Source organism: Vibrio sp. 10N.222.54.A3 (assembly GCF_041474095.1).
Classification (GTDB): Bacteria; Pseudomonadota; Gammaproteobacteria; order Enterobacterales; family Vibrionaceae; genus Vibrio; species Vibrio crassostreae_C.
The window spans coordinates 1-42340 of sequence record NZ_JBFRTN010000003.1; the positions used below are offsets into that span (position 1 = coordinate 1).

Here is a 42340-nt window from a genome sequence, read left to right on the forward strand (position 1 = left end):
CCTTAATCCTTATTTGTTAGGCTTTGACTCTATTACGGTTTCGGTTTGACTAGGGCTAACTAATGCAGTGTCAATTATTTTATAAGATGTATAAGAGAATATTGAAACTCCAACAACCAATATTGCAACTGAGAAATACTTAGAGTATCGATAAGCTGGCTCACCCGACTTGACCCGTTCCCACTCTATTTTAAGTAATGGTTTGGCATAGCTTCTTACTTTATTACAACTGACTTTAACTTCTTTGAACTCATTTTTGTTAAAAAGATCTCTCGATTCTTCAAGCGCGGCAAGGAAGTCGTCATTTAACTTCTTAAGGTGAGGTTTCTTTTCATTCTCATTTATACGAAAGATTATGTCGTTGTACATTTTATTTACTTGAGAGTAAGTCTCTTCGACACCTTTTGTCATTTCGAATCGGTTTTTCTTGTCGGGGTGCTGCTCAACATAATGCTTATATAAAGTAGACAAATAATACAGCGAAGCTATGTAAGAGGAAATTGATTCTCTTAATGAATTAATCCAATCTTGTCGAAATTCTGAAACCTTTTGCTCTTTGGAAGAAACCAAATTCATTAGCGAAAAGAATCCGCCGACAATTGCAGCAAACATCACTCCAATCATTGTGATTGTGTTTTTAATAACTAATTCTTCCAATTTATGTACCTATACCTATCCATTGCCAAAAAGAAGCCTAACATTTTAATATCGTGCAAGCACACATTGCTTCCGACTCAAGGCACGTTATCAATCAAAAGCTTTCCTTTAGTTTTTTATTATTCAACAACTTAGAGATAGTTGAGCAACATATTCGTGCGTAAGTGTGATTGAAGGTCAGTCTGTTGTGGATTAGAAAATTTAGCTACATTGTTGGAACTCTAGGCATAAAAAAAGTAAGGCAAGTTGAAGGGTTTGAAACTGAGTTTAATCCCTCTCTGGCTCACTTTGGGGCAGATCCGAGCTAGGAGGCACTTTGTTAGAAAGTGCCACGGGTAAAAATTCAATCCGAGAAGCTTTTGGACATTTTCGTGTTTGGGATTTTGCTAAATTAGAAATAAATGAATAACTACAGGTATGGAAAATCACGTCGTAAAGATTTCCAACCTGCCTTGAGGTTACTTCTAGGGGAAGAGGAATAGTAATGAGTAAAAAGAAATCACAGGTTTTACTGTTTTTAAGTTTGACTGGTTATATTAATAAAAAAAACGAGCTACCATCTTGATAACTCGGGCCTAATTAATACGCTTTCGTCCAACCAGTCTAGACAGTTAGTATACTAGCACCTAGCTCATTACTGTTTGTTTCCAGCCATAACTTAAGCTCTTGCGGCCAAGTAACGGTGGGCTCAACAAAGAAGCCGCGCAGTAGCGAGAAGTAGATAGCCTGATCAACCAGAGGCAGTGGTGATTTACCCGCATTCGGTTGGATCAACGCTTCAGCGTTAAGCAACTGTGCGTTTACATCTGCAACAATTTGCTCTGTGCTTTCTAACAGGCGAACAAAGTTCAGCTCTTCTGTCTCTTTCTTCGCTTGCCATGCAGTAACACTTGCTTCAGTCGCGAACTCTTTTAGATTCAGTTTCGTCCAGCGAGGGTAGCCAATTCTTTGAATCAAAGGGAATGCCTCACGCTGAAATGCCAACGTCTCTTCTGATGGTGCGGCTACCGCATCAATACCAGCTTGCTCGATAAAGTAAGCAATGATATCCATGCTTTCCGCCATCACGTTGCCATCCGTTTTCTCCAAAACTGGCACCATTTTTTGACCGATTAAATCAATCAGAGTTTGCGCATCAGCGTAATCCACAACTTGGTATTCAACGTTAAGCTTCAGTGCATTAGCAACATAAACAACACGGGCACAAAATGGACAATGCTCGTAGATATACAGTTTCATCAAAAATCCCGTTTTTATAAGTCTGAGTTAGTATTTAATTGCAGTTTTGCCAATTGACGCGCTGCTTTCGATACGTTGGTGTGCGTCTTTTAACGTCTCAACACCAAAGCCATTTAATGTTGTAGTGAGTGTTGATTTAATGCGGCCAGCATCAATCAAGTTTGCCGCTTGGAACAGGATATCTTGCTGCTTCTGGATATCGTCAGTGTTAAACAGCGAGCGAGTAAACATCAGCTCCCAGATAAAGCCAGCTGATTTGCCTTGTAGTTTTGATAGGTCAACACCACCATCAAATTCTACAATTGAACTGATCATGCCTTGCGGAGCAATCAACTCGACCATTGCATCCCAGTGACCTTTGGTATCTGCAACGTTGAAGATGTAGTCCACATGTTGAATGCCTTGCTCACGTACCGACTCCACTAGATTGCGGTGATTCACAATATGGTCAGCGCCCATATCTCTTACCCACTGCTCAGTCTCTGGTCTTGAAGCGGTCGCAATCACTGTTAAGTTAGTGAGCTGCTTCGCCAATTGAATCGTAATCGAGCCGACACCGCCTGCGCCACCAATAATCAGGATAGATTTCTTCTCTTCTGGACGAACGCGTAGGCGATCAAACAAGGCTTCCCAACCTGTCAATGTAGCGAGAGGCATAACGGCTGCTGATTCGTCAGAAAGGCTTTTTGGGGCGTGAGCTGTAATTCGGTAATCGACCGCTTGGTACTCAGCATTCGCACCCATACGTGTCACATCACCTGCGTAATAAACACGGTCACCAATTTCGAAGCCTGAAACATTGCCACCTTTAGCAACCACTTCACCCACCGCGTCATAGCCCAATACTTTTGGCTGCTCTAGGGTTTTATCTTGTGCGTTGCGGATACGTATTTTTGCATCTGCTGGGTTAATCGAGGTCGCACTCACTTTTACCAGCAGGTCATTGTCTTTTAGCTCTGGCAGGCTTGTTTCAAACTCGAATAAGCTGTCTTGCTCTGTAATTGCTAGTGATTGAGTAAAACCAATTGCTTTCATTGTTGTTGGTGCTGGCATGTTGTTTCTCCTTTGATTGGACACCTTCATCATAGAGATTTTTTACCCTAGATAAACCGCCTAATCTTTTAATTACATTCAATATATTTTTGATAATCACACTGCTCGACCGAGTAGTGTTGAGATACTTACCTGTTAACCTAGTTAGATAACACCTTGTGCAGCTAACCATTCATACGTCACTTCATCTTGCGGTTTACCCTCTCGGCACACTTTATAATCAAGCTCGGCAATAATATCGTTGGAGAAACGTAATGAATCTAAGGTTTTAAGCTGTTCATCAGTAAATAGATTTTTCTTATCATCTCTCAGTAACAGTACAGCTCGGTCTACAATTCCAAGCAGCCCTTTCGGCTCTATAAGCTCGCGAATATCATAACGATAGTGAAGAAATTGCGGTTTCCATAGCGGCACAATGACCCACTCTTTATTTGCGACGGCATCTTCAAAAGCACTAAAACAGTCGTCTTCACTGCCTGTAAAAAACTCATAGCCTGCTTTACTTAAACCGTACTCTTCCATCATCTGGATAGAGAAGCGAGTGATTCCAGCTCCTGGATTAATACCTTGAATTTTAGGTCTCATTTGCTCGACGACTTCAGGCTTCAATAAATCCGCCACACCCCACAGTGCGTAAGGTTCGTAATGAAGTCCAAGCTCGATTAATGGCTCAACTTTTTCAACGTCCGACTTATAGATACCATGGCTCGATGGTAACCAAGCAGAAGAGAGCATATCGATTTCACCCGTTTTCAGTTTTTCAAAATTTTCCTGATGCGGGGAAAAGATTCGCTCAACTTCGAAACCCATACTTTTCAATACATTGCTAATTGCTAACCAATGAAGCGGCCGTGCGATGAAATGATAAATCTGTTACACCCATTGTGATTTTTTTATTCATTGTTCTTTCGCTCTTATCGTTGCTGATGGACTAAGAATACAAGCCTAAAACCCAATCAAAAACAGCCTAATGTTTGAGTCATTATCAAATATAAATTGACAGATACCGATTTACACTTAATAAAAAAGCGTATGCATTGATGAAATACATACGCTTTATATTGACGTGTCTATCTACGGTCGTCTTAATCTAGTTTGATGCGTAAAACATGGAACGGTTTGCTCGCACCTTCTTCGCCTTCATTAAGGGCTGGATTTAGATGCAGAGAATTTTGCGTCACGTAGAGGTAACCACCCTGAATTGAGAAGCCATCTGCCCATGACAGCAATTTGTCATCTTGTGCAAACGTCTTGAAGCTCTCACTCGTTACAATGCTCACAGCGTTTTTCTCAACATCGCCGACATAGATATCACCGTTATCGGCAATGATCATGCCGTCACTTGGGCGTTTTTCATTGTAGAACTCGATAGATTGAGCAAGCTCTTTATCTGTCAGCTTCTCGTTTGCAAGCGCACCCGCTGGTAGTCGGTAAATCGCACTGCCATTCACCGTGCCGAAATATACCCACTCGTTTGCAGCATCAATCGTTACTGGGTTCAGTCCAAGGTAAAGCGCATCAGAGCTACCATCTTCACGCTTTGCCCCCATCAGTGAACCATCAATCACCACATCATGCTCTGGTGATAGTAGCGCCTTGTAAGATTCAAGAACGCGGCGAGATTCCCCCGTCTCTAAATCCACAACAACAAACGCAGGTGCTGGGTCACCGAACAAGTTACCAAGGCTGGTATCTGCAATGTACATCTGGTTACGTTTGGTATCTAAAGCGAAATCCTGTAGGAAAGAGTTGCCGACAGTAACATCTTTGCTTATCTCGATGCGTTTAAATAGCTTGTTGTTTACTGTATCCCAAGCCACAATCTGCGCTGAAGCGTCAGCACTGCCCATGTCGAGAATCCAAACCACACCATCTTCGGTACTATCAATACCAATGACTGACGATAGACCAACCTTACCAGTCTCTGGACCATCCGCCCAATCTTCGCTTGGGAAAGGCTGAGTTGAACCATCTTTCATCAGTTCAACAACGCGATATTTTGGACCATCAAGAGGCTGCATTGAAAGGAATGTGCGGCCTTGTTCAGTCACAGTGATGTTCCCAGGGCGGGTGCCGTCAAGCTCAGCGACGACTTCGATCTCTGCTGCTTGAGCGGTATTAAAGAGGGTTGCTACCGCAATGGCTAAAAGTGATTTTACGTTTTTCATTTCATGTACCTTAGTGGGATTCACTTGATTTTGGTTCGTAATAAATGGCTGATACCCATCTAATGTAAAGTTAAGCGATTTGCGTCATTTCATTTAGCGTGAAACTTGCAACACACCCTTCCGTCGCTGCCATGTATTCTGCAAGGTGAGTATTACCCATGTGTGCTTGCCATAGCTCACGAGATACCCAGTTCTCGTAAAACATAAAATGTGCTGGGTTTTCGTTGTCTTGATGAAGGTCGTAGTTAATGCAGCCTTCTTCAGCACGCGTGATATCAATCAGCTTCAATAGCTCTGCTTTAACCAGTTCAACTTTATCTTCGTTCGCAACAATATTTGCAACAATAGTCAATTTAGTCATGTTTAATTCCTTTATCTCTCTACTTGTTAACAACAATAATAACCCTAAAAAAAAACAACACCTTATTTCTGTAGCTTGCCGTAAGCACTGGCAACACCAATCAGTGTAGTCAATGAATCGTCATGGATTATCTAATTATTTTTTAAACATTATCTAAAATAAATTGATAATCATAAACGTATGCGCTAGGTCTTGTGTTTAGTCGGGTTTGTTTGAATGAAGCTATGATAGGCGAGTTATTAACAATGAAAAACAGGTTTTAATTTGAATTATTATCAAAAATAATTTGAATGCAGATTGTTCTGTCGTCAAGACTGCTTTATAAATAGTAGAAACGCAGCAAATACTGCTGTCCCTTTTTCTGGTAAAGGTCTCATCATGCTCTTAGAAGATTTACAGGTTATTTTAAAAGTCGCGGAGTTTCGCAGCATCACCGCAGCGGCAACCAATTTAGATATGCGTACCGCCACAGCCAGTGCAGCGGTAAAGCGCGTTGAGGCATCACTGGGCGCGGAGCTTTTTGTCCGTACAACCCGTCACTTGCGATTGTCCTCTGCTGGGGAGCGTTATTTACCTCAGTGTCAAGAGGCGCTAAAGATGCTTGAGCAGGCCAAAATGAATATGCATGAAGACTTGGGCATTATTGATGGTGAAATTCGTATCGCGCTATCGTCTGATTTGGGGCGTAACCTTATTACTCCTTGGTTAGATGAGTTTTTATTGCAATACCCGAATGTCTCACTGCGTTCAAGTATTAGCGATAGCAATATTGATTTCTACCGTGATTCTGTCGACATGGCTCTGCGCTATGGCTCACCAACCGATGCCAATATGTATGGCTTTAAAATCTGTGATGTACAGAGAGTGCTGTGTGCAAGCCCTAGCTATTTAGCGGAAAATCCAGCCCCCACACAGCCGAACGATCTGCTTGAGCACAATGCGTTGTTTTATCAATTGCACGATGTGTTACAAAATGAGTGGTTATTCAGTCATGAGGGTACGACTCATAAGGTAAAACTGAAAGGCAATCGAGCTTCGAATGATGGGGATCTGGTGAGGCGTTGGTGTGTTGCAGGTAAAGGTGTGGCAATCAAATCGTGCCTTGATATGTCTGATGACCTTTTAGCAGGTCGAGTGGTTAGTATTATGAAGGAGTACAAACCAACGCCGACTGAACTCTGGTTGGTTTGTCCGAGCCGTCAGTCCATCACACCAACGGTTCGGCTGTTAAGAGATTTATTTAGAGAGAGAACGAACGTGATACTTGAGCAATTAGCAGAAAAAAGAGCGCTATAAGATACTGACGATGGCTTATAACGTAGCGACTCCGGAGTACAACATTTTTATAGCCGTAATGAATAATACGCTGTAGCTGATTTTGTAAATCAGCTCTTGAGAGATGATGTTAACCAACCAAACACCGGTTCTCACCCCTATAAATGCAATAGGTACAAGCACGAGTGATGTCATCAAGTTTTGTGTATCGAGTTGTCCCATATAACTGTATGGGACTAACTTAACAAAATTAAGCCCAGCGAAAAACACAACGCTGGTGCCGATAAGTTGCTCTTTAGGCAGTTTCTTGGGTAGCAAATACATGCTTGCTGGCGGTCCCCCTGCATGAGCTATCGTACTCGAAAAACCTGATAATAGGTTTAATGCGTAGCCTTTGATTCGGTTAGGTGAACCTGATTGCTTCAACAATAATTTTTGCCCCAAAAAAGTCAGCGCCAATCCACCAATCATTAGTTCAACAATGTGTGTCGGAAGGCTGCCCATGAAGTAAGAAGCGGCCATAACCCCTAACACAGCAAAAGGCATCATGACTTTGAGTTCGGCATAATTGCAATTTTTACGATGATAAAACAGCGCCATTAGATCCATTCCACATAAAAGTGGCAATAGAATAGCAGCGGCTTGGACAGGCGAAACACTCATTGCCATTAATGGCACCGAGAGCATACCCAAAATCCCTCCAACACCGCCTTTTCCCATCCCATAAAAGAACACAGCAGGTATCGCAGCTAGATAGAACCAGATATCAATAATCATTATTTTCACTACATCGACAGGCAAAAAAAGAAGGTCATGATGACCTTCCTTCCAAACACTACAGAATCAAAAACTATTTATGCGATTTGCGTCATTTCGTTTAGCGTGAAGCTTGCCACTGAGCCTTCTGTTGCTGCCATGTACTCGGCTAGGTGCGTGTTTGCCATGTGTGTCTGCCAAAGTTCACGTGAAGTCCAGTTCTCGTAGAACATGAAGTGTGCTGGGTTCTCGTTATCTTGGTGAAGGTCGTAGTTAATGCAGCCTTCTTCAGCGCGTGTGATGTCGATTAGTTTTAGCAGTTCTGCTTTTACTAGTTCAATTTTGTCTTCATTAGCAACGATGTTTGCAACGATAGTTAACTTGCTCATAGGGTATTCCTCATCATAACGTTATGCAGCTTATCAAACGATGCCTTCGCTGCCTTGTTGGGTTGGATGTATAGTACGACACGCATTCACATCCATAAACAACCTCCCATTTGATTTATTATCAAAAATAGATTGATAATGGATTGTCTATTTTAATTTGATAATAAATCAAACTAGCCCCAGTTTTTACTGTGCTTTAAATTACGTAGCATGCGCTTATTGATTTCATTGATGGATAGATAAGCCATGACACAGATACAATTTCAACAAGGTCCAATACGCCCACCCTCTGAAGCAGACAGTTTGCTGATACGGACAACACAAGGCTGCCCGTGGAATAAATGTAAGTTCTGTACTCTGTTTGAAGGGATGGAGTTCTCTATTCGTCCTGTCGAAGAGATCAAACGTGATATCTGGGCGGCACGAGCCTTCTATAAAAACCGACAGTTTGAGAGCTGTTTTTTGCAAGATGGTGATTCCTTTGCAATGGAAACGGACGATTTACTGGATGTGCTCAATACACTAAAAGAGGCGTTCCCGGAGCTCACACAAATTAGCTCATATGGCAGAGCTCAAACCATGACTAAAAAGTCTCCAGCCGAGATGAGGGCTATCTGCGATGCAGGGTTAAACATGCTGTATTGCGGTATGGAGTCGGGCTCGCTTGAGGTACTCAAGTTGATGAAAAAAGGGATCACCCCTAAGTCAATTTTGAAATCAGCCGAGTACGCGAAGCAGGCGGGTATGAAAATGATGACATTCATCATTCTTGGCTTAGGTGGGAAGGCGTTGTCCGAGCACCATATCGCACAGACTGCCCAGCTATTAAACCAGATTGACCCTGAGGAGATCCGAATATTATCGCTAGCGGTAAAACCTGGTACTGAGTTGGATGATATGGTTCAAAACGGCCAGTTTACGCCACTTTCAGAGCGTGAGATGTTGGAAGAACAATTTCAATTGATCAGCCAATTAGATGGCATCAAAAGCAATTACGGTAATTATCATGGGATAAATTTGCTGACGGAACTCAATGGACAATTTCCGCATGATAAAGAGGCGTTTTTACGTACCATTGATCACTTCATGTTGATGAACGAAAACGATCAAAATAACTTTATTTTAGGTCGTCGTACCCACCACTATGCGACACTGAATGACATGAACAATAAGCTCATGTATGACACGGTGCAGCAACAGCTAAAGCGCATAGAGCAGCAAAAACTTGGCGACCTTGAAGATATTTTTTATAGCCTTCGCCAACGCATGATCTAAACCCAAGGAGTCCGAAATGAAGAATTTAAACGACTGGTACATTCAAAATGAGAACCCAAGCCATTGGTCATTTGATAACGGGCTGTTGTCGATGCAAGTGCAAGAGGGCAATATTTTTGGCGCGGGTTCAAGTGACGTGGATAACATTTTCATCTACCCAGTATCTCAACCCAATTATAGCGCAGAAGTAACCATCACCTTAGAGCCAACCTTGCCATTTGAACAAGCTGGCCTAGGCATTTACTGGGACAACGATAACTACATCAAAATTAGTAAAGAAATGTTCATGGGCGAGCCTTCCATTGTGTTTGTTGTAGAGCAAAATGGTCAACCAGAGATCAAACAACTTAGCACATTTGAAGGCACGACAGCCTCAGTTAAGATAGAAAAAAATGATGGTACTATCACTGCGTTCTTGGAATGTAATCAAAAACGCTCTTGGCAAGTCATTGGCTCTGCGAAGACATTAAACGGCCAAGCAAAAGGACTTATGCTTTATACCTTTAGTGGTAGTTCAAACACACCTAATTTTGCTAAGTTTAGTGAATTTCAACTAATGAGTTGAGCCAATCTGGTATATAGCAATTGACTTATTGTATTAGTTTTATTTTTGAAAAAGTCATGTTAGTCGGTAGCGCTTAGTGGGATCGAAACACACAATGGGGCAGAAGTAAGCTTGCCACATACAGTTCTTAGCTTTAAACTAACGTTGAGAGCCTCGGGTATCCCTGCTTTTTCTTGGAGATACTATTTACTGTCTGGCCAGAAGTAATTGTATCGAATTGAACTTGGCTTAATTGCAAAGCAGACCACCGAGGACATATGATAAGTCTAGGTGCTTTCCCTTCCATATACTTTGGTGATAAAACACCCGACGCTGCACACAGAATGTGTTCCCTCTTCGATTTGAATGACAAACATTCTGTGGCTTTGTCGTATCTGGGACTAAAAAAACTGGTGCAGCAGGCTTACACACAAATTAATCTATTGATAGTTTCTTATGCTCTAAACACGTTTAGGGGCAGAAGTGTTTAAAGAAAATTGTGCAACAAGCTGTTGCACAATTTGAGCCGGTGGGAGCTGTTGCAGAATCAGAAACAACTGAACTTTTTCATCGCTAAGGCAAGTATTGCAAATTTGACAACAGTTCAACTACGAGGAATTCTTATGAGTTGGAAAGCAACTGAGAAGGATTTCTTCCTAGTTGTCAGCACGGAATGGAGCACCGACTTCTCAGAAGTAGAGAAAAGCCTGTTTCAGCGGATGTCGGTAACCAGTCTCCTCTGAAAGCCTCTTCAAACTAAATTTCAAGGTAACGAATAGTGTTATCTAACTTTGAATTCCCCAGTAAAATCTGTACATCAGACTGGTTAAATAGCTGAATTCTTGTAAAGAATTGAGAATAACCATTTTTTTACTTCGCAGCTGTTATCTAACGCCGATAAGCCAGTAGAATTTACGATAAGTAAATCTTTATTTTTAAACGGACCATAACCGATTAATAACCAAAACGTCCATTTACCATCAAAAGGCATACACAGTGATTTAAGTTCCCCAACACCTGTAGGAATAACTAAATCTTGTTTCATTGATGATAGTGTTGGAAGAATCGATGGTAATTCGCTTTTTGCAAAAGGAATAAGCATATCGTCAAAAATAGATAAAATTAACTTAGTATAAACGACCATCGCTATACTAGTATTTTTATTTGACATGACGCTGATCATGCCGAATTTTGATGTGTTCCCTCCACGCTTTGCAGAGTATTTTGATGTTTTGTCTATTACACTCTTGTAAAGAGAATTTCTTAGATCAGTATTGAGCTCGTTCAAAATGAGACGATACGGCTTCTCAGATGTGTAACTAGTATTATTCATCTCCTCATACATAGCCTTAATCGGGTTTCCATCAGGAAATTTGTTTTTATTGTCATTAAAGTTACCCCATAAACCTTCCGTAATTTCATGGGCGTCCAAATAAAAATCATTTGGGTCATTAGCTGTGATTTTATGTGTTCCAACGACGAAATCAGGTGTAAGCATATGTGGTAAGGACTTTCTCTTGGCGTGCAGTTTTATTTGATCTTTATATCTAGGGTTACGATCTACTGTCTGAAGTTCAGGAAACCCCCAGAGTTCTAGTCTAGTCTTTGCATAACCTTCAGACCAATCAGAATTATTTTCTGTCTTTATAGGCGACATTCTCTTCTCATAAGCTTCTTCTCTAGTAAGCAAGCCATAAGAGCGAAGCTTAGCAATTTGTATTTTTTTCAAACGACCGAGGAACTTAAGATAACGATTTTTTTTCAATGAGCCTTTCATGCTTGTAAATATCTCTAATAGTTGTGAATTTAGGCCATGTATCTGACTAAAACAATCTACTGGCTGAATATAAAAATAACCATAACTTCAATCAAAAAAATAAACATGTTCTTTTCTTTAGTTATAAATAGCTCGCAAGTGTGTCGAATTTCGCCCTTGATACAGTAATCATTGGTGTTATCAACTTACTTCACTAACCTAACCGCAAAATTCTATTGAAAGTGCTGGATGAGGTTCGTAGGCTCCCTTGCTGGGAGAATCGTATGAAAAAATAAATCAGTAAAACTGTTTGTTTAGTAGTCGGCAATCCACAATTGTATCCAGTACAGCACCTAATATGTCAATGAGAGAATAACAGTTAGCTGAGATTAGTAGCCTTGAGCGTGGGGTGGATAAGTGAGAATGACGATTAGGTTAGCACTCTTTCGATATCTAAGATAATCCGTTAAATGATAGTTTTTAAATACCGCTAACAGGGATTTTCTAATTAAGGGCTAGAGAGACTGTTTTTAGGTATTGTAGGGTAGTTATTCTACTGTTAATCTATACAGTGGATTGGTGCTTGTAATTCCAGAGTGCTTATAAATTGCAGATAAACTAATACCTCTATTGGATCCAGTTTTTCGACCCTACAAACTGAACCTCATGACTAGAAAAATTATTCATATAGATCTTGATTGCTACTACGCTGCCGTTGAGATGAGAGATAATCCAGAGTTGAGAGATATACCATTAGCTATTGGTGGTTCTCAGGACCGACGTGGCGTTATCTCAACATGTAACTATATAGCCAGAAAGTATGGTGTTCGTTCGGCAATGGCGACCGCGCATGCTCTCAAATTATGCCCAAGCTTAACGGTTATCGGCGGAGATATGGATAAATACAAAGCTGTATCCAAGCAGATCCATGCAATCTTTGCTCGTTATACTGACCTTATTGAGCCTCTATCACTTGATGAAGCTTATCTTGATGTAACTGACTCACAACTATTTAGAGGCTCGGCAACTTTAATCGCTGAGGATATTCGTAAGACAATTGAAACAGAGTTAGAGCTTACGGCTAGTGCTGGTGTAGCCCCTATAAAATTTATTGCAAAGGTCGCGTCCGATATCAATAAACCAAATGGAATTTGCGTTGTAACACCAGTTGAAATTGAGGTATTCGTTAACGACCTAGATTTAGGCAAGATTCCAGGTGTTGGTAAAGTAACACTAGAAAAGTTGAATAAGCTTGGTTTGTATAAAGGCATCGATATCAAAAACTATGATCAGCATCTGTTACTTAAACAGTTTGGTAAGTTTGGTAGTTCCCTATGGGAGCGGTGTCATGGAATCGATCATCGTGAGGTAACAACAACAAGAATTAGAAAGTCTCTTGGTGTTGAGCGGACATTTTCTCTAGATATTCGGACTGAATCTGAATGTCTTGAAGCTATTGAATCACTATATGATGAATTAGTGAGACGATTCAGTAAGATTGCTCATGATAAAAGAGTAACCCGTCAGGGACTTAAACTAAAATTCAATGACTTCCAGCAAACAACGGTTGAACATAAGCAAGCCAGTCTTGATAAATCGTTTTTCTCTGCTCTATTAAAGGAAGCATTATCACGAGCAAATGGCCGTGGAATTCGCTTGATAGGGTTAAGTGTTGGGTTGGAACCCAAAGAAGGGCAAGCCAACACTCAGATGGCTCTCAAGTGGTAAAATGTAAGTGAGGATGAGGTATTTACCTTGCGACTTTCGATATTTTTCTGTAAGTGAACTATGTAAGTGCATTTTTTCATTTAAATATCTATTTTTAAAAGTCATTCACTCACTCATTCGCTCAAGACTACATTTTTCACCTGGTAGTTTACATACGCGGCTGTAGAAATGCGTGATAACCCTGCTTACCGAAATCGCCCGTTAGCTGTTGGTGGGCATGAAAAGCAACGCGGCGTTTTGAGCACCTGTAATTATGAAGCCCGCAAGTTTGGTGTTCGCTCTGCAATGCCTACCGGAAAGGCCCTACAGCTTTGTCCTAATCTATTGGTTGTGCCGGGAAGAATGTCGGTCTATGTCGAGATATCTAAAAAGATCCGCGAAATCTTCTCTCGATACACATCAATCATTGAACCTCTTTCTTTGGATGAAGCTTTCCTTGATGTCACCGATTCTAAGCGGTGTCACGGTTCAGCAACACTTATTGCCGAGTCTATTCGCCGTGATATTTGGAACGAACTGAACCTGACAGCTTCTGCAGGAATTGCACCGATTAAATTCTTGGCGAAAGTGGCCTCAGATCTGAATAAGCCCAATGGTCAGTTTGTTATCCCTCCACAAGACGTGCAATCAGTGATCGATGAGCTACCACTTGAAAAGATTCCCGGTGTCGGCAAAGTGAGCATAGAAAAGCTGCATCAAGCAGGTTTCTTTACTTGTAAGGATATCAAAGAGTCTGACTATCGAGACCTCCTACTCAAGTTTGGCCGTCAAGGTGCATCACTCTGGAAGCGCAGTCATGGCATTGATGATCGAGAAGTTATCATCGAGCGCGAGCGAAAATCGGTAGGCGTAGAGCGCACCTTCACTCAAAATATTTCAACTTACGCTGAATGTTGGCAGGTAATCGAAGACAAGCTATTTCCTGAACTCGAGACTCGCTTAGAAAAGGCTAGTCCAAGCAAAGCGATCATCAAGCAAGGCATTAAGCTCAAGTTCGCCGATTTTCAACAAACCACGATTGAGCACATCCACGCCTCTCTCGATCGTGAACACTTCAAAGAGCTGCTTAGTGAAATACTGAAAAGGCAGCAAGGACGAGAGATACGCCTGCTTGGCCTAAGTGTGATGCTACAACCTAAAGATCAGATGCGTCAGCTGAGCTTCTTTTAAAGATAATGAGTGAGATGAATACCGACTAAGCCTCAAAGCCTAGTCGGTTTTTTTATAGGTAAGAGTTACCTAGGAAGCTGCTTCACTCGCGCTAAGGTATCACTGAATGGTTGTTGCTCTAACTTTCCGTAGCCGACCATTTTGCTGGCTTTAAGCTTGGTTGAAAGTGGGGTGGCGATTCCACATAGAAAACGAGTAATCGCTTCGTCGGTAATCAACTGTTGGCTAGCCGAAATAAACTCATGTATCCATGTCATCACCGTCTCATCATCGATAGGTTCAACATCAACGGTTGGTAAGATTGCCACTTCTCCTCGACATACAGAGCAGTGACCGCAGTTTGTTGGTGCTTTATCATCGGCAAAATAACTCGCAAGGCGTGAGCTTAGGCAAGTATCCGCCTCAAAGAAATTCAGCATTTGGTTAAGGCGGTTTATCTCGCTGTTTTCTTTTGCTTTAAACAACTCAGTTAGACGCTCTGACAGTTGCATCATATCTTCAGAAGTATTGTGGATCGCGTAGACATCGGTGATCTGCTTGCTTTCTAGTTCAATCCAACCTTGTTCATTGAAGTAGTCGATAGCCGCAATCACACGCTGACGATCGGCTTGGAAGTGTGTCCAAAGCGCATCGAAGTCGACTTGGCACCACACTCTTGCTTGAGGAGAGCATTGGAAAATCGCTTCGACAAATTGACGACGTTCACTTTGAAATTGCTCTGTGATCTGCTGTTTCGGACGAATGAACTTAAATTTGTAGTCTGCGAAGTAGCTGTACTTGGGCTCAATCACACCTTCAATTTCGAGATACACCAGTAGTGTTTTTAGCGGTAACTGACGAATGTTGGATTCACGTGATAGTTGATTAAGCATGATCTCCCATTGATTCGAGCCAGAAGCGCCAATGTTTTGATTTTCGTAGATCTCTTTTAATACCGCTTGGATCGATATGTTGTCTGGCGTATCACCAAAAACGAAGTTCTCGAGTGTGCTTAAACCGTGTTTGTTAGCCAGTAAAATACATTCAGACGCTTGCCCATCTCGACCAGCTCTGCCGATCTCTTGTGAGTAGTTTTCGATCGATTTTGGTAAGTCAAAGTGAATCACTCGGCGAATGTTGGACTTATCCACGCCCATACCAAACGCGATAGTTGCGACGATACAGCTCACGTCATCATTCATGAATTGGTGTTGAATAGCATCTCTATTTTCAGGCTTAAGACCCGCATGGTAAGCCACGGCATTAACGCCAGCATTGCGAAGCTGCTGAGCCACCATCTCTGCCGTTTGTTGAAGGGTGACATAAACAATAGTCGGAGCGAGAGAAGCTTGGTTAACCACATTGCACAAGGTTTCTAGCTTACTGGTTTGTTCACAAGGTTGAATCGACAGATCGAGATTTTGACGATAGAAACCCGTAACCACAACGCGCTCCTCATCAATTTCAAACTTTGACTTCATATCTTGGATAACCGCTGTAGTCGCAGTGGCTGTCAGTAGTAGAACCTGAGGAATATTGAGCTGTTTTTGGTATTGAGGAAGCTTCAGGTAGTCGGGTCTGAAGTTGTGTCCCCATTCTGAAATACAGTGCGCTTCATCGACCACAAGCAGTGAGATCGACACTTGGGAGATAAACTGACGAAAGCGTTCGTTCTTCAAGCGCTCGACGGAGATCATGAGGATCTTGGTGTCACCGTTACGCACTGACTGCATAACCTGTTGTGTGGTTTGTCGGTCTTGGCTTGATTCGATTGCCGCTGCGCTAATGCCTTTACTGTGCAGGAAAGCGAGTTGGTCTTTCATCAAGGCTAACAGTGGCGATATCACCAAGGTTAAGTGCGGTAACTCTAATGCTGGTAATTGATAGCACAGCGATTTACCTGAGCCTGTCGGGAATATCGCGGCAGTCGAGTGACCAGATAGAACGTTATCAATGACTTGCTTTTGCCCATTGCGCAGTGAGTCGAATCCGAATACTTGTTTTAGCTTCTGCTCAATCATTTATGTTCTACCTGAGTTATTAAGTGTCGTATTGATGCTAAAGCGGGCGCCCATTCATGATAGCGTCGCTTGATGAATCAAATGTCTTGCACCTGATTGTACCTAATTCTATTCTGTAGCTCCTATAGAAAAGTACCCCAATAGTATGAATAAGTCTGAGCTTCGCCAAATAATCATAGAGCAACTTGAATCCCGATTACGTATCGCACAATCTGCTACTCAACGCGCTATTGATGCTGCGACAGATGAAGAGACAGTGCCTGAACATAAGTACGATACATTGGCATTAGAAGCTTCGTATCTCGCCCATGGTCAAGCGGTGAGGGTACAAGAGTGTGAAGACGATATTCAGTGTTATCGTAACTTAGTGTTGCGTGATAGTGAGAAGGTTACGGTGAGCAGTTACGTTGTGGTCATTGACGAGCATGATCAATATAAACACTTTTTTATGGGGCCGAGAGTCGGCGGACTTTCTGTCACGTGGAATGAGAATGAGATTGCCATCGTGACGGCAAATGCACCTTTTGGCCAGGCTCTAATGGGTAAAGAAGTTGGTGATGAGATTGAGTTTAAGGTCGCAGATAAACAGTTTTGCTACGAAGTTATCTCTATCGACTAACTAACTGACTAATAGATATAAAACGTTTCTCTGACAAAGGAGCATATACCAAGGGTATAGTAATCTGTCAGATTGATGAGAGGATGTTATGAAAAGCAATGTATTTATGAAAAACAGTGTATTAATCGCATCGTTAACAGCGGTAATCTCTTTTGTGAGCCTGCCAACATTTGCGGCTCAATGTCGAGTTGATTTGAAGAATGAGTTGCGAATCGATGACCAAAAAGTCGAAATCCATCAAGTGAATGGTGATACGGCCGTTTTTGATGATAACAACGACCTCTATATTCATGGTGAGAAGGTTGAGCTTGATGCCGACCAACAAGCGGCGATTGAGAAATATCGCGAAAACATGAGTGAGTACTTACCTCGAGCGAAACAAATGGCCAACGATAGCTTAGCGTTAGCCAATGACGTGATTGATGATATCGCGGCTAGCCTGGATTCACCTGAGTCATTTGATAATGTAAAAGAATCAATGAAAACCTACTTTGCAGAACTGGAAGCGCGTTATTACAAAGATGGCGAATTAGTGTTGCCTGCAGAAAGCTTTGATTCGATGGCCAATGGTTGGTCTGAAGATTTCGAGAAGGCGAAAGAAATCTTTAACCAAGAATTTATCTCTAGCGCTTTTAATGCGATGTCAGAAAAAATGAAACAAGACGGTGGCCTAAACCTGACTGAACTGGCTGACAGTATGGCTGAATTAAAGCTGAAAGTTGAAGAGCGAATGAAAGAACACTCTCAACAAGTACAGGAGGAAGCGAATGAGTTCTGTGATTCACTTGATGAGATGGCAGAACAAGAGCAAGAACTGCATGAAATCATTCCGAACTTAAAAGATTACCAAGTCTTCACAATTTAATTCGAGTCTAGTGATGAATAGTAAGAGCACCGGTCGGTGCTCTTTTTGTTTGTATAAATGGAACCACACGGCGAGTATTTATCTCAATTCAATCCATTTCCTTCTTAAGCCTACTGCTTCGCTTTGTTGCTTATAATTGAACGATAAGACTGGTTTTTTGTTAATTTTGTTGTTCTAAATAGCGTATTGATTGTAAAAATCAGAGAATTGTTCATTTATTGGTTGTGCCTATCATTGCTTTTTATTACTGTACTTCTCAACTAGTTCACTGATTTTTAATGCGGGCGATATGGACCAACAATCTTCCTCTTCAAGAGAGCACTTTAGCTCTCGTTTAGGTTTTATTTTAGCAGCGGCTGGTGCAGCGGTTGGCTTGGGTAATATTTGGGGTTTCCCGACTCAAGTTGCTAGCAACGGTGGTGGCGCTTTCCTTTTAGTCTATTTGATCATGATCTTCGTGGTTGCTTTCCCTATGTTGGTGGTTGAGATGGCTATAGGCCGTCACGGCCAAGCAAACCCAGTTGATAGCATGCGATCTTTGACGACAAACCCTTTGGGTAAGAAAGTCGGTGAGTTTGTCGGTTGGGTTGGACTGAGTGTACCAAGCGCAGTGTTGGCGTTTTACAGTATTGTTGGTGGCTGGTTGATCTGTTTCCTAATTGGTGCGGTCGCGGATCTTATCGGCCTAGAAGCGATTGCTGATTGGTTTAAGGGCTTCAGTGTTGAGCGCAACGTATTTGGTACCGTCGCGTTCTATGTACTGACTATCTTGATTGTGCAGGGCGGTGTTAAGCAAGGCATCGAGAAATGGTCGACTCGTTTGATGCCTGCGCTGTTTGTTTTATTTGGCTTATTGTTTGTTTACATCATGACGCAATCTGGCGCGATGGAAGGCCTAAAACATTACCTTATTCCAGACTTTGAGAAAGTGTGGGATAGAAAACTGATTCTGGCGGCAATGGGACAGGGGTTCTTCTCACTCACTATTGGCGGTTGCTCGATGTTGGTTTATGGCTCTTACTTAAGCAAGAAAGAGAACCTACCAAAAATGGCGATGAACGTAACTCTGGTGGATACTGCTGTCGCTTTTATTGCTGGATTAGTGGTGATGCCAGCAATGTTTGTTGCGATGCAAAAAGGTGTTCAAATCTACGCTGAAGACGGCTCACTATTAAGCTCTGACACTCTAGTATTCACGGTTTTGCCGTTGATGTTTGATAGTTTAGGTGTGCTTGGACAGATCTTTGCGATTGTGTTCTTTTTACTACTAACGATTGCTGCACTGACTTCTTCGATTTCGATGCTTGAAGGCCCGGTTGCGCTAGTGAGTGAGCGTTTCAATACTAGACGAACGCCAACAAGCTGGGTGATTGGTGGTGCTATCGCGCTGTTTAGTGTGGTGATTGTTTACAACTTTGCTGCGATGTTTGGCATGGTAGCGATGATTGCAACTCAGTATCTTCAACCAGTCGCTGCACTGATGTTCTGTGTGTTTGGTGGTTGGGTATGGAGCCGAGCTTCAAAAGTGAAAGAGCTTGAACAAGGCAGTCCTGATTTTCAACTTGGTTGGTTTGGTAAGGTTTGGCCAATGTATGTGAAGTTTGTGTGCCCAATTTTGGTAGCAACGGTTATCTGGGCATCTTTCGGTTAATGCAGAACCCTATCTGGGCTTTTTGAAATTACCTCCTCTGAACTTGAAATATTAAGCACAAAGCCACTCATAAAGAGTGGCTTTGTTGTTTTTATATAAAGCTTAGTGGCACGAAATATAAAGCTATAGCGGCACGAACAAGATAGAAAAAAGGCGCTGAACATAATATTCAGCGCCTTTGCATTGTTCGTTAAGCAATCGTGATTACTTAATTTCCATACCTTGAGCTTGCAAGTCCGCATGGTAAGAAGAACGTACAAACGGGCCACACGCTGCGTGAGTGAAGCCTAGCTCTAGAGCAATCTCTTTCAGCTCATCGAACTCAGAAGGCGGCACGTAGCGTTCTACTGGTAAGTGGTGACGGCTTGGTGCTAGGTATTGACCTAGTGTCAGCATAGTCACACCATGTTCGCGAAGGTCTTTCAGTACTTGAACGATCTCTTCTTTTGTCTCGCCAAGACCCATCATCACACCTGATTTTGTTGGGATATCAGGGTGCTGCTCTTTGAATTTCTTCAGTAGATCAAGAGACCACTTGTAGTTCGCACCTGGACGCGCTTTACGGTATAGACGTGGCGCTGTCTCTAGGTTGTGGTTGAAAACATCTGGCGGGTTGTCTTTCATTAGGTCAAGCGCAACGTCCATACGACCGCGGAAGTCTGGAACCAGTGTTTCGATACGAATATTTGGGTTGAGTTCGCGAATTTCACGGTTACAGTCAGCAAAGTGCTGAGCACCGCCGTCACGCAAGTCATCACGGTCAACTGAAGTGATTACAACGTACTTCAGTTTCATGTCTTGAATTGTTTTAGCCAGTTTCTTTGGCTCTTCAGCTTCAGGAGCAACAGGACGACCATGGGCAACATCACAGAACGGGCAGCGACGAGTACAGATAGCGCCAAGAATCATAAACGTTGCCGTACCGTGGTTGAAACACTCGGCTAGGTTAGGGCAAGACGCTTCTTCACAAACTGAGTGCAGGTTGTTTTTACGCATTGCTGATTTGATTTCTTGAATACGATGGCTGTCTGAAGGAAGTTTAATCTTCATCCATTCAGGCTTACGTAGAACTTCTTTCTGTTCAGCAGGCATATTCTTTACGGGAATTAATGCCATTTTGTCAGCGTCACGATATTTAACGCCTTTTTCCATTTGGATTGGTTTGCTCATGATTTTATGCTTCTGCTGTAATGTTACTGGTGGCTTGAATGTCTACTTGGTCATAGCCGAGTAGCTCTACGAGCTCTTGTATTAACTGTTGCTCAACGTTTTCTAGTTCACTTGGTCCGCCGAGTTGGCTTACCTGCGCCATTTCCATACCTTGGTAACCACATGGGTTAATACGTAGGAATGGAGACAGGTCCATATCGACGTTGAGTGCTAACCCGTGGAACGAGCAGCCACGTCGAATACGTAATCCAAGTGAACAGATTTTCTTGCCATCGACATAAACACCAGGAGCGTCAGGTCGGGCAGCTGAATCTATATTGTAAGCTTTCAGAGTATTGATTACGAGGTTCTCGATATGAGTAACCAAATCACGTACTCCGAATTTCTTGCGGCGGATGTTAATCAGAAAGTAAGCCACTAATTGGCCTGGGCCGTGATAAGTCACTTGGCCACCGCGATCGCTTTGTATTACAGGGATATCACCAGCATTTAATACATGCTCAGCTTTGCCTGCTTGTCCTTGAGTGAAGACAGGGTTGTGTTCAACCAACCAAACTTGGTCTACGTCTTCTTCCGTGCGTTCGTCTGTGAACTTATGCATGGCTTTCCATACAGGTTCGTAATCCTGACGGCCTAATTTTTTTACGATTAGCTTATTTTGCAAAGCTGCACTCCCTCAAGGATTAATAAAGTGAACGCATTATAAACGCGAAACATGATTCTAACTACAGACGGACTGCAAGGTTTTTCAACTTTCTTTGTATTTATTGAAAATTAAGTTGAATGAATTTGAGCTAGATAGGGTGCTTTAAACAAAAACAGCGGCAATAAGCCGCTGTTTTTCATGTGTAATCGGAGATTACAGAACCATACGAACGATTTCGATCTCGCCCAGTTCTTTATAAAGAGTTTCTACTTGTTCAATTGAAGTCGCAGTAATATTGATAGAAACAGAGTGGTAGTTGCCTTTCGCACTCGGTTTTAGCGTTGGGCTGTAGTCACCAGGAGCATGACGCTGGATCACTTCTAGTACTAGCTCAGTCAGTTCTGGCTTAGCGTGGCCCATTACTTTGTAAGTGAATGAACAAGGGAACTCTAAGAGGTCTTTTAGTTTTGCATCAGAATTGATGTTCATGATTAGCTCCAAAAGGCTAGACTCTCGCAAATTGGCGAAATGTCGATAAAAAGCGTGTTCGGTCAACAGACACGAGTAATAAGGCGGAATATTACGTGTAAATATCACCGAACTCAAGATCAACAAAAGCCGCACATGGCGGCTTTTGGTTCGCTAATGAGTAAATCATGAACTTACTCATTAGGTTAGCTATACAACAAGCTTGGGTTTTACCTAGAACAAACCTTTTGCTTGTTTAGAATAAACCCTTGAACAGAAGAACTAGGTAGTCCCATAGACGGCTGAATAGGCTGCCTTGGTCTACATCTTCAAGTGCTAGTAGTGGGTATTCAGCAACGTCTTCACCGTCTACTTGGTAGAATAGTTTACCAACTACATCGCCTTTGCTGATTGGCGCTTCTAGCTCTTTCTCAAGAACGAAGCTTGCCTTCAGGTTCTTAGCTTGACCACGAGGTAGCGTTACGAAAGTATCTTCGTCGACACCCAGTGCAACTGTGTCCTTGCTACCCATCCAGATCTTCTCTTCTACGAAGGTTTCACCGGCTGTGTGTGGTGCCACTGTTTCAAAGAAGCGGAAGCCGTAGCTAAGCAGTTTTTTGCTTTCTGTTTTACGAGCATTCGCATTCTTGGTGCCCATAACTACAGCCACTAGGCGCATTTTGCCTTCTGTCGCTGAGCTTACTAGGCTGTAACCTGCATTGCTTGTGTGGCCCGTTTTGATGCCATCAACGTTCATGCTCTTATCCCATAACAGACCGTTACGGTTGTATTGGGTGATGCCGTTGTATGTGAATTTCTTCTCTGAGTAGATACGGTACTCGTCTGGTACGTCGCGAATCAGCGCCTGACCAAGTAGCGCCATATCGTAAGGCGTTGAGTATAGGTTCGGGTTGTCTAGACCGTGCACGTTAGCAAAGTGCGTGTCTTTCATGCCGATAGAGCTTGCCCAAGCGTTCATTAGGTCAACGAATGCATCTTCAGAGCCAGCGATGTGTTCAGCCATAGCAACACATGCGTCGTTACCTGATTGAATGATGATACCGCGGTTTAATTCTTCAACTTTAACCGTAGTGCCCACTTCAACGAACATCTTAGATGAATCTGGGAAGTTTTTAGCCCAAGCATTTTCACTGATTACAACATCGTCGTTTAGGTTGATGTTGCCACGGTCGAGCTCTTGGCCGATCACGTAGCTCGTCATCATCTTGGTTAAACTTGCTGGAGAAAGCTGAGTATTCATCTCTTTCTCTGCTAGTACTTTGCCTGAATGGTAATCCATCAGAACAAAACCTTTAGCGGCGATTTGAGGTGCATCAGGAACAACAATAGGAGCGGCGAATGACGATGTAGCTATCGTTGCAGAAAGAGCAACAGAAGTAGCAAAAATCGATTTAACAAGTTTATTAGATTTAATCATTTTGAATGCAATTATTTGGTGAACTATTCATATATTAACAGAATCACTCTGTCACACCAGAGCGCTGATTACCAGAAGTAACTGTTAGATTAATTAGCGAGTTAGGGTGTGTTTTTTTATATAAGCTGACGGGTGACCCATCAGCTTAACTTGTTCTAATTTCTCTTGAGTCAGAGCATAGTCATGAAATGGCCCAATCATCAGACGGTAGTTGTCATCATTTGGCTGCAAGAACGTTGCTACTTCTAGCTTTTCGGCTAGATCTTTTGCTAACTTCTCTGTTCTATCTTCATGCGGAGATGTCGCGACTTGAATAATAAATTGCGGTAAAGCAGCCTTTTTATTTGCGTCGGTTGGCATAGCTACAGTAATGACTTCAATCTCAACATTTGCCGTGCCGGTTCTTAACACATCGAGCTTGTAAGCTGCCGCATAACTAAGGTCAATGATTCGGCCTTCATGGAATGGGCCGCGGTCATTGATACGAACAATCGTCGTTTTGTTATTGTCGGTATTCGTCACTTTTACATAGCTTGGAATTGGCAATGTTTTGTGCGCCGCAGACATCGAATACATGTCGTAGATCTCGCCATTAGACGTTAAGTGACCATGAAACTTCTTACCGTACCAAGAGGCTTTGCCTTTCTCAGTAAAACCTTCGGTTTTCTTTACGATCTTGTAGTCTTCGCCACGCAAAGTGTAATCCGTATTACCACCTAAACTATAAGGTTCATACTGAGGGTGAGCATCCTCGAGATGCTCTACTGAGATCGGTGCGTCTGGTGCAATATCTGAATCAATATCGTAGCGCCCTGTTGGCTGCTTTGAAGAACAACCATTGATTAAAATCGCTAGCCCCAAGATAGAGACTATTTTTTTGATTGGCAGCTCTTCAACCAAGGATGCTTTGTTTTGAAACGTTGTAATAGACATCGATTAGGTCGCCTTTGAGAATGCTTTTCTGTGTGTATGTATCGACATTAAAATACCAAAACCAGCCATGAGGGTAACCATTGAAGTACCGCCATAACTGACTAGAGGAAGAGGAACACCAACCACAGGTAGAATGCCACTTACCATGCCAATGTTTACAAAAATATAAACGAAGAAGCTCAGTACAATACTGCCGCCCATCATTCGACCGAATGCGGTTTGAGCTTGGCTCGCAAGCACTAAGCCACGTCCAATAATGAACAAGTAGATAGCAAGCAAGAACAATATACCAATCATGCCCCACTCTTCGGCAATGACCGCAAAAATGAAGTCGGTATGACGCTCTGGAATAAACTCTAGTTGAGATTGAGTGCCTTGCAGCCAACCTTTTCCTGAAATACCACCAGAGCCTATCGCAATCTTACTTTGAATGATGTGGTAACCCGCACCTAATGGATCTGATTCAGGATCAAAGAGGGTTCTTACACGTACCTTTTGATATTCACGCATCAAGAAGAACCATAAGATTGGAATAAATGCCCCTAACGCGATTGCGGCGCTAGCAATGATTTTCCAACTGATACCTGCCAGGAATATCACGAAGATACCTGATGCGGCGATAAGGATAGATGTACCTAGGTCAGGCTGCTTTGCGATTAGAATCGTCGGTACAAACACCATCACTAGCGAGATCGCTAATGTTTGGAATGTTGGTGGAAGTGAGCGCTTACCGATAAATCGTGCCAGCATCAAAGGCACCGCGAGCTTTAATAGCTCTGACGGTTGGAATCGAACAAAGCCGAAGTTTAACCAACGCTGGGCGCCTTTAGAGGCTTCACCAAAGAACAACACGCCCAATAGCAAGATGACACCACCTACAAATAGCAGTGGTGCCAAGGTTTCATAAGTGCGAGGTGAGATTTGCGCTAGGAAGATCATCACACCTAAAGACAGAGCCATGCGCATCGCCTGGCGATCCATCATCGCAAGGCTTTGTCCGCTTGCGCTGTACATGATCAGTAGGGCAAAGCCCATTAAAACCAGAATGCCGAGCAATAGCGGCAGGTCGATATGCAGCCTTTCGAATAGGGCTCTATTTCGTCCAGTTGAAGGATCAAGTTTCATTATTTAATTGGCTCACTTTGATAATCTTCTGCAAGGATAATATGGTCTAAAATCCTTCTTACTACTGGGCCGCCGTTAGAAGAACCGCCACCTGCGTTCTCTAGAACGATAGTCACGACGGCTTCAGGATCTTCAAAAGGCGCGTAACCCGTAAAGAGGGCGTGATCGCGTAAGTGCTCTGCGATTTCATCCGCGTTGTACTCTTCATCTTCTTTTAAGCCGAATACCTGCGCGGTACCCGATTTACCAGCGGTTTGGTAAGACATTTTCTGGAATGAACGTCTTGCCGTGCCTTTTTTACCGTGGTTAGCCAGCCTCATACCTTCCTGAGCGATATCCCAATACTTCTTCTTAACCCCGGTTAGCGGTGGGTAAGTTTCAATGTCCGACATGATTTGTTCATCGAATGGACGACCGTTATCAATGGTTGAACGAAGTAGGTGAGGTGCGGTTACTTCACCTTCATTGACCAAAACTGATGTGGCTTTTGCAATCTGCATGGGTGTTGCAGTCCAGTAGCCCTGTCCAATACCAACTGGAATAGTATCACCTTGATACCAAGGCACACGGTGTCTGGCCATCTTCCAATCACGAGTTGGCATATTGGCTTTGCTTTCTTCGTAGATATCGATGCCAGTATAATCACCAAAGCCGAACATCATCATCCATTTGGATATGCGATCAATGCCGAGATCATAAGCAATTTGGTAAAAGAAGGTATCCACCGACTCTTCAATCGCTTTTTCTATATCCACGACACCGTGTCCCCAACGCAACCAGTCACGGAATGGTCTCGTTTTTGAGTTTGGTATCTTCCAATAGCCTGGGTCATTGCGCGTAGTGTTTGGTGTAATAACACCTTCTTGCAGAGCAGCAACAGCAATGAAGGGTTTGATCGTCGATGCTGGTGGGTAAATCCCTAGCGTGGCACGGTTAACCAAAGGGCGGTTTTTGTCTTGAAGTAGCGCGTTATAGCCTTTAGACGAGATACCATGCACGAATGCGTTTGGGTCGTAGCTTGGGCTCGATACCATGGCTAACACGCCATTGTCTTTCGGATCGAGAACGATAGCTGAACCACGGCGGCCATCAAGTAACTTATGTACGTATAGCTGTAGCTTGATATCTAAGTTAAGTACGATATCTTTGCCTGGAACCGAAGGGACAAATTTGAGGGTACGAATCACTCGTCCACGACTGTTAACTTCGACTTCTTGGTAGCCAGCTGTACCGTGCAACATATCTTCGTAATAACGCTCAATACCCAACTTACCGATATCACGTGTAGCTTGGTAATTGGCGTCTTTTTCTTCTCGCATCAAGCGCTGCATATCACGGTCATTGATGCGCGATACATAGCCTATTACGTGAGTGAGCACATCACCGTAAGGGTAGAAACGCTTCAAAGTTCCCGTAACTTCAACACCTGGGAATTTGTGTTGGTTTACAGAGAAGACGGCAACTTGTTCTTCAGACAGTTGATTAAGAATAGGTACTGATTTAAAGCGTCGTGAATTACGACGATCACGATTAAAGCGCTCGATACGCTCTGGCGGGATCTCAATTAATGCTTGCAGACGAGCAAGCGTGTCATCCATATCTTTAATTTTTTCGGGTATGATTTCTAGATTGAAAACAGGACGGTTTTCGGCAAGAAGTATACCGTTGCGATCGTAAATCAAACCACGGTTAGGGGCGATCGGAACGACCTTGATACGGTTGTCGTTAGAACGAGTTTTATAGTCTTGGTATTGATTGACCTGAATGTTGTACAGGTTAACAACCAACATCGACATCATGACTATGATCCCCGCAAACGCAACAAAAGCACGGCTAGTAAATAGTCGTGCTTCTGCTTTGTAATCGCGGATTTGGCTACGTTTACGTAACATTAACGCTTATTCTCGATGATAAGGGTGGTTAGCAGTGATGCTCCAAGCTCGATACAAGCTTTCAGCCATGATAACGCGTACTAATGGGTGAGGGAGAGTAAGCGCAGACAGAGACCAACTTTGGTCTGCGGCCGCTTTACATGCAGGTGCTAATCCTTCAGGCCCGCCAATTAGGATAGATACGTCACGTCCATCCAGCTTCCAACTTTCTAATTGCTCAGCAAGTTGAGGTGTATCCCACTTTCTACCTGGGATATCGAGCGTGACAATACGGTTGCCTTTTGGAACTGCAGCCAGCATCGCTTCACCTTCTTTTTGAAGAATGCGTGCAATATCTGCATTTTTACCGCGCTTTCCTGCAGTAATTTCAATGAGCTCTAATGGCATATCGTGAGGGAAGCGGCGTTTGTATTCTTGAAACCCTTCTTCAACCCACTTTGGCATTTTTGTGCCAACTGCGATTAACTGGATCTTCAAAGCTTAGCCCCAAAGTTTTTCTAGTTGGTACAGCTCACGATGCTCTTCTTGCATAACGTGAAGCATGCTTGTGCCCATATCTAGAACAACCCATTCACCTTCTTGCTGGCCGTCCATACCTAGAGGTTGCATACCCGCTTTACGCACTTCATCAGCAACATGCTGTGCAATAGAGGCAACATGGCGTTTAGAGGTGCCAGTACAAACAATCATGTAATCAGTAACGCTTGATTTGCCTTCTACATCGATAGTTACAATCGATTCTGCTTTCATGTCGTCGGCTTTGTCTGCAAGAAAATCTTTTAGTTCTTCACGTAACACTGGGTGTTCCTTTAATCTGAATTTAGCTTTGTTTAGGGCTTGTTGACCCTAGAATATAACACGCTTTTATGCGTGGAATGGTATTGAAGCTGAAGGGATACAAAACTCTACGCTTAACTGATGAATTAGTGGCCAAGGCGACTGCTCATATTGAGTTTTTGTCATCAATTCAGCTTGAGTGAGCAACGCGAACAAAGAGTGTAATTGAGAAATCGAAACTCTTGTTAGCGCGGCGTTATAAAGAGGCTTTTTAGATTGCCAGATACGGTGTTTTTCGAAGACCTGACCAATCGGCATCTGTTTCATTTGTTGCTGCATTTGTAATAGCAGAGCAAGCTCTCGTTGTATGCTACGTAATAAAATGACGGGTTCGACACCTTCAGCTTCTAGCTGACGCAGGATTCGTTGTGCTCGGTTACCTTTGCCTGCCAATAACGCATCACTCCAATGGAATGGAGTAAAATGGTTGTGTCGACTCAGCGATTCTTCTAAGCGTACTAACGTGAGTTTTCCATCTGGGTATTGGAGAGCCAGTTTTTCTAGGCTTTGGGTGAGAGCAAATAGATTACCCTCATGCCATTGCGCCAGCATTTGAATCGCTTCAGGGTCTGGCGTTAAACCGATTTGACGGCAACGCGCTTGGACAAACTGAGGTAACCGACTGACATCTGGCGTTAGGCAACTGACCCAGTGACCCTGATTCGAAAGAGCCTTAAACCACTTAGCGCTTTCTTGAGCTTTGGTGAGCTTAGTGCCCACCAAGATTAACAAGATATCACTGTGGATATGCTCGGAGATTGCGAGTAGCTCTTTCGCTATTGCGGCATTGACGCCTGACTCTGGCAGTTCAAGCTCGATGACCTGACGGCTAGAGAATAGGCTCAGTGCTTGAGTGCAGTCGTAGACTTGATTCCAGTCGAGACTGCTATCAATCGCAAAGCGGTGACGTTCTTCAAAGCCTTGCTGTTTTGCAGCCTTTTGAATCGCTTCTCGGCTCTCTTGCAACAGTAGCGGTTCGTTACCAAAAATTAGGTAAACATTACTCAACTGTTTAATAAGTTGCTCTGATAAGCGGTCAGCAAAAATACGCATCAAATAAACCTATTACTCAGCCGAATCGCTAAGTGTTGGTTGTTCTTCTGAAGCTGGTACGATCTCAACATTCTTGATGTTGTATTGCTTTTCGAGTTCTTTCACTTGAACGTGCTCTAGTGCATCTAGGTCCATGCTATCAGCTGCAATGTTCGCTTTTAGTCGAGCCATCTGACGAAGGATTTGGCTTGTTGCCAACTTACGCATCTCATCTTCGATCATGTCTCGTTCAACCGACTTCGCAAGTGCAGTTAGCGGGTTATCTAGGTAACTACGGGTTACGCTGGTTGAGAACGTCTTTGAGCCTAGATCCGGGACAGTTACGCGGTATGAAGCGCGGAATGTCAGTTCTTTCTCTGCTGCACGAGTGTTTTGGTATAGAGACAGAGTTCGCTCACCTACGCTCTCACTAATAATATGCAGGTTAGGTGTATTCTCAGCCGGTGGCACAATTTCTACATCATTCATACGCAGTTGACCTTTCATCATACGTGTAAACGTACTGTATTGGTCGTAACTGGTTACGGAGATCTTGTTGAGTTCTTCTGGTACGGAGTAATCACCACGTAGGTGGAAACCACACGCACTTAATAGGCTGACGGTTAAAACAACAACAGTAACTTTCAATGAAGATAGTGAAATCAGGCGCATTATTTGATGGCTCTCATGAAGGTAGAATACTTATTTAAAGGCTTTAGTTCGTTTGAGTGGTTAGGCTCAAGTCTAAAGCGCTTAAATAAGTAGACAGGGCAATTAGCTACCCTGTCTACAGACTGCTTTTGATGAATTAAGTTCGTTAATTCTTTAGCAATTGCATTGTGCTAACGAAATTAGTTAGCAACGATGTTTAGAAGCTTACCTGGTACGAAGATAACTTTACGGATAGTTAAGCCATCTAGGAACTTCTTAGCGTTCTCATCGTTTAGACCAAGCTCACGAACTTGCTCTTCTGTTGCATCAGCAGCAACGGTTAGTTTCGCACGTAGCTTACCGTTGATCATAACAACGATAGTTTTCTCGTCTTCAACTAGCGCTTTCTCATCGAAAGTTGGCCATGTTGCTGAGTCTACGTTTGATTCACCCAGTGCAATCCACATTTCGTAAGAGATGTGTGGCGTCATTGGGTAAAGCATGCGAACAACAGCTTTTAGCGCTTCATCAAGGATTGCACGATCTTGTACAGACTCTTGAGGTGCTTTCGCTAGCTTGTTCATCAATTCCATGATCGCAGCGATTGCTGTGTTGAACGTTTGGCGACGGCCGATATCGTCCGTTACTTTCGCGATAGTCTTGTGGATATCACGGCGAAGTGCTTTTTGGTCACCAGACAGAGCAGAAGCATCAACAGATTCAGCAGCACCCTTAGAAGAGTGAGCGTGAACCAATTTCCAAACACGTTTAAGGAAGCGGTTAGCCCCTTCAACGCCAGACTCTTGCCACTCAAGCGTCATGTCTGCAGGTGATGCAAACATCATGAATAGACGTACTGTATCAGCGCCGTACTTGTCTACCATCTCTTGTGGGTCGATACCGTTGTTCTTAGACTTAGACATTTTGATCATGCCTGAGTGTTCAACTTCACGACCTTGATCGTCGACTGCTTTTTCGATGCGACCTTTACCGTCACGTTCAACCGTTACGTCAGTCGGTGCAATCCACTCTTTGGTGCCTTTTTCGTTTTCGTGATAGAACGCGTCAGCCAGAACCATGCCTTGACATAGTAGTTGCTTGAACGGTTCATCAGACGTCACGTAGCCAGCATCACGTAGAAGCTTATGGAAGAAACGAGAGTAAAGCAGGTGCATACAAGCGTGCTCGATACCACCAACGTATTGGTCAACTGGTAGCCAGTAGTTTGCTTTCTCTGGATCTAGAATGTCGTCTGCTTGCGGTGAACAGTAACGTGCGTAGTACCAAGAAGACTCCATAAACGTATCGAACGTGTCAGTCTCACGTAGAGCGGGTTCGCCGTTGAATGTTGTTTCAGCCCAAGACTTGTCAGCCTTGATTGGGCTCGTTACGCCATCCATTACTACATCTTCAGGAAGAATGACTGGCAGTTGGTCTGCTGGTACTGGGTGAACTTCACCGTCTTCAGTGGTTACCATTGGGATTGGAGCGCCCCAGTAACGTTGACGAGATACACCCCAGTCACGTAGACGGAAGTTTACTGTCTTCTTACCTTTGCCTTCAGCTTCAAGCTTCGCAGCAATTGCATCGAATGCTTCTTGGAACGCAAGACCATCGAATTCACCAGAATCAAACAGTACACCTTTTTCAGTGTAAGCCGCTTCAGACACGTCTAGTTCAGAACCATCTTCAGGTTTGATTACTGGGATGATATCGATGCCGTACTTAGTTGCGAACTCGTAGTCACGTTGATCGTGAGCAGGAACCGCCATTACCGCACCTGTGCCGTAATCCATAAGTACGAAGTTTGCTACGTATACAGGAACAACACGACCGTTAAGAGGGTGGATAGCCGTTAGGCCAGTATCCATACCTTTCTTTTCCATCGTTGCGAGTTCAGCTTCAGCAACTTTAGTGTTACGACACTCTTCAACGAATGCAGCAAGCTCTGGGTTGTTCTTCGATGCTTTCTCTGCAAGTGGGTGACCTGCAGCGATACCAACGTAAGAAACACCCATTAGTGTGTCTGGACGAGTTGTGTACACTTCCAGTGGCGCTTCTTCACCGTTAACAGCGAAAGATAGCTCAACACCTTCAGAGCGGCCGATCCAGTTGCGCTGCATGGTCTTAACCATTTCAGGCCAACCTTCAAGGTTGTCTAAATCGTCTAGTAGCTCTTGAGCGTACTCCGTGATCTTAATGAACCACTGTGGGATTTTCTTTTGTTCTACTGGAGTATCACAACGCCAGCAGCAGCCATCTTCTACTTGCTCGTTTGCAAGTACAGTTTGGTCGTTCGGACACCAGTTCACTGAAGATGTCTTCTTGTAAACTAGGCCTTTTTCGTAAAGCTTAGTGAAGAACTCTTGTTCCCAACGGTAGTACTCAGGCGTACACGTTGCGAATTCACGGTTCCAGTCGTAACCAAAGCCTAGAAGCTTAAGCTGGTTCTTCATGTACTCAATGTTTTCGTAAGTCCATGGTGCAGGTGCTGTATTGTTTTTAACAGCGGCGTTTTCTGCAGGTAGGCCGAATGCATCCCAACCAATTGGCTGCATTACGTTTTTGCCTTGTAGACGTTGGAAACGAGATACCACATCACCGATGGTGTAGTTACGCACGTGACCCATGTGCAGTCGGCCACTTGGGTAAGGGAACATAGAAAGACAGTAGAATTTTTCTTTGTTTGGGTCTTCACTTACAACGAAAGTCTCGCTGTTATCCCAGTGTTGTTGAACCTTTTGTTCAATCTCTTGCGGGTTATATTGTTCTTGCATCGATGGTATCCGGTTATCTTGGAATTTGTGAGTTCGGTTAGAACAGAATCTTACAGATCGTCATAGAATACCTAAAGGAGCTGAGTACAACAATAGTTATACCCTTCATACTTGCAGTTGCCGCTTAGTAGATTGTGTAATTTTCACTGAATTTCGCAGGGCAACTATACTTAAGAGTATGAATTGCATTTGTTTGTAAGCGGGAGTGCATTGCAGCGCATCCGTTTGCTCACTAAAAGGTTGGTTATCTTAAGGAGGTTGTTATGCCGAAGAAAAAAGCGCTCTATGAAGAAGTCGTCGAAGAGGTGATTGAAACGCTGAAGCATAGCCCTGAAGAGCTCAACAACAAAATCGAAACGTCGGGCAAGTTTGCGAAAGCAGCTAATGATATGACTAAAGATGAGCTTTCATTGATCTCTGCCTACGTGAAGTCGGACTTAAAAGAGTTTTCCGAAAGCTATGAAGAGAGTAAAAGCGGTCCATTCTATTTGATGATTGCGGACTCTATTTGGCAAGGGCTGTTGGATATTACTGATCGTACTAAGGTGGAATGGGTTGAACTGTTCCAAGACTTAGAACACCAAGGCTTGTATCAAGCGGGTGAAGTCATTGGCTTGGGAACCTTAGTATGTGACGAGTGTGGTCACCAAACCGAATATAACCACCCAACCAATATCATTCCATGCATTAAATGTGGTTCTAAAGGGTTTAGTCGTAAAGCCCTTAAACCGTAAGCTTCTGAACCATAGCGTATCAACGCAAAACCACAGAAATGAAAAAGGGTTGACCCGATCAGTCAACCCTCAAATCACTTTTCGTCGAATCTAGCTTTTTGGCTTTCTAATTACCCAACCAATCACCAAGCTGAGCATCGCCCAGATATACAGTGGCCAAGTACCTGCTGTGTGATAAGGCGTTTGACCATCCGTTGAAATGAGTTCAGCTTTTAACACTGCCGTTTCAAACTGAGGCACTTGCTTGATTATATTGCCTTTGTAATCAGTAACTGCCGTCACACCGTTGTTGGTCGAGCGAATAACCGGCTTACCAAGCTCCAGAGCACGCATCTGTGCAATTTCCATATGTTGCAGAGGGCCAATCGAACGACCAAACCACGCATCGTTAGAGAGCGTTAAAATAAAGTCAGTCTCGTCGGTTACGTTCTGCCTAACTTGATCATTAAAGATGATCTCGTAACACAACGCAGGCGCTAAGTGACGACCATTTGCCACTATGTTTGGTTGAACAAAGTCGCCACGGCTAAATGATGACATTGGCAAGTTAAAGAAAGGTGCTAATGGACGCAAGATATCTTCAAACGGCACAAACTCACCAAATGGTAACAGGTGGTGTTTATGGTAGCGTTCGTCTGGATCGTAGCTGTACTCACCGTATGGATTCACACCGAGAGAAAGAACACTGTTGTAGTATTTCTTATCTTCAGACTGATTCAGCACACCGGTAATGATCGAACTGTTGTTCATCTTCGCTGCGCTATCCAAGTTACGTAGGAAAGATGGGATCTCAACTTCGAATGCTGGAATAGCCGCTTCAGGCCAGATGATGATATCCGCTCCCCAGTTTTCTCTGCTTAGGTCGGTGTACTTCATCATGGTTGGCCAGCGATGACTCGGTAGCCATTTACTGTCTTGATCGACGTTGCCTTGTATCAAGACGACTGACGTGGTTTTTTCAGGGTTCGGCGTGACCCAGTCGATGTTGCGAATACCAAAGCCTGCACTAAATACGACGGCGGGAATGAGAGCGATGCTCCAAGCCCGGTTAACAATCGCATAAGTGAATGCAGAGGCTGAAACAATGATCGCTAAAGTTACTAGCTCTACGCCGCCAATCGGTGCAAATGAACCCAATGGCGAATCGATTTGGCTGTAGCCTAACCAAAGCCAAGGGAAGCCCGTCATTACCCAGCCACGCAGCCAATCACAGACTAGCCAGAATGCAGGAGCTGCAAGGAAAAAGCGGCTTAGGTTATTGGCAGGGAAGAATTTATTCAAACCCCAGGTAAATAGCCCTGAATAAACGGCTAGGTAGCCAACAAGCAATGCCATCAAAAATAGGTTGGCTGCCAGTGGCATGCCGCCAAAACCATCAATGCTGACGTATACCCAGCTGATACCTGTGGTGAATTGACCTAAACCCCATGCGTAGCCAATCCAAAGCGCACTTTTAGGAGAGCGGTTGTGGATCAGTAACAGCAGCAAAGCTGGGCTGAGAATAGCAAGAGGCCATATAGAGTATGGAGCGAATGAAAGGGTGGTTATAGCGCCAACAAAAACGGCCGCAAGCGGCCGTAATAGGCGATGAATAAAGGTATTAGTCATCTAATTTCTGTCATCTCTTTAGAGAGAAGTTGTTATTCTTCGATAGTCGGAAGAGGCTGTTCGTCAGGAATGGTTACCTGTAGCTGAATCACACGACGGTTATCTGCTGATGTTATTTTGAAATGGTAGTTTTCGATTTCTACAATTTCGCCACGAACCGGCAGGTGGCCGAGTGCTGTCATAACCATGCCGCCTACCGTATCCACTTCGTCGTCACTAAAGGCAGTGTTAAACGTATCGTTGAACTCTTCAATAGTGGTTAAAGCTTTTACAGAGAAGGTATGCTTACTCAGCTTACGAATATCTAGCTCTTCTTCATCGTCGAACTCGTCTTCAATTTCACCAACGATTTCTTCGAGGATATCTTCAATGGTTACCAGGCCAGAAACTCCACCAAACTCATCGACAACGATAGACATGTGGTAACGCTCTTCTTGGAACTCCTTAAGCAGGCGATCAACTCGCTTACTTTCAGGAACAACCACGACAGGGCGAATCACTTGTTCGATATCAAATGGAGCACTTTCTGAACCCAAATACTTAAGTAGGTCCTTCGCTAATAGAATGCCTTCAACATGGTCTTTATCTTCACTGATCACTGGGTAGCGAGAGTGTTGAGCATCAGTAATGAGCGCAATCAATGTATCTAGATCATCTGTGCGTTCAACTGTAACCATTTGAGAGCGAGGCAGCATGATATCGCGTACTCGCATCTCTGAAATTTCCATAACACCCTCGAGCATGTCGCGTGTGTCGTGGTCAATTAGGTCATTAATTTCTGAGTCGCGGATTACATCTACGAGCTCTTGGCGATCTTTTACTTCACCTTGAAATAGTTGGCCTAGGCGTTCAAAGAAGGACTTTCTACTCGGACCTTCAGATTTTTTACTTCCCTCAGAAGTGGGGGGGTTACCTTCGTTCATGATTTCTCAAAAAATAACGCTATCAGAAGTGTGATAGCACACGTTACAACTCAGATTCCTGTGAAAATCACAGGTTCGATGAGTTATTGTTTCTCTGCAACCTACTTTACTAGAATCAATTTACTTTTCTAGAATGTAAGGGTCTTCAAACCCCATAGATTGCATGATTTCTGTCTCGAGTGACTCCATCTCTTCAGCTTCATCATCTTCGATATGATCATAACCTAGCAGATGCAGACTGCCATGTACAACCATATGAGCCCAGTGTGCTAGCAGAGGCTTACTTTGCTCTTCTGCTTCTTTTTCGACAACTTGGCGGCAGATAATGAGGTCGCCCAGTAGATCTAACTCGATCCCTTGAGGAGCCTCGAATGGAAAAGACAACACGTTAGTTGGCTTATCTTTGCCACGATATTCATGATTGAGCTGGTGGCTTTCTTGTGTATCAACGATACGAACCGTCAACTCAGCGTTCTCTTGAAACTGAGGAATTGTCTTGTCCAACCAAAGCTGAATATCTTGCTCAGTTGGAAGACCTTGCTCATTTTCGACCGCTAATTGCAGGTCTAGTTCAATAGACATCTATTTATCACCTTGTTCTGCAATTACAGAGCTATTTTGTGTTGCTAATTGTGTCGTAACTACCTGCTGAGCCTCAAGAAGTTTGGCTTCACGCTCTTCACGTTTACGCTTTTCAAACTCTTTGCGCTCTTTCTGGTCTTTTGCTTCCCACTTCTCGTATGCGTTGACGATACGAGCAACTACAGGGTGACGAACGACGTCTTCAGACATGAAGAAGTTAAAGCTAATGTCGTCGACTTCATTGAGCACTTCAGTCGCATGGCGTAAGCCTGATTTTGCACCACGAGGTAAATCGATTTGCGTAATATCACCTGTGATCACAGCGCGTGAGTTAAAACCAATACGGGTTAAGAACATCTTCATCTGTTCTACCGTGGTGTTTTGGCTCTCATCAAGAATGATAAACGCATCATTCAATGTACGACCACGCATGTAAGCCAGTGGCGCAACTTCAATTACGTTACGTTCAATCAGCTTCTCAACTCGCTCAAAGCCAAGCATCTCAAACAGCGCATCGTAAAGTGGACGTAAATATGGGTCTACTTTTTGGCTTAAATCACCCGGTAGGAAACCAAGCTTCTCACCGGCTTCAACAGCAGGGCGCGTCAATAGAATGCGACGAATCTCTTGGCGTTCAAGTGCATCAACTGCTGCAGCAACGGCTAAGTAGGTTTTACCTGTACCTGCTGGCCCAATACCAAAGGTGATGTCATGAGTCACCATGTTCATTAGGTACTGTGCTTGGTTTGGCGTTCGAGGTTTGATGACGCCTTTTTTAGTCTTAATGGTCACTTCTTTGCCGTAGTCAATTTCAGACTCGACGTGTTGCTCCAAAATGCCTGACTCGGTGATCGCCAGATGTATTTGCTCTGGTTCGATATCGATTATGTTGCCTTTAACTGGAGCCGTTTCAACATAGAGGTGTTTGATGATGTCTAAAGCTGCGGCTGTAGTGTGAGGCTTACCAACAATGGTGAAAAAGTTGCTACGGTAATTAATCTCAACGCCCAGACGACGCTCAAGATGCTTGATGTTGTCGTCAAATGGTCCGCATAAACTTGCCAAGCGCTTGTTGTCTGCTGGTTCTAGATTTATCTCTAAGGTAACGATTTTATTGCTCAAATTAGCCTCTCATTTTGTGCCACTCGCTCTTAAATAAAACAAAGAGCAAAAAGCCCGATTTAGACCGGGCTTCTGATGGTGATATCCCTATTTCTAAGATGGTCACTTAGTTAGGTAATTTCAAGCTTTGTGTTTGCGCTTTGTGCTCAAACAGTTGTATTGCCTATGGCGTAAATGTCGCTACACCTAGCTCGTCTTCACGTTTTGTTTTTTCCATCATTTCTGCTGGAGTCATAACAACGCGTAGACCCATGTCTTTTTCTGTGCGAACTAGCTCACCACGTAGTGAGTTGGTGTAAACCTCAGTGATCTTCACATCTACGAATTGACCGATTAGGTCTGCAGAACCTTCGAAGTTCACAACACGGCTGTTTTCTGTACGGCCGCGAAGTTCCATTAGGTTCTTTCTTGATGGGCCTTCAACAAGGATACGTTGCTCTGTGCCTAACATTAGACGAGAGAAACGCATAGCTTGTGTGTTTACCGTTTGCTGCAGTTCGTACAGACGATCTTTCTTCTCTTGTGCTGGTACATCACATGGGTAATCTGCCGCTGGCGTACCTGGACGTGGAGAGAAAACAAAGCTGAAGCTCATATCGAAATCAACGTCTTTAATTAGCTTCATTGTATCTTGGAAGTCTTGCTTAGACTCACCAGGGAAACCAACAATAAAGTCAGAGCTGATTTGAATGTCAGGGCGAGCTTTACGCAGTTTACGGATAATAGATTTGTACTCGATAGCCGTATGTGGGCGCTTCATCATCGTAAGAATACGGTCACTACCACTTTGTACTGGTAGGTGAAGGAAGCTCACTAGCTCTGGTGTGTCTTTGTAAACTTCAATGATGTCGTCACCAAACTCAAGCGGGTGGCTTGTTGTGAAACGAATACGGTCGATACCGTCGATAGAAGCAACAAGACGAAGCAGTTCTGCGAATGAACAGATATCGCCTTCGTGTGTTGGACCGCGGTATGCGTTTACGTTTTGACCTAGCAGGTTAACTTCACGTACGCCTTGCTCTGCAAGTTGAGCAACTTCGAAAAGTACATCATCCATTGGACGGCTAACTTCTTCGCCACGTGTGTATGGTACAACGCAGTAAGTACAGTATTTAGAACAACCTTCCATGATAGAAACGAACGCCGTCGCGCCTTCAGCTTTTGGCTCTGGCAGGTTATCGAACTTTTCGATCTCTGGGAAAGAGATATCCATTACTGGCTTTTCGTTAGACAGTGATGATTTAATCATCTCTGGCAAACGGTGTAATGTTTGTGGGCCAAAGATAACGTCTACGTAAGGTGCACGTTGACGAATGTGATCACCTTCTTGAGTCGCTACACAGCCACCCACACCGATCACCACACCTTCTTTTTTATCTTTAAGCGTTTTCCAACGACCAAGCTGGTGGAATACTTTTTCTTGCGCTTTTTCGCGGATAGAACAAGTATTCAATAGTAGTACGTCTGCTTCCTCAGGTACTTCAGTTAGCTCATAGCCATTTGCAGCGTTAAGCAGGTCGGCCATTTTTGATGAATCATATTCATTCATCTGACAGCCCCAAGTTTTAATTAGCAGTTTCTTACTCATTATATGTTCGCTCGATCGTTAGTTTAATTTAAGGGAGCAAATCGCCCATTATTCATCCGCTAGCCCCGTTTGTCATAATTCGGTATTCAATTTTATGACAGGCTCTAGCGGCAAGCGGCGTATTGTACTGGTTTCAAAACCGACTGACTAGTAGTCTGAACAAATCTCTTATGTAGTGGTTTTTATTATCGTTAACGCCATATGCCATAAGGGATAACCCTTTTTTCGAATAAGGTTTTTGGTTACAAGTTAGTTATGAAAAAGTACAATCAAAAACAGTCAAAGAATCAAACTGATAAGTACGAAATATGAACAGTTACGATATTGTAGTAGTCGGTGGCGGCATGGTTGGCGCAGCAACAGCAATCGGTTTTGCAAAGCAAGGTCTGAGTGTTGCGGTGATCGAAGGTTTTGCCCCACAAGCTTTTGATGAATCGCAAGCGATGGACATTCGTGTGTCAGCGATTTCTCAAGCATCGGTCGATTTGCTTGAAAATCTTGGTGCATGGCAAAGTATTGCAGCAATGCGAGTGTGTTCTTATAAACGTTTAGAGACGTGGGAGCACCCAGAGTGTCGTACTCGATTTGATGCTGCCTCACTAGACCTTCCTCGTTTGGGCTATATCGTTGAGAACAGACTCATTCAATTAGGTTTATGGTCTCAATTTGATGCCTACGACAATCTCGAACTGTTATGCCCAGAAAAGCTCGATGTGATTGAGTTTGGTGAAATCAATATCGTAAAGCTTCAATCAGGGGCTGAGTTGTCTGCGAAGTGGGTGGTTGGTGCTGATGGTGCGAATTCAGCCGTTCGCCAACAAGCTGGAATTGGCATCACGGCTTGGGATTATCGACAACACTGTATGCTTATCAATGTAGAAACAGAACAACCTCAGCAAGATATTACTTGGCAGCAATTTCTACCAAGTGGCCCTCGTTCATTTTTGCCTTTGTGTTCTCTAACCTCTGACGGTCAAGAAGTCGGGCTGGGCTCGTTAGTTTGGTATGATTCTCCACTGCGTATTAAGCAACTGTCAGCAATGGCCCCTGAAAAACTACGTAACGAAGTACTTACTCACTTTCCTAAAGAGTTAGGTGATATCAAAGTCTTGAATTCGGGTTCTTTTCCTCTGACACGACGTCATGCTCAATCATACTCGAAGAATAACTGTATTTTGGTCGGAGACTCTGCGCATACCATCAACCCTTTGGCTGGGCAGGGTGTTAACTTAGGCTTCAAAGATGTATCAGTACTGCTGGATGTCACCAAAGAAAAGGGTGAATTGAACCAGTCTGTAGCAAGACGCTATGAAGTGATAAGAAGAGGCGACAATCTAATGATGCAAAGTGGCATGGATTTCTTCTACAAGACATTCAGCAACGACATTGGCCCACTGAAATTTGTACGTAATGCTGCTCTAAAACTAGCTGAAAATTCAGGCCCGATTAAAGCTCAAGTATTGAAATACGCTTTGGGTCTCTAATTGAGCGTTTAAGACTGCTTATGAAAAGAAGGAGAGCGAATGCTCTCCTTTTTTGTATCAGATGACTACTATCGCTGTTGCGTCACACAAACCGGTGCATCGATCTCTAAAGAGTACCCTGTATAAACCAAAGACCCATCTTCATTATCTCGCTTGAATGAGGTGATGTTGTTGGAGTGCTGGTTGGCGGCGATAAGCCATTTCCCATCGTTCGTTATATGGAAGTCTCTTGGGAATTTGCCTTCAGTGTCGTAGCTATCAATGAAAGTCAGCCTTTGAGTCTCAGAGTCGATTTTGAAGCTACTGATTCTTGATTGGTGTCGACATGACACATAAAGGAATTGCTCATCAGGCGATAGCTTAATCGCAGCTGCGGCTTCTCCCTTCTCCATATTAGGCAATGCATCAATCTCTTCCACTACATTCCAAATGCCTAAAACCTTTTCCAAAGTCAGCAACGTTTCAGAGAGTTCACAGACCACATAGGCTCTGTCTTCAGCTTTGTTAAAGATTAAATGACGAGGTCCATTGCCGGCGGGCACCTTAATAGACTGCATTGGCTCATCAAGGAACTCTTCTTGCTCTTCATCAAAGCAATAGAAGTTGATGCGATCGGTGCCGAGATCGACAGTCACAAACTGTGGTGAGTTTTGTAAGAACAGGCATTGATGGGCGTGTGGGCTAGTTTGTCTCTCTTTGTTTGGCCCGGAACCAACCATCTGGATTGTTTTGAGTCGTTTATCGATGCTGCCGTTGATACTTAAGCTAAAAATATCGAATGTGCCTGATGAGTATTGCGACGTGATAGCAAACTTATTGTGTGGATCTATCGCGACGTGACAAGGGTGATCTCCCGAGATGAGGCTTGTATTGTGTGTTAGCTGTGAATCAACATTAGGTATATGAATGAGCTGGGGCTGTTTTTGCTGGTCCACTTCCGATGCAGTATAGATCCCAGTCTTTGTTACAGTAATAAAAGAGGGGTTAGTACATTTGATGATCAGCTCTAGAGGTAATAGTTTTCCTGTTTCTAGATCTAACTGAGTTTGATAAACACCTTGGCTTTTACTTGGTGTATCTGTGTAGCAACCGATCGTTAAGGGGAGGGGTTTCATAGGCTAGTCATACTCAATTAGAAAATGGAGCTGACATTGTCTTATAAAATCGTATTAAAAGTGAGGTTATAGAAGAGAATACTTGGTGACTTGGCTAGCAGATTTGCATATTCCAGATAAAACAAAACCCAGCTAAAAAGCTGGGTTCTATTTAATGATGGTGCGGTCGGAGAGACTTGAACTCTCACACCTCTCGGCGCCAGAACCTAAATCTGGTGCGTCTACCAATTCCGCCACGACCGCAGCAAATCTTTATAGTCATACTGAATATTGGTGATTCAATAAAACGTTGTATAAGTGGTGGCTACTGCGGGATTTGAACCTGCGACCCCATCATTATGAGTGATGTGCTCTAACCAACTGAGCTAAGTAGCCAATAATAAATCTAATCGATTCACTATTTTTTCTCTAATGAAAGAGAAATAATGGTGCGGTCGGAGAGACTTGAACTCTCACACCTCTCGGCGCCAGAACCTAAATCTGGTGCGTCTACCAATTCCGCCACGACCGCAGCAAAGCTTTTACTCTAGCGAAGAGTATAGTTAAGAAGACTTATGGTTTGTCTAAGTAACGTTGTAATGGCTGGGCTACCTGGATTCGAACCAGGGAATGCTGGCATCAAAAGCCAGTGCCTTACCGCTTGGCGATAGCCCAACAATGAATGTTCATCTAATGAAAGAAACACATTCTAAATAATGGTGCGGTCGGA

The 42340-nt window shown here is 43.4% G+C and carries 36 protein-coding genes, 4 tRNA genes and 2 pseudogenes; 10 read left to right on the forward strand and 32 right to left on the reverse strand.

Annotated features, from left to right (window positions below; genetic code table 11):
* Window positions 1-9: 9 nt before the first annotated feature.
* The 6 genes and pseudogenes from AB4507_RS00310 to AB4507_RS00335 all read right to left on the reverse strand — a co-directional run bounded on the left by AB4507_RS00310 (window position 10) and on the right by AB4507_RS00335 (window position 5478).
* Window positions 10-657: a hypothetical protein gene (locus AB4507_RS00310; RefSeq protein ID WP_102281762.1), complete on the reverse strand. Its 648-nt coding sequence runs from the start codon at window positions 655-657 to the stop codon at window positions 10-12.
* A gap of 603 nt (window positions 658-1260) precedes the next feature.
* Window positions 1261-1896, reverse strand: coding sequence for a glutaredoxin 2 (gene grxB, locus AB4507_RS00315; protein ID WP_102281763.1), 636 nt, complete (start codon window positions 1894-1896; stop codon window positions 1261-1263).
* A gap of 27 nt (window positions 1897-1923) precedes the next feature.
* Window positions 1924-2949 (reverse strand): zinc-binding alcohol dehydrogenase family protein, encoded by a 1026-nt coding sequence (locus AB4507_RS00320; protein WP_102281765.1) that lies wholly within the window; start codon window positions 2947-2949, stop codon window positions 1924-1926.
* Window positions 2950-3093: 144 nt separating this feature from the next.
* A pseudogene (locus AB4507_RS00325) lies at window positions 3094-3832 on the reverse strand (glycine betaine ABC transporter substrate-binding protein).
* Between the two features lie 202 nt (window positions 3833-4034).
* The gene (locus AB4507_RS00330; protein WP_102548266.1) at window positions 4035-5117 is read right to left on the reverse strand and encodes an L-dopachrome tautomerase-related protein; all 1083 of its coding nucleotides are present in this window, start codon (window positions 5115-5117) and stop codon (window positions 4035-4037) included.
* A gap of 70 nt (window positions 5118-5187) precedes the next feature.
* Window positions 5188-5478 (reverse strand): putative quinol monooxygenase, encoded by a 291-nt coding sequence (locus tag AB4507_RS00335; protein ID WP_102281769.1) that lies wholly within the window; start codon window positions 5476-5478, stop codon window positions 5188-5190.
* Window positions 5479-5856: 378 nt separating this feature from the next.
* On the opposite strand from AB4507_RS00335, the gene AB4507_RS00340 reads away from it, so the two are divergent.
* A complete protein-coding gene (locus tag AB4507_RS00340; RefSeq protein WP_102281771.1) occupies window positions 5857-6774 on the forward strand; it encodes a LysR family transcriptional regulator in 918 nt (305 codons plus the stop codon).
* A 15-nt stretch (window positions 6775-6789) separates the two neighbouring features.
* Here AB4507_RS00340 and AB4507_RS00345 read toward each other — a convergent pair whose 3' ends face one another.
* Window positions 6790-7530 carry a sulfite exporter TauE/SafE family protein gene (locus AB4507_RS00345; RefSeq protein ID WP_102281773.1) on the reverse strand — a complete coding sequence of 247 codons (741 nt, stop codon included), beginning with the start codon at window positions 7528-7530 and terminating at the stop codon, window positions 6790-6792.
* Window positions 7531-7607: 77 nt separating this feature from the next.
* Window positions 7608-7898, reverse strand: coding sequence for a putative quinol monooxygenase (locus AB4507_RS00350; protein WP_102281775.1), 291 nt, complete (start codon window positions 7896-7898; stop codon window positions 7608-7610).
* Between the two features lie 246 nt (window positions 7899-8144).
* On the opposite strand from AB4507_RS00350, the gene AB4507_RS00355 reads away from it, so the two are divergent.
* Window positions 8145-9173, forward strand: coding sequence for a radical SAM protein (locus AB4507_RS00355; RefSeq protein WP_102281777.1), 1029 nt, complete (start codon window positions 8145-8147; stop codon window positions 9171-9173).
* A gap of 16 nt (window positions 9174-9189) precedes the next feature.
* The gene (locus tag AB4507_RS00360) at window positions 9190-9738 is read left to right on the forward strand and encodes a DUF1349 domain-containing protein (RefSeq protein WP_102281779.1); all 549 of its coding nucleotides are present in this window, start codon (window positions 9190-9192) and stop codon (window positions 9736-9738) included.
* A gap of 805 nt (window positions 9739-10543) precedes the next feature.
* Here the strand turns inward: AB4507_RS00360 and AB4507_RS00365 are convergent.
* Window positions 10544-11494: a hypothetical protein gene (locus AB4507_RS00365; RefSeq protein WP_102281783.1), complete on the reverse strand. Its 951-nt coding sequence runs from the start codon at window positions 11492-11494 to the stop codon at window positions 10544-10546.
* Window positions 11495-12139: 645 nt separating this feature from the next.
* On the opposite strand from AB4507_RS00365, the gene dinB (AB4507_RS00370) reads away from it, so the two are divergent.
* Both dinB (AB4507_RS00370) and dinB (AB4507_RS00375) read left to right on the forward strand, forming a co-directional pair.
* Window positions 12140-13201 (forward strand): DNA polymerase IV, encoded by a 1062-nt coding sequence (gene dinB, locus AB4507_RS00370; RefSeq protein ID WP_102281784.1) that lies wholly within the window; start codon window positions 12140-12142, stop codon window positions 13199-13201.
* Window positions 13202-13354: 153 nt separating this feature from the next.
* Window positions 13355-14371: pseudogene (gene dinB / locus AB4507_RS00375) on the forward strand (DNA polymerase IV); the annotation flags it as partial.
* Between the two features lie 65 nt (window positions 14372-14436).
* Here dinB (AB4507_RS00375) and AB4507_RS00380 read toward each other — a convergent pair.
* Window positions 14437-16371 (reverse strand): ATP-dependent DNA helicase RecQ, encoded by a 1935-nt coding sequence (locus AB4507_RS00380; RefSeq protein ID WP_017059916.1) that lies wholly within the window; start codon window positions 16369-16371, stop codon window positions 14437-14439.
* 145 nt (window positions 16372-16516) lie between these two features.
* On the opposite strand from AB4507_RS00380, the gene AB4507_RS00385 reads away from it, so the two are divergent.
* The 3 genes from AB4507_RS00385 (at window position 16517) to AB4507_RS00395 (ending at window position 19506) form a co-directional block, all read left to right on the forward strand.
* Window positions 16517-16990, forward strand: a complete 474-nt coding sequence (locus AB4507_RS00385) for a GreA/GreB family elongation factor (RefSeq protein WP_017059917.1) — start codon at window positions 16517-16519, stop codon at window positions 16988-16990.
* A gap of 88 nt (window positions 16991-17078) precedes the next feature.
* Complete coding sequence (locus tag AB4507_RS00390; protein ID WP_372182039.1) at window positions 17079-17855, forward strand: YggN family protein; 777 nt, start codon at window positions 17079-17081, stop codon at window positions 17853-17855.
* A gap of 289 nt (window positions 17856-18144) precedes the next feature.
* A complete protein-coding gene (locus AB4507_RS00395) occupies window positions 18145-19506 on the forward strand; it encodes a sodium-dependent transporter (RefSeq protein ID WP_017059919.1) in 1362 nt (453 codons plus the stop codon).
* 204 nt (window positions 19507-19710) lie between these two features.
* On the opposite strand, the gene lipA is transcribed toward AB4507_RS00395, so the two are convergent.
* The 12 genes from lipA to leuS form a co-directional block, all read right to left on the reverse strand.
* Complete coding sequence (lipA, locus tag AB4507_RS00400; RefSeq protein WP_017064177.1) at window positions 19711-20676, reverse strand: lipoyl synthase; 966 nt, start codon at window positions 20674-20676, stop codon at window positions 19711-19713.
* 4 nt (window positions 20677-20680) lie between these two features.
* On the reverse strand, window positions 20681-21340 hold the full coding sequence (gene lipB / locus AB4507_RS00405; protein ID WP_004737632.1) for a lipoyl(octanoyl) transferase LipB: 660 nt from the start codon (window positions 21338-21340) through the stop codon (window positions 20681-20683).
* Window positions 21341-21535: 195 nt separating this feature from the next.
* Window positions 21536-21814 (reverse strand): DUF493 family protein YbeD, encoded by a 279-nt coding sequence (gene ybeD, locus AB4507_RS00410; protein WP_026084358.1) that lies wholly within the window; start codon window positions 21812-21814, stop codon window positions 21536-21538.
* Between the two features lie 232 nt (window positions 21815-22046).
* The gene (locus tag AB4507_RS00415; protein ID WP_017068508.1) at window positions 22047-23228 is read right to left on the reverse strand and encodes a serine hydrolase; all 1182 of its coding nucleotides are present in this window, start codon (window positions 23226-23228) and stop codon (window positions 22047-22049) included.
* A gap of 93 nt (window positions 23229-23321) precedes the next feature.
* Window positions 23322-24161 (reverse strand): septal ring lytic transglycosylase RlpA family protein, encoded by an 840-nt coding sequence (locus AB4507_RS00420; protein ID WP_017071279.1) that lies wholly within the window; start codon window positions 24159-24161, stop codon window positions 23322-23324.
* A gap of 3 nt (window positions 24162-24164) precedes the next feature.
* Window positions 24165-25286, reverse strand: coding sequence for a rod shape-determining protein RodA (gene rodA / locus AB4507_RS00425; RefSeq protein WP_017062334.1), 1122 nt, complete (start codon window positions 25284-25286; stop codon window positions 24165-24167).
* Entirely contained in the window at window positions 25286-27178 is a 1893-nt protein-coding gene (gene mrdA / locus AB4507_RS00430; protein WP_017068507.1) for a penicillin-binding protein 2, read from the reverse strand. Before mrdA ends, rodA begins: the two co-directional genes overlap by 1 nt.
* Before the next feature lie 6 nt (window positions 27179-27184).
* Window positions 27185-27655: a 23S rRNA (pseudouridine(1915)-N(3))-methyltransferase RlmH gene (rlmH, locus tag AB4507_RS00435; RefSeq protein WP_017068506.1), complete on the reverse strand. Its 471-nt coding sequence runs from the start codon at window positions 27653-27655 to the stop codon at window positions 27185-27187.
* 3 nt (window positions 27656-27658) lie between these two features.
* A complete protein-coding gene (rsfS, locus tag AB4507_RS00440; RefSeq protein WP_004735247.1) occupies window positions 27659-27976 on the reverse strand; it encodes a ribosome silencing factor in 318 nt (105 codons plus the stop codon).
* A 66-nt stretch (window positions 27977-28042) separates the two neighbouring features.
* Window positions 28043-29068, reverse strand: a complete 1026-nt coding sequence (holA, locus tag AB4507_RS00445; protein ID WP_017068505.1) for a DNA polymerase III subunit delta — start codon at window positions 29066-29068, stop codon at window positions 28043-28045.
* A 12-nt stretch (window positions 29069-29080) separates the two neighbouring features.
* Window positions 29081-29719 carry an LPS assembly lipoprotein LptE gene (gene lptE / locus AB4507_RS00450; protein WP_017068504.1) on the reverse strand — a complete coding sequence of 213 codons (639 nt, stop codon included), beginning with the start codon at window positions 29717-29719 and terminating at the stop codon, window positions 29081-29083.
* 179 nt (window positions 29720-29898) lie between these two features.
* Window positions 29899-32475, reverse strand: a complete 2577-nt coding sequence (leuS, locus tag AB4507_RS00455; RefSeq protein ID WP_017068503.1) for a leucine--tRNA ligase — start codon at window positions 32473-32475, stop codon at window positions 29899-29901.
* Window positions 32476-32738: 263 nt separating this feature from the next.
* On the opposite strand from leuS, the gene AB4507_RS00460 reads away from it, so the two are divergent.
* Complete coding sequence (locus tag AB4507_RS00460; protein WP_017062329.1) at window positions 32739-33209, forward strand: zinc ribbon-containing protein; 471 nt, start codon at window positions 32739-32741, stop codon at window positions 33207-33209.
* A 90-nt stretch (window positions 33210-33299) separates the two neighbouring features.
* On the opposite strand, the gene lnt is transcribed toward AB4507_RS00460, so the two are convergent.
* The 5 genes from lnt to miaB form a co-directional block, all read right to left on the reverse strand.
* Window positions 33300-34817, reverse strand: coding sequence for an apolipoprotein N-acyltransferase (gene lnt, locus AB4507_RS00465; RefSeq protein ID WP_137002401.1), 1518 nt, complete (start codon window positions 34815-34817; stop codon window positions 33300-33302).
* A gap of 32 nt (window positions 34818-34849) precedes the next feature.
* The gene (gene corC, locus AB4507_RS00470) at window positions 34850-35740 is read right to left on the reverse strand and encodes a CNNM family magnesium/cobalt transport protein CorC (protein ID WP_012603382.1); all 891 of its coding nucleotides are present in this window, start codon (window positions 35738-35740) and stop codon (window positions 34850-34852) included.
* A gap of 120 nt (window positions 35741-35860) precedes the next feature.
* Entirely contained in the window at window positions 35861-36322 is a 462-nt protein-coding gene (gene ybeY, locus AB4507_RS00475) for an rRNA maturation RNase YbeY (protein ID WP_372182040.1), read from the reverse strand.
* Window positions 36323-37444, reverse strand: a complete 1122-nt coding sequence (locus tag AB4507_RS00480) for a PhoH family protein (RefSeq protein ID WP_017062327.1) — start codon at window positions 37442-37444, stop codon at window positions 36323-36325.
* Between the two features lie 163 nt (window positions 37445-37607).
* Complete coding sequence (miaB, locus tag AB4507_RS00485) at window positions 37608-39032, reverse strand: tRNA (N6-isopentenyl adenosine(37)-C2)-methylthiotransferase MiaB (protein WP_065584439.1); 1425 nt, start codon at window positions 39030-39032, stop codon at window positions 37608-37610.
* Window positions 39033-39340: 308 nt separating this feature from the next.
* On the opposite strand from miaB, the gene AB4507_RS00490 reads away from it, so the two are divergent.
* Window positions 39341-40516, forward strand: coding sequence for a 2-octaprenyl-3-methyl-6-methoxy-1,4-benzoquinol hydroxylase (locus AB4507_RS00490; protein WP_102333782.1), 1176 nt, complete (start codon window positions 39341-39343; stop codon window positions 40514-40516).
* 68 nt (window positions 40517-40584) lie between these two features.
* Here the strand turns inward: AB4507_RS00490 and AB4507_RS00495 are convergent, their stop codons facing one another.
* The 5 genes from AB4507_RS00495 to AB4507_RS00515 form a co-directional block, all read right to left on the reverse strand.
* Window positions 40585-41631, reverse strand: coding sequence for a lactonase family protein (locus AB4507_RS00495; RefSeq protein WP_017071286.1), 1047 nt, complete (start codon window positions 41629-41631; stop codon window positions 40585-40587).
* A 158-nt stretch (window positions 41632-41789) separates the two neighbouring features.
* Window positions 41790-41874: transfer RNA gene (locus AB4507_RS00500), tRNA-Leu, on the reverse strand.
* Window positions 41875-41929: 55 nt separating this feature from the next.
* A tRNA-Met gene (locus tag AB4507_RS00505) sits at window positions 41930-42006 on the reverse strand.
* 51 nt (window positions 42007-42057) lie between these two features.
* Window positions 42058-42142: transfer RNA gene (locus tag AB4507_RS00510), tRNA-Leu, on the reverse strand.
* 68 nt (window positions 42143-42210) lie between these two features.
* A tRNA-Gln gene (locus AB4507_RS00515) sits at window positions 42211-42285 on the reverse strand.
* Between the last annotated feature and the right edge of the window lie 55 nt (window positions 42286-42340).

What these genes read in the sequence shown, in the direction of transcription:
- AB4507_RS00340 (WP_102281771.1), top strand. Translation starts at nt 5,857, where the DNA reads ATGCTCTTAGAAGATTTACAGGTTATTTTAAAAGTCGCGGAGTTTCGC.
- AB4507_RS00345 (WP_102281773.1), bottom strand. Translation starts at nt 7,530, where the DNA reads ATGATTATTGATATCTGGTTCTATCTAGCTGCGATACCTGCTGTGTTC.
- AB4507_RS00385 (WP_017059917.1), top strand. Translation starts at nt 16,517, where the DNA reads ATGAATAAGTCTGAGCTTCGCCAAATAATCATAGAGCAACTTGAATCC.
- AB4507_RS00380 (WP_017059916.1), bottom strand. Translation starts at nt 16,371, where the DNA reads ATGATTGAGCAGAAGCTAAAACAAGTATTCGGATTCGACTCACTGCGC.
- holA (WP_017068505.1), bottom strand. Translation starts at nt 29,068, where the DNA reads ATGCGTATTTTTGCTGACCGCTTATCAGAGCAACTTATTAAACAGTTG.
- AB4507_RS00460 (WP_017062329.1), top strand. Translation starts at nt 32,739, where the DNA reads ATGCCGAAGAAAAAAGCGCTCTATGAAGAAGTCGTCGAAGAGGTGATT.
- dinB (WP_102281784.1), top strand. Translation starts at nt 12,140, where the DNA reads ATGACTAGAAAAATTATTCATATAGATCTTGATTGCTACTACGCTGCC.
- corC (WP_012603382.1), bottom strand. Translation starts at nt 35,740, where the DNA reads ATGAACGAAGGTAACCCCCCCACTTCTGAGGGAAGTAAAAAATCTGAA.
- lipA (WP_017064177.1), bottom strand. Translation starts at nt 20,676, where the DNA reads ATGAGCAAACCAATCCAAATGGAAAAAGGCGTTAAATATCGTGACGCT.
- grxB (WP_102281763.1), bottom strand. Translation starts at nt 1,896, where the DNA reads ATGAAACTGTATATCTACGAGCATTGTCCATTTTGTGCCCGTGTTGTT.
- AB4507_RS00360 (WP_102281779.1), top strand. Translation starts at nt 9,190, where the DNA reads ATGAAGAATTTAAACGACTGGTACATTCAAAATGAGAACCCAAGCCAT.
- AB4507_RS00365 (WP_102281783.1), bottom strand. Translation starts at nt 11,494, where the DNA reads ATGAAAGGCTCATTGAAAAAAAATCGTTATCTTAAGTTCCTCGGTCGT.
- AB4507_RS00330 (WP_102548266.1), bottom strand. Translation starts at nt 5,117, where the DNA reads ATGAAAAACGTAAAATCACTTTTAGCCATTGCGGTAGCAACCCTCTTT.
- lnt (WP_137002401.1), bottom strand. Translation starts at nt 34,817, where the DNA reads ATGACTAATACCTTTATTCATCGCCTATTACGGCCGCTTGCGGCCGTT.
- leuS (WP_017068503.1), bottom strand. Translation starts at nt 32,475, where the DNA reads ATGCAAGAACAATATAACCCGCAAGAGATTGAACAAAAGGTTCAACAA.
- AB4507_RS00335 (WP_102281769.1), bottom strand. Translation starts at nt 5,478, where the DNA reads ATGACTAAATTGACTATTGTTGCAAATATTGTTGCGAACGAAGATAAA.
- AB4507_RS00420 (WP_017071279.1), bottom strand. Translation starts at nt 24,161, where the DNA reads ATGTCTATTACAACGTTTCAAAACAAAGCATCCTTGGTTGAAGAGCTG.
- AB4507_RS00395 (WP_017059919.1), top strand. Translation starts at nt 18,145, where the DNA reads ATGGACCAACAATCTTCCTCTTCAAGAGAGCACTTTAGCTCTCGTTTA.
- miaB (WP_065584439.1), bottom strand. Translation starts at nt 39,032, where the DNA reads ATGAGTAAGAAACTGCTAATTAAAACTTGGGGCTGTCAGATGAATGAA.
- lptE (WP_017068504.1), bottom strand. Translation starts at nt 29,719, where the DNA reads ATGCGCCTGATTTCACTATCTTCATTGAAAGTTACTGTTGTTGTTTTA.
- AB4507_RS00415 (WP_017068508.1), bottom strand. Translation starts at nt 23,228, where the DNA reads ATGATTAAATCTAATAAACTTGTTAAATCGATTTTTGCTACTTCTGTT.
- rodA (WP_017062334.1), bottom strand. Translation starts at nt 25,286, where the DNA reads ATGAAACTTGATCCTTCAACTGGACGAAATAGAGCCCTATTCGAAAGG.
- AB4507_RS00495 (WP_017071286.1), bottom strand. Translation starts at nt 41,631, where the DNA reads ATGAAACCCCTCCCCTTAACGATCGGTTGCTACACAGATACACCAAGT.
- AB4507_RS00490 (WP_102333782.1), top strand. Translation starts at nt 39,341, where the DNA reads ATGAACAGTTACGATATTGTAGTAGTCGGTGGCGGCATGGTTGGCGCA.
- AB4507_RS00390 (WP_372182039.1), top strand. Translation starts at nt 17,079, where the DNA reads ATGAAAAGCAATGTATTTATGAAAAACAGTGTATTAATCGCATCGTTA.
- AB4507_RS00350 (WP_102281775.1), bottom strand. Translation starts at nt 7,898, where the DNA reads ATGAGCAAGTTAACTATCGTTGCAAACATCGTTGCTAATGAAGACAAA.
- AB4507_RS00320 (WP_102281765.1), bottom strand. Translation starts at nt 2,949, where the DNA reads ATGCCAGCACCAACAACAATGAAAGCAATTGGTTTTACTCAATCACTA.
- AB4507_RS00355 (WP_102281777.1), top strand. Translation starts at nt 8,145, where the DNA reads ATGACACAGATACAATTTCAACAAGGTCCAATACGCCCACCCTCTGAA.
- mrdA (WP_017068507.1), bottom strand. Translation starts at nt 27,178, where the DNA reads ATGTTACGTAAACGTAGCCAAATCCGCGATTACAAAGCAGAAGCACGA.
- ybeY (WP_372182040.1), bottom strand. Translation starts at nt 36,322, where the DNA reads ATGTCTATTGAACTAGACCTGCAATTAGCGGTCGAAAATGAGCAAGGT.